The sequence below is a fragment of the Pseudomonas sp. BP01 genome, from assembly GCF_022760795.1.
Lineage (GTDB): Bacteria > Pseudomonadota > Gammaproteobacteria > Pseudomonadales > Pseudomonadaceae > Aquipseudomonas > Aquipseudomonas putida_Q.
In genome coordinates this window covers 1-55,959 of the sequence record NZ_JAFBKA010000010.1, presented here as the reverse complement: position 1 = coordinate 55,959, position 55,959 = coordinate 1, and the positions used below count along the sequence as shown (strand labels likewise).

Genomic DNA, 55,959 nt, shown 5'->3' with positions numbered 1-55,959 from the left:
GGATTTTCGCGCCGAGCATCTGCAGTTTCTCTTCGATGCACTCGTAACCACGGTCGATGTGGTAGATGCGGTCGATCAGGGTATCGCCTTCGGCAACCAGCGCCGACAGCACCAGGCTGGCGGATGCACGCAGGTCGGTGGCCATCACTGGGGCGCCTTTGAGCGACTTCACGCCAGTGACGATGGCAGTGTTGCCTTCGACCTGGATCTGCGCGCCCATGCGGTGCATTTCGTAAACGTGCATGAAGCGGTTTTCGAAGATGGTCTCGATCACCGCGCCAGTGCCTTCGGCAATGGCGTTCAGGGAAATGAACTGCGCCTGCATGTCGGTCGGGAACGCCGGGTACGGGGCGGTACGCAGGTTGACGGCCTTTGGCCGCTTGCCATGCATGTCCAGCTCGATCCAGTCGTCGCCGGTGTTGATGTCGGCACCGGCTTCCTTGAGTTTTTCCAGCACGGCTTCAAGGATGGTCGGGTCGGTGTCCTTGACCTTGACGCGGCCACCGGTCACAGCAGCAGCAACCAGGTAGGTACCGGTCTCGATGCGGTCCGGCATCACGCGGTAGCTGGCCGAGTGCAGGCGCTCGACGCCATCGATGGTGATGGTGTCGGTACCGGCGCCCTGGACGTTGCCGCCCATGGCATTGATGAAGTTGGCCAGGTCGACCACTTCAGGTTCGCGCGCGGCGTTCTGCAACACGCTGCGCCCCTTGGCCAGGGCAGCGGCCATCATGATGTTCTCGGTACCGGTCACGCTGACGGTGTCGAAGAAGAAGTGCGCGCCGCGCAGGCCACCTTCAGGCGCCTTGGCCTTGATGTAGCCACCTTCCACTTCGATCTTCGCGCCCATGGCCTCGAGGCCACGGATGTGCAGGTCGACAGGGCGCGAACCGATGGCGCAACCGCCGGGCAGGGCCACTTCGGCTTCGCCGAAACGTGCGACCATCGGGCCCAGCACCAGGATCGAGGCGCGCATGGTCTTGACCAGCTCGTAAGGCGCGACCAGGGTCTTGATGGTGCGCGGGTCGATTTCCACCGACAGCTTTTCGTCGATCACAGGCTCGATGCCCATGCGGCCGAACAGCTCGATCATGGTGGTGATGTCGTGCAGGTGTGGCAGGTTGCCCACGGTGACCGGGCCATCGGCCAGCAGGGTCGCCGCCAGAATCGGCAGGGCTGCGTTCTTCGCGCCCGAAATGCGGATCTCGCCGTCAAGGCGAGCGCCGCCAGTAATAATCAGTTTGTCCATTGGAGTCTCGCCGCCAAGTTGGCTCAGGTGCGCTCAGCCCAGGCTGCGCTGCTGAAAAATTTCATGGTTACCGCATGGATGCTGCCATTGGCGATCCACGGGTTCAGGTGAGCGTAGATCGCCTGCTGACGTTTGACCGGGCTCAGGCCAGCCAACTCGTCGCTGATCACGTTCAACTGGAAGTTGCAGCCTTCGCCTTCAACTTCGACCCGGGAACCGGGCAATTTCTCTTCAAGGAAGCTTTTAACTTCTAGGGCCTGCATGCTCAACCTCAATCGGCGCCCGATGCGCACGGGTCGGCCATCATACAAAAAAGCCCCTCGCCTGCGAAGCCCAACGAGGGCTTCGCTGACCGAGGGGCCATCATCCGTGCCGGGCCATCAGGTTGCCAGCACTTCATCAAGGTCATAGACCTCGGCAATTTCCCGCATGTCTTCGGGCATGCCACGCACTTCGCACGCCTTGCCGGTAGCCTGAGCATCGCGAATGTACGCCAGCAACAGCGACAGGCCGACGCTCGACGACTTTTCGACAGCCGAGCAATCCAGTACCAGGCGTGGCTCGCGCGAACTGTCGATCAGCGCCTTGCCTTGCTTGCGCAGGGCCGGGCCGCTGCGGTAGTCCAGCACCCCGGCCAGGCGCAGCACGCCCGGCTCGGCCATGCTCACAGCAGCATCACTCATTTGACGGTCTTCTCCGGAGAGCTGTCGGCTGCCTGCTTGGCCTTGGCCACTTCGCCGGCCCAGCCGTCGATGGTCTTGTCCAGGTTGTTGCCGTTGCGCTGCATGGCATCGGCGAACTGGTCACGGAACAGCTTGCCGATGTTGATACCGTTGACAATGACGTTACGTACCTTCCACTCGCCACCGATGTTTTCCAGGGTGTATTGCACCGGGTACACGGCACCGTTGTTGCCGGTGACCTTCATGCCGACGCTGGCGCGCTTGCCGTCATCGGCCTTGGCCGGGTCGACGACAATGCCCTGGTTGTTGTATTCGAGCAGCGCGTTGCCATAGAACTGCATCAGGCTGCGCTTGAAGTTTTCCTGGAAGCGCTGCATCTGCTCAGGGGTGGCCTTGCGCGAGTACTTGACGGTCATGATGCTGCGGGAAATACCGTCTGCGTCCACCACCGGCCCAAGAATGCGGTTCAGTGATTCATAGAAGGCGTTGGGGTTGGACTTGTACTGCTCCTTGTTGGCCTTGAGGTCGCCGAGCAGTTCATTGGTGGTGCCCTGGACCACATCGTGCGGTGTCTGCGCAGCCATGGTCAGCAAGGGGAAGGTCGCCAGCAGGACCAGCAAGCCACGTCGCAGGATCGAAATCATGGAAACTCCTTAATTAGCCGGTTGCGCTTCTTTCGGTTCCTTGCCAACAGAGTTGAGCAGGAACTTGCCAATCAGATCTTCCAGCACCAGTGCCGACTGGGTGTCGTGGATGGTCGCGCCGTCCTTGAGCACTTCGTCTTCACCGCCCACGCTGATGCCGATGTACTTCTCGCCAAGCAACCCGGCGGTCAGGATCGAGGCAGTGGAGTCGGTCGGCAGGTTGTCCACCGATTTGTCCAGCTGCAGCGTCACCCGACCGGTGTAGGAATCACGGTCCAGATCGATGGCGGTAACCTTGCCGATGGTCACACCGGCCATGGTCACTTTAGCTCTGACCGTCAAACCAGCGATATTGTCGAAGTAGGCATAAACTTTATAGGTATCGCTGCTCGGGCTGGCCGACAGCCCGCTGACACGCAGGGCCAGCAGCAGCAGCGCCAGGATCCCGGCCAGGAGGAACAGGCCGACACCGATTTCCAGGGTGCGGTTTTGCATCAGAAATCTCCAAACATCAAGGCGGTCAGAATAAAGTCCAGACCCAGCACTGCCAACGAGGCATAGACCACGGTCTTGGTGGTGGCACGGCTGATCCCCTCTGAGGTGGGCTCACAGTCGTACCCCTGGAATACGGCAATCCAGGTTGTGACGAAGGCAAACACCAAGCTCTTGACCAGCCCGTTGAGCACGTCGTCAGTGAAAGAAACACTGTTCTGCATGTTGGCCCAGAACGAGCCCTCGTAGACGCCCAGCCAGTCCACGGCCACCCACGAGCCGCCCCAGATACCGACCACGCTGAAGATCAGCGCCAGCAGCGGCAGCGAGATGAAGCCGGCCCACAGGCGCGGCGCGACGATGTACTTGAGCGGGTCGACGCCGATCATTTCCAGGCTCGACAGCTGCTCGGTGGACTTCATGTTGCCGATTTCGGCGGTCAGCGCGGAACCTGCACGGCCGGCGAACAGCAACGCCGTTACCACCGGGCCGAGCTCACGCAGCAGGGTCAGGGCAACCATCTGCCCCACCGCCTGCTCCGAGCCGTACTTGGTCAGGATGCTGTAGCCCTGCAGCGCCAGCACCATGCCGATGAACACCCCGGACACGACAACGATCGCCAGCGACAGCACGCCTACCGAGTACAGCTGCTTGGTCAGCAGCTGGAAGCCGCCGCCGATGCCGCCACGGCCGACCAGCGCATGGAACAGGAACAGGCAGGAGCGCCCCAGTACCGCCAGCACGTCGATTGCCGAACGCCCCAGCAGGCGGACACGTTCGAGTAAGGATTTTCTGCGCATCAACGCGCCCCCAGCAGGTCGGCGCGGTAGTCAGGCGCAGGAAAGTGGAAGGGTACCGGGCCGTCCGGGTCGCCCTTCATGAACTGGCGAATGCGAGGGTTGTCCGAGCCCATCAGCTCGTCGGGCGTCCCCTGGCCCAGCACCTGGCCGTCGCCTACCACGTAGATGTAGTCGGCGATGCTGGCGGTTTCCGCCAGGTCGTGGGAAACGACGATGCTGGTAATGCCCAAGGCATCGTTGAGCAGGCGAATAAGGCGCACCAGTACGCCCATGGCGATCGGGTCCTGGCCGACGAACGGTTCGTCGTACATGAGGATCTGTGGGTCCAGGGCAATTGCCCGGGCCAGCGCCACACGGCGCTTCATGCCACCGGACAACTCGTCCGGCATCAGGTCGATGGCACCACGCAGGCCCACGGCCTGCAACTTCATCAGCACAATGTCGCGGATCATTTCGTCCGACAGCTGGGTGTGCACGCGCAGCGGGAATGCGACGTTCTCGAACACGTCGAGGTCGGTGAACAGCGCGCCGCTCTGAAACAGCACGCCCATCTGTTTGCGGGCGTCGAACAGGTCGCTGCGCGACAGCGTCGGCAGGTTCTGGCCAGCAACCCATACCTCACCACCGGAGGGGCGCAGTTGCGCACCCATCAGGCGGAGCAACGTGGTCTTGCCGCAACCCGATGGTCCCATGATGCCGGTGACCTTGCCGCGCGGGATGCGAATGTCGACGTTGCTGAAAATGCTGCGCGAACCGCGTTTGAAGGTAAGCCCCTTCAACTCGACCGCGTAGGCGCTATCCACACTCATCTAGACTCCTTGCTAGTGCAGCCTCGTCCTAGTGGACGCCGGCCTCCATCAGGAAGGCACAAGCGCCCCCGGCAGGCCGAATCGCGGCGAACTATAGCACCGCTGACGGCGCCGCCCCAAGGCCGGACAAGCAGTCGTTCAGCCCTGTGACAGGCTTTGGTGACATTCGCTACAGCAATCGAAGGGTGAGGGTTTTCGTCATTACGCGTATAATCGCGACCTTTTCATCATGCATTGATTACTCGACATGAGCCAATCCAGCGAGCTGATCCAATCCGCCCAACGCACTTTACGCCTGGAACTCGAGGCCGTAGAGGGCCTGCTGGCGCGCATCGACGACAGTTTCGTCAACGCCTGCGAACTGATCCTGGCCAGCAAGGGCCGGGTGGTCGTGGTCGGCATGGGCAAGTCCGGGCATATCGGCAACAAGATCGCCGCCACCCTGGCCAGCACCGGTACGCCGGCGTTTTTCGTGCACCCGGCTGAAGCCAGCCATGGCGACATGGGCATGATCACCCGCGATGATGTCATCCTTGCCCTTTCCAACTCCGGCAGCACAGCCGAAATCGTCACCCTGCTGCCACTGATCAAGCGCCTGGGCATCAAGCTGGTCAGCCTGACCGGCAACCCGGACTCGCCCCTGGCCCAGGCCGCCGAGGTCAACCTCGACGCCCGCGTCGAGCAAGAGGCCTGCCCACTGAACCTCGCACCCACCTCCTCCACCACGGCATCGCTGGTGCTGGGCGACTGCCTGGCCATCGCCCTGCTCGAAGCCCGCGGTTTCACCGCCGAAGACTTTGCCTTCTCGCACCCGGGCGGTGCACTGGGCCGTCGCCTGTTGCTCAAGGTCGAAAACGTGATGCACAGCGGCGACGAGCTACCCCAGGTAGCCCGCGGCACCCTGCTCAAGGATGCGCTGTTTGAAATGTCCCGCAAAGGTTTGGGCATGACCGTGATCGTCGAAGCCGACGGCACGCTGGCCGGGATCTTCACCGACGGCGACCTGCGCCGCAGCCTGGACCGCAACATCGACATACACACTACCCTGATCGATCAGGTCATGACCGTGCACGGCAAAACGGCCCGCGCCGAAATGCTCGCTGCCGAAGCCCTGAAGATCATGGAAGACCACAAGATCAACGCACTGGTGGTGGTGGACCGCGAGGACCGCCCGACCGGTGCCCTGAACATGCACGACCTGCTGCGCGCCGGTGTAATGTAAGGAGCGATGGAATGAACCAGGACCTCATGCAACGCGGCAAAGCCATCAAGCTGGCAGTGTTCGATGTGGACGGCGTGCTCACCGACGGGCGCCTGTACTTCCTCGAAGACGGCAGCGAGTTCAAGACCTTCAACACCCTCGACGGCCAGGGCATCAAGATGCTCATGGCCTCGGGCGTGACCACCGCGATCATCAGCGGGCGCAAAACCCCTGTGGTCGAGCGCCGGGCGAAAAACCTCGGCATCCCGCACCTGTACCAGGGCCGCGAGGACAAATTGGTCGTGCTTGACGGCCTGCTCGCCGAACTGGGCCTAGGCTATGATCAAGTGGCCTACCTGGGCGATGACCTGCCTGACCTGCCGGTCATTCGCCAGGTAGCATTGGGCATGGCCGTGGCCAACGCCGCACCGTTTGTTCGCCAGCACGCCCACGGCGTGACCCAGGCACGCGGCGGCGAAGGCGCTGCCCGTGAATTTTGCGAACTGATCATGCAGGCCCAGGGCACCCTGGACGCTGCCAACGCCAATTACCTGTAAGGCTGCCCATGTTCAGCAAGAAAGCCCGCAATATTGCGCTGCTAGCAGTGATCGCCGCCCTGGTGGCTGCGGTCGGCTACTGGAATGTCAGCCCGGAAAGCTTCCTCGACAAGCCAGTGGCCCAGGTCGACGAAAGCGCCATCGACTACTATGCGATCAACGCCCACAGCGTGCAGTTCCTGCCTGATGGCAAGCTGCAGTACGAAATGACCGCCGACAAGGTCGAGCACCTCAAGGCCAGCGAAATCACGTTGCTGACGACGCCTGACCTGCACCTGTACCGCGGCACCGAATACCCGTGGCACGTACAGAGCATCCGCGCCGAGGTCAACCCGGACGGCACCGAGGTCGAACTGATCGACAAGGTACGGATTGCCCGCACCGACGAAAAACAGCGTGAAACCATTATTACCAGCTCACGCATGACGGTGTTCCCGCAGAAGCAATATGCGCAGACCGAGCAAGCCGTTAGAATCGACGGCGCCGGTGGCACGACTACAGGCAAAGGAATGAAAGCGTATTTGAAAGAAAGCAGGATGGACCTGCTCTCTAACGTAAGAGGACAGTATGAGGCTCGTTAAAACCCTCCCCCTTTTGCTCAGCCTGAGCGCAGCACTGGGAAGCGCGAGCGCCTTCGCACTGCCAAATGACCGTGATCAGCCGATCCGCATCCAGGCCGACCAGGCCCACCTGGATGACAAGCAAGGCGTAGCCACCTACACCGGCGACGTGGTCATTACTCAGGGCTCGATGATGATCAAAGGCAACACCGTCACCATCACCCGCTCCGCTTCCGGCGACATCGATGTGGTGACTTCGGTGGGCAACCTGGCCTACTTCGAGCAGCAACAAAGCGCGGCCAAACCAGACAAGATGAAAGGCTGGGGCGTGACCATTCAGTACCAGGCGCTGAAAGACCTGGTGATTCTCACTGACCGCGCCAAGGTCGAGAGCGAAGGCAACACCACCGAAGGCGAGAAGATCGTCTACAACACCCAGACCCAGGTGGCGACCGCCGGTCGTGGTGGCAACGTGACTACACCGCGTCAGCGTATCGACATGGTGATCCAGCCCAAGAAGAAGGCCGAGTAAATGGCAACCCTCAAAGCCCAGCACCTGGCCAAGAGCTACAAGGGGCGGCAGGTCGTACGTGATGTCAGCCTGTCGATCGACAGTGGCCAGATCGTCGGCCTGCTCGGCCCCAACGGCGCCGGCAAGACCACCTGCTTCTACATGATTGTCGGGCTGGTCCAGGCCGAGCAGGGGCGCGTGCTCATCGACAACCTCGATGTCAGCCACCAGCCCATGCACGGCCGCGCCCGTGCTGGCATCGGCTACCTGCCGCAGGAAGCCTCGATCTTCCGCAAGCTGTCGGTGGCCGACAACATCATGGCCATCCTCGAGACCCGCAAGGACCTCGACCGCGACGGCCGCCGCAAGGAACTGGAAAGCCTGCTGCAGGAGTTCCACATCAGCCACATTCGCGACAACCTCGGCATGAGCCTGTCCGGTGGTGAACGCCGCCGCGTCGAGATTGCCCGCGCCCTGGCGACCGCACCCAAGTTCATCCTGCTGGACGAACCATTCGCCGGTGTCGACCCGATCTCGGTCGGCGACATCAAGCAGATCATCCACCATCTCAAGGCCAAGGGTATCGGTGTGCTGATTACCGACCACAACGTGCGCGAGACCCTGGATATCTGCGAAACCGCCTATATCGTCAATGATGGCCGGCTGATCGCCGAAGGCGACGCCGAAACCATCCTGGCCAACGACCTGGTCAAAGAAGTTTACCTGGGTCACGAGTTCCGGCTCTGACCCCGGCATGCGCCTGGAGCACTGGCAAATAGCCGTGAAACCGCGGGTAAAGTTGTTACGGTGCTCTAGGCAAACGCTACAATTTAAGGCATAAAACTTGCTTGATCTGGCGCCCAGGCGCCCTCGTGTAGTGGATGGCGCGTGCGCGCCGGCGAACAAGGTACCAAGCCCCTGCCATGAAACCATCGCTCGTCCTAAAAATGGGCCAGCAACTGACGATGACACCTCAGTTGCAACAGGCCATCCGTCTGCTCCAGCTTTCCACCCTGGACCTCCAACAGGAAATCCAGGAAGCGCTGGAGTCGAACCCGATGCTCGAACGTCAGGAAGACGGCGAGGACTTCGACAACAGCGACCCGATGGCGGACAACGCCGAGAACAAGCCGGCAGCCGAAGCCCAGGACAACAGCTTCCAGGAAAGCACCGTCAGTGCCGACAACCTGGAAGACGGTGAGTGGGGCGAGCGCATCCCCAACGAGCTTCCGGTCGACACCGCCTGGGAAGACATCTACCAGACCAGCGCCAGCAGCCTGCCGAGCAACGATGACGACGAGTGGGACTTCACCACCCGCACATCGGCCGGCGAAAGCCTGCAAAGCCACTTGCTGTGGCAACTGAACCTGGCGCCGATGTCCGACACCGACCGCCTGATCGCCGTTACCCTCATCGACAGCATCAACGGCCAGGGCTACCTGGAAGACACCCTTGAGGAAATCTGCGCCGGTTTCGACCCGGAGCTGGATATCGAGCTGGACGAGGTCGAAGCGGTGCTGCACCGCATCCAGCAGTTCGAACCGGCCGGCGTCGGCGCCCGCAACCTGGGTGAATGCCTGCTGCTGCAACTGCGCCAGCTACCTGCCAATACCCCGTGGATGACCGAAGCCAAGCGCCTGGTCACCGATTTCATCGACCTGCTCGGCAGCCGTGACTACACCCAGCTGATGCGGCGCATGAAAATCAAGGAAGACGAGCTGCGCCAGGTCATCGAGCTGGTACAAAGCCTCAACCCGCGCCCAGGTTCGCAGATCGAGTCCAGCGAGCCAGAGTACGTGGTGCCCGACGTCATCGTGCGCAAAGACAGCGACCGCTGGCTGGTGGAGCTGAACCAGGAAGCCATCCCGCGCCTGCGGGTCAACCCGCAATACGCAGGCTTTGTGCGCCGCGCCGACACCAGTGCCGACAACACCTTCATGCGCAACCAGTTGCAGGAAGCGCGCTGGTTCATCAAGAGCCTGCAAAGCCGCAACGAAACGCTGATGAAGGTTGCCACGCAGATCGTCGAGCACCAGCGCGGTTTCCTCGACCATGGTGACGAGGCGATGAAACCGCTGGTGCTGCACGACATCGCCGAGGCGGTAGGTATGCACGAGTCGACCATCTCTCGGGTTACCACGCAGAAATACATGCATACACCGCGTGGCATCTACGAACTGAAATACTTTTTCTCCAGCCACGTCAGCACCTCCGAAGGCGGAGAATGCTCGTCCACGGCGATCCGCGCGATCATCAAGAAACTTGTTGCAGCGGAAAATCAGAAAAAGCCATTGAGTGACAGCAAGATCGCTGGTTTACTGGAGGCACAAGGCATCCAGGTAGCCCGTCGCACCGTCGCCAAGTACCGCGAGTCCCTCGGCATCGCACCGTCGAGCGAGCGCAAGCGACTGATGTAGCCCCTGAGATGTGCCACAGCGTTTGTGGGGCAGGTGCAAGACCTGCCTCTTTATGCACGGGCAATAAAGGAGAAGCTGTATGCAAGTCAATATCAGTGGACAGCATGTAGAAGTCACCCAGCCACTGCGCGATTACGTGCTTGAAAAGCTCGCCCGCGTGGAAAGTCACTTCGACAAGATCACCAACGTGCAGGTCATCATGAAAGTCGAGAAGCTGCAGCAGAAGGTCGAAGCGACCCTGCAGATTCCTGGCGGTGAAGTGGTTGCCAATGCCGAAGACCAAGACATGTATGCAGCAATCGACGCCTTGGCCGACAAGCTCGACCGCCAACTGAAAAAACACAAGGAAAAACAGCAAAGCCTGCTGCAAGGTGCAGCTGCCCGCTGATCCCCCTCATCCATGATCCGACTTGAAACCATCCTGACCCCCGGCCGTTCCCTCGTGAACGTGCCGGGCGGCAGTAAGAAGCGCGCCCTTGAAAAGGTCGCCACCGTCATCGCCGAACAAGTGCCAGAGCTGGAGATGCAAGACGTCTTCGAAAAACTGGTCGCCCGGGAAAAACTCGGCTCGACCGGTTTCGGCAATGGCATCGCCATCCCCCACTGCCGGCTTGAAGGATGTTCCGCCCCGGTCAGCGCCCTGCTGCACCTCGAAGCCCCTATCGATTACGACGCCATCGATGGCGCGCCTGTGGACCTGCTGTTCGTCCTGCTGGTGCCTGAAGCTGCCACCGATGCGCATCTGGAACTGCTGCGCCAGATTGCCAGCATGCTCGATCGCAAGGAGGTTCGTGATCGCTTGCGTGCCGCCAGCAGTAACGAGGCCCTGTTCCAGGTTGTCCTGGACGTACAGAACGAGCACTGAACATGCGCCTGATCATTGTCAGCGGCCGGTCCGGCTCCGGCAAGAGCACCGCCCTCGATGTCCTGGAAGACAACGGTTTCTATTGCATTGACAACCTGCCCGCCGGGCTGCTGCCGGAGCTGGCGGAAGAGGCGCTGATCAACACCGAACTGCTGCAACCGAAGGTTGCCGTGTCGATTGACGCACGTAACCTGCCCAGCCACCTGACGCGCTTCCCCGAATTGCTCGAAGAAGCCCGCGCGCGCAACATCCAGTGCGATGTGCTGTTCCTGGATGCCGACGAAGACATGCTGCTCAAGCGCTTCTCGGAAACCCGCCGACGCCACCCACTGACCAATGCCAACCGCTCGCTGGCCGAAGCGATTCGCGTCGAGAGTGAGCTTTTGGGCCCGATCGCCGACCTGGCCGACCTGAAGATCGACACCACCAACCTGAACCTGTATCAGCTGCGTGATTCGATCAAGCTGCGTCTGCTTAACCAACCCGAGCCTGGCACTGCGTTCCTGGTCGAGTCCTTCGGTTTCAAGCGCGGCATGCCGGTGGATGCGGACCTGGTGTTCGATGTGCGCTGCTTGCCCAACCCTTACTGGAAGGCCGAGCTGCGCGAGCACTCCGGCCTCGAACAGCCGGTAATCGACTACCTGGGCGCACAACCGGATGTCGAAGACATGTTCAACGACATTTCCAGCTACCTGCTCAAGTGGCTGCCCCGCTTCGCCGCCAGCAACCGCGCCTACGTCACCATTGCCATCGGCTGCACCGGCGGCCACCACCGCTCGGTGTACATCACCGAGCGCCTTGGCCAGTTGCTGCAGCAATCCCTGAAAAACGTCCAGGTCCGCCACCGCGACCTCTAGCCCAAGGATCCGCCCCACGATGCCCGCCCGCGAAATCACCATTATCAACAAGCTGGGCCTGCATGCCCGGGCGGCAGCCAAGTTCGTCGGCGTGGCGGGCCGCTTCCCCTGCCAGGTGCGCGTTGGCCGTGCGCCAGACAAGCTGGTGGATGGCAAGAGCATCATGGCGGTGATGATGCTGGCGGCCGGCAAAGGCACCCAGGTGCACCTGCATACCGAAGGCGAGCAGGACAACGACGCCATGGATGCGCTGGTCGAGCTGATCAACAACTTCTTCGACGAAGGCGAATAAAAGCCAGCACGATCCTTGTTGGAGCGGCCTTGTGTCGCGAGAGGGCTGCAAAGCAGCCCCAGGATTTGAGCAACAATGCACAAGTTGCCGGGGCCGCTTTGCGGCCCTATCGCGACACAAGGCCGCTCCCACAGGGAACACGCAAACCTGATAATGAATCAGGACATCGCTGTATCCATCACCATCATCAGGCAGAAGCCAATACATAGCCCCAGGCTGGCCAGACGATGATGGCCGTTGCTGCGCGATTCCGGGATGATCTCCTGGGTCACCACCAGCAGCATCGCCCCCGCCGCGCAGGCCAGGCCCAGCGGCAGCAGCAGTTCGGCGACGTTTACCAGCCAGGCGCAAATCACTGCGGCCACCGGTTCGACCAAACCTGACGCTGCGCCGATCAGGAAGGCTTTGAAGCGCGCCATGCCCGCCCCGGCCAGCACCAGCGCAATCACCAGCCCCTCAGGCACGTCCTGCAACGCAATGCCCATCGCCAGGCTGTCGGCGTCGGCCATGCCACCACCGGCCGATACTCCGATGGCCATGCCTTCGGGGATGTTGTGCGCAATGATGGCAATGACAAACAGCCAGATACGCGCAGCAATCACCGGCTGATTGCCGGTGCCGACCAGCGCTTCCGGGGAGGCGCCAGACACCTTGAGGTCAACCAGAAACAGGCACAGCGCACCGAACAGCAAGCCAAAGCTGATCAGGCCACCCGCACCCCAAGGGCTGAAACCGATGGACTGGGCCGCGTCCAACCCCGGGATGATCAGGGAAAACGCGGTAGCCGCCAGCATCACGCCGGCGCCGAAGCCCAGCAGTGTGTCGGCCAGCGCCACCGGCATGTTGCGAATGACCAGTACCGGTACCGCCCCCAGCGCCGTCCCCAGTGCGCACAATGCGCCGCCCTCCAGGGCGCGCAACATGCGTGGCTCCAGGTCCAGCCAGGCAAGGCCGCGCGCTACCAACAGCGCAGTGCCCGCCAGCAAAAGCAAAGTCCCAAGCGCCAGACGAAACAGGCGCACACTGCTGACAGACATCACTTCAGAGCGCATACCGGTCCGACTCACTTCAGGGCTTCAACGTAACGACGTTCCACTTCCGCCCAGTCAATGACGTTGTAGAAAGCACCGATGTATTCCGGACGACGGTTCTGATACTTCAGGTAGTAGGCATGCTCCCACACGTCCAGGCCGAGGACAGGCGTATTGCCGTGCATCAGCGGGCTGTCCTGGTTACCGCTACTTTCCACCACCAGGGTCTTCTGCGGCGTCACGCTGAGCCAGGCCCAGCCGCTGCCGAAACGGGTCAACGCCGCTTTGGTGAAGGCGTCCTTGAAGGTGTCGAAACCGCCCAGTTGCGACGAGATGGCCTGCGCCAACTGGCCCTGTGGCTCACCGCCGCCCTCGGGCGACATCACGGTCCAGAACAGGCTGTGGTTGGCGTGGCCGCCGCCATGGTTGGTCACCGCACCGCGCAGGTTTTCCGGCAGTTGCTTGACCGCACCGACCAGTTTTTCCACCGGCCACTCGGCCCACTCGGTGCCTTCGATAGCAGCATTGAGGCCGTTGACGTAGGTCTGATGGTGCTTGCTGTGGTGGATCTCCATGGTCTGGGCGTCGATGTGCGGCTCCAGCGCATCGTAGGCGTAAGGCAAAGCAGGCAAGGTATGGGGCATGTCAGTGAACTCCGTAAGCATGGGTTCCAGGCGCCACATCCGGCTGGGCAGCGAGTTCGCTGGCTCCGGCACTGTGGCGGTTGAGCAGGCGCTCGGTTCGCGGGTACTGGCCGTACTCGGCGATGAAATTCAGCAGTTCGGTGTAGGTTCGCCCACTGTGGCGCAGGGCAGCGTCACGCAGCTCCTGGGGCAAGCGCGCCTCCTGGCTGGCCTGCAGCAGCCGCTGGTGGGCGGCGCACAGGTAGTCGGCGCTCTCGTGCGGCTGATTCAGGCGCAGGTGCAGGTCGGCCAGGTTGTGGTGGGCGATGACGAACACGGCCACCGCTTCGTCGACGTCATGCCAGCGCTCGAACAGCACCTGGGCCAGCGCCAAGGCTTGCAGGTAGTGTTCCCGGGCGTCGACCAGCTCGCCTTGTTCGAACAGGCGGTTGGCGGTTTCCGTGGTGCGTTTCCAGTGCTGCATGGTTGCCTCCTAAGCGGTGACGCAGGGTCAGATACCGCCGGCGGTGAGTTTTTCCGGGTCCAGCAGCGCTTCAAGCTGGTCACGCGACAGGTCGGTGTGCTCCAGTGCCACATCGATGATCGGGCGCCCCTGCTTGTAGGCGGTCTTGGCGATTTCGGCGGCCTTGAGGTAACCGATGATCGGGTTCAGCGCAGTGACCAGGATCGGGTTGCGCGCCAGGGCTTCCTTGAGCTTGTCCTCGTTGACCTTGAAGCTGGCGATGGCCTTGTCGGCCAGCAAGCGGCTGACGTTGGCCATCAGTTCGATGCTCTCCAGCAGGTTGCGGGCGATCACCGGCAGCATCACGTTCAGCTCGAAGTTGCCGGACTGGCCAGCGACGGCGATGGTCGCGTCATTACCGATCACCTGGGCGGCAACCATGGCAGTGGCCTCCGGAATCACCGGGTTGACCTTGCCCGGCATGATCGAAGAGCCCGGCTGCAAGCCTTGCAGCTCGATTTCGCCCAGGCCGGCCAGTGGACCGGAGTTCATCCAGCGCAAGTCGTTGGCGATCTTCATCAGTGCCACGGCGGTGGTCTTGAGCTGGCCAGACAGCGCCACGGCGGTGTCCTGCGAGCCGATCAGCGCGAACAGGTTCTGCCCGGGGGTGAACTCCACCTTGGTCAGGCCGCTGAGCTGTCGGGCGAAACCGGCAGCGAACTGAGGGTGGGCGTTGATGCCGGTACCCACGGCAGTGCCGCCTTGGGCCAGCGCCTGCAAGCTCGGCAGGGTCGCGTCGATGTGCCCCTTGGCAGCGTTGATCTGCGCCGCCCAGCCATCCAGCACCTGGCTCATGCGCACCGGCATGGCGTCCATCAAGTGGGTGCGTCCCGTTTTCACATACTGGTGCACTTGCGCCGACTTGGTCTCGATCACCTGTACCAGGTGGCTCAGGGCCGGCAGCAACTGCTCGTGCAAGGCCAGTGCAGCACTGACGTGAATGGTGGTGGGGATGATGTCGTTGCTGCTCTGGCCACAGTTGACGTGATCATTGGCATTGACAGCGTCACCCAGCACGCGGCTGGCCAGGGTGGCAATCACCTCGTTGGCGTTCATGTTCGAACTGGTGCCGGAACCGGTTTGGAACACATCCACCGGGAAGTGCTGGATAAAGTCTTGCGCCAGCAGTTGCTCGACTGCCTTGACGATGGCCTGGCCCTGCGCCGCAGACAGTTGCTCCAGCTCGACGTTGGCCTTGGCGGCGGCCGCTTTGGCCAGCAACAAGGCACGGATGAACTGGGCCGGCATGCGCAGGCCACTGACCGGGAAGTTGTCGACCGCGCGCTGGGTCTGGGCACCGTACAGGGCCTGGGCCGGCACCTGCAGTTCACCCATGCTGTCACGCTCGATACGGGTATCACTCATCATCAAATCCTTGCATCAGTTCATCGGGAGAAATCGACGGCAGCAGACGGCAATTGGCCAACTGCAGGGCGTAGGGCTGCCAGCGCTGGTTCTGTTCGTGGCGGTCGAGGTTGCGCAGGTCCAGCAGCGGGCGCCAGGCCTGGTCCAGGCACAGGCAGCGCCAATGCCAGGGCAGCATGCGATCGCAGGCGGTATCCAGCAGCAGGCGGAAAGAGGTCAGCGCCACCGTCCATGACGATGTCTCGGTGCAGCACACCAGATAGCGGCCTTCGGCCAGGTAATGCTCGATCAGGCGCGGCTCGTCGGGCTCGAGCGCACAGCGGATGCGCCGGCTGAGCCAGCGCCAGTTTTCCAGGTAGGGCAGTTCGCGGAGGACGGGTTTCATGAACATCATCGCCGGGTTACTGGATAATGATATTCATTATTAAGTGATAAACAGAATCACTTCAAGAAAAAGGTGATGAAAAAAAACCGGCGCAGGGGCCGGGTCTTCAGTTGCATTGAAAATTTTGTAGTGCCTGCTCCGGCCTCTTCGCGGGCGAGCCCGCGAAGAGGCGAGTGCAGGCTAAAGATCAGCTACCAGCAACAGTCATCCGCTCGATCAGAACCGATCCGGTGTGGATGTTGCTGCGGGTTTCAAGATCGCTGCCAATCGCAACAATCTGCTGGAACATATCCTTCATATTGCCGGCAATGGTCACTTCCTGCACCGCATGCTGAATCTCGCCATTTTCGACCCAGAAGCCAGCCGCACCACGGGAGTAATCCCCCGTCACCATGTTCAGCCCATGCCCCATCAACTCGGTCACCAGCAGCCCGCGCCCCATACGGCGGATCAACGCGGCCTGATCTTCGACACCGTGAGTGACGAACAGGTTGTGCACGCCACCGGAGTTGGCCGTGCTTGGCAGGCCCAGCTTGCGCCCGGAATAGGTGCCCAGCAGGTACGACACCAGCTCGCCTTTGTCGACGAACGGCTTGGCATAGGTAGCCAGGCCATCACCATCGAATGCTGCGCTGCCCAGTGCCTGTGGAATATGGGGGCGCTCGTCAAGGGTCAGCCAGGAGGGGAACAGCCGTTGCCCAATGGTCCCTTCAAGGAAAGACGACTTGCGGTAAAGATTGCCGCCGGAAATGGCCGAGAGGAAGCTGCCAAACAGGCCACCGGCCAGTTCGGCGGAAAACAGCACCGGCACCTCGCAGGTCGGTACCGGACGCGCGCCCAAGCGACTGGCTGCGCGCTGGGCAGCGCGCACGCCGATGCTGCGCGGGTCGGCCAGCAGGTTGCCCTGGCGGTTCACGTCGTACCAGTAGTCACGCTGCATCTGGCCATCGCCTTCAGCGATCATCACGCAGCTCAGGCTGTGCCGGGTCGAGGCGTAACTGCCGATGAAGCCATGGCTGTTGCCATACACACGGCAGCCCTGGTGAGTATTGAGTGTGGTGCCATCGGCGTTGAGGATGCGCGGGTCTTCATCGAACGCCGCAGCCTCGCAGGCCAGGGCCATCTCGATGGCCTTTTCGGGCTCCATCGCCCAGTCATGGTACAGGTCCAGATCAGGGATTTCGCGGGCCATCAGCGCTGCGTCTGCCAGACCGGAACATTCGTCCTCGGACGTATGCTTGGCAATGGCCAGGGCTGCGGCGACGGTCTCGCGGATCGCATCCGGGCCACTGGCCGAGGTGCTGGCCGAGCCTTTGCGCTGACCAACGTAAAGGGTGATACCAAAGCCTTGGTCGCGATTGAACTCGACCGTTTCAACCTCGCGCTGGCGTACCGTGGTGGACAGGCCCTGCTCCAGCGACACCGCCACTTCACAGGCACTGGCCCCCTGACGGCGCGCCTCGGCAATGATTGCCTCGACCTGCTCCTGCAATGCTGGCAGGTCCTTCGGACCTACGCTCTGGACTGCACTCATGGTTCTCTCCACTCAAATTCTGCGTACGGCTCGGGGTCATTCTACGACCGGGCCGGACAAGCGGCCCCCGACTGGTTATCATGGCGGCGATTTCTAGCGGACTGCCACCATGGTTGATTCAAACAACGACGCCTTCGACGGCGAAAAAAGCAAAACCCAGATCAAGCGCGAACTGCATGAGCTGGTCGAACTCGGCGAGCGCCTTACTACGCTCAAAGCCGATACCCTGGCCCGCCTGCCGTTGACCGACGAGCTGCGCAAGGCCCTGGCCGAGGCCAGCAAGCACACCGCTCACGGTGCCCGCAAACGCCACATGTCGTTTGTCGGCAAGCTGATGCGCGTACAGGACCTGGACGCCATCCACGCCTTGCTTGAGCAGATGGACAGCTCGACCCGCCAGTACAACGAGCGCTTCCACGGTCTGGAGCGCTGGCGCGACCGGTTGATCGACGGCAACGACGAAGACCTTGAGCGCTTCGTCAACGAGTACCCCGACACCGACCGCCAACAGCTGCGCTCGCTGGTGCGCCATGCCCAGCACGAAAAAGCGCGGAACAAGCCGCCTGCTGCTGCGCGCAAGGTGTTCAAGTACATCCGCGACCTCGACGAGTTACAGCGCGGTTTGCGCTGAGCCCCTGGGGCCGCTGTGCGGCCCAATCGCGACACAAGGCCGCTCCCACAGTATTCGCGCAGCCATTCCTGCATGGCGCAGCCCCTGTGGGAGCGGCCTTGCGTCGCGAAAGGACCGCAAAGCGGTCCCAGATGGCCATCACGCCCCGGTACCGCCCACGGTAATCGCATCCAGCTTCAAGGTAGGCTGCCCCACCCCGACCGGCACCGACTGCCCGTCCTTGCCGCACGTCCCTACCCCGCTGTCCAGCGCCAGGTCGTTACCGACCATCGACACCCGGCTCATCGCCTCCGGCCCGTTGCCGATCAGCGTCGCACCCTTCACCGGCGCGGTAATCTTGCCGTCTTCGATCAGGTAGGCCTCACTGGTCGAGAACACGAACTTGCCGCTGGTGATGTCCACCTGGCCACCGCCGAGGTTGGCGCAGTAGATACCTTTCTTCACCGACGCGATGATTTCCTGCGGGTCGCTATCGCCTGCACGCATGTAGGTGTTGGTCATGCGCGGCATTGGCAGGTGCGCGTAGGATTCACGGCGGCCGTTGCCGGTCACTGCCATGCCCATCAGGCGTGCGTTGAGCTTGTCCTGCATGTAGCCCTTGAGCACACCGTTCTCGATCAGCGTGGTGCATTCAGTCGGGGTGCCCTCGTCATCCACGCTCAGCGAGCCACGGCGGCCTTCGAGCGTGCCGTCGTCAACGATGGTGCACAGGCTCGATGCCACTTTCTCGCCAATACGGCCACTGAACGCCGAGCTGCCCTTGCGGTTGAAGTCACCTTCCAGGCCATGGCCTACCGCCTCGTGCAGCAACACGCCCGACCAGCCCGAGCCCAGTACCACCGGCAAGGTGCCGGCAGGTGCCGGGATCGCCTCCAGGTTTACCAGCGCCTGGCGCAAGGCTTCGCGGGCATAGCCCATCACCCGTTCCTCGGTGAAGAAGCGGTAGTCGGTACGCCCGCCACCGCCCTGCCCGCCGCGCTCGCGACGGCCGTTCTGCTCGACGATGACGCTGACGTTGAAGCGCACCAGCGGGCGCACGTCGGCGGCCAGGCTGCCATCGGCCGCAGCAATCAGGATGCGCTCCCAGACCCCGGCCATGCTTACGCTGACCTGCTGGATGCGTGGGTCCAGGGCGCGGGTGGCGGCGTCGACACGCTTGAGCAGCTCAACCTTTTCGGCACGGCTCAGTACATCCAGCGGGTTGTCTGCGGCATACAGAGCGGTCACTTCCTGGCTGCGGAAGGCCTGGACCGTGCCGTTCTGCCCGGCACGGGAAATGGAACGGGCGGCGCGCGCCGCCGAGGTCAGCGCCTCGAGGTTGATCGCATTGCTGTAGGCGAAGCCGGTCTTTTCACCGGACTGGGCACGTACGCCCACGCCCTGGTCCAGGTTGAAGCTGCCCTCTTTGACGATGCCGTCTTCCAGCGCCCAGGTTTCCGAGATCTGACCCTGGAAATACAGGTCGGCGGCGTCGATGCCGGGGCCGGCCAACTCACCCAGCACGCTTTGCAGGCTGTCCAGGGTCAAGCCGCCTGGGGCCAGGAGCTGCTCGCTGACGGTGGATAACATCTGGCTCATAGTCACTCCGAGGTGTGCGCAGGCCGCAACGCGCCCTGCGAGAAAAAGCGCCGGTGCGTTACCACCGGCATGCGCGCCCGGATGGACGCTTGTTCATCAATGTTGCGCTCGGCAAGCAGTACCGCTTCGCCTTGCGCCTGTTCTGCGACGATGCGCCCCCAAGGGTCGACGATCGCCGCATGGCCATGGGTTTCACGTGGGCCCGGGTGGGTGCCGCCCTGCGCCGCAGCCAGCAGGTAACACTGGGTTTCGATCGCGCGGGCGCGTACCAGCACCTCCCAATGCGCCGCACCTGTCACAGCAGTAAAGGCCGCTGGCGCAGTGATCAGCTCCGCGCCGGCAGCGCGCAGCGCGCTGTACAGCTCAGGGAAGCGCAAGTCGTAGCACACGCTCAGCCCCAGCCGCCCAACCGGGGTGTCGGCCACCACCACCTGGGTGCCATGGGCGTAGTCGTCCGACTCACGGTACCGGCCGCGGTTGTCGGCAACGTCCACGTCGAACAGGTGCAGCTTGTCATAACGTGCCGCCACCTCGCCGTACTCGTCGATCAGCAGCGAGCAGGCGTGGGCCTTGGCCTCGGGCTGGCCGACCGGCGGCAAGGGCAAAGTACCGGCCACAATCCATAACTTGAGGTCGCGGGCGGTGCGTTTCAACCATGGCAGGATCGGCCCTTCGCCCATTGCTTCGGCGCGGCCGATGGCAGCGGCGTCCTTGCGGCCCATGGCGGCGAAGTTTTCCGGCAGCACCGCCAGCCTGGCGCCCCCAAATGCGGCCTGCTCCAACAGGGCCCCGGCACGCTGCAGGTTGGCCAGCACATCATCCTGGCTGACCATCTGGATTACCGCTGCCTTCATGGGTACTCCTAGCGGGATTTCTCGAAAGGTTTCACAAATGTGATTCTAGGCTCTTTCCACGGCCCTTCGACACGGTAGTGCACGCTGGCAAACCGCGATACGCGGTCACCGATCAAGCGGTCGACCAGGAACAGCGCACCGCCTACGGCCGGCGCGCCGATAATCAGTGCCGCCAGCGGCAGGTTGTTGGTCACTGGCAGGCTCACCTGCAGGTTGGCATCTACCCGGTCGCGCACCATGTCCAGCGTGCCTTCCAGCTCGAAGTTGCTCGACGGGCCAGTCACGCTGATCGGCTCGCGGGTCACATAGACACCGTCACTGGCCACCAGCAGACCTTTGACCCGGTCATAGGCCAGGCCCTTTTCGAACAGGTCGGAGAAGTCCAGGCGCAGGCGCCGGCCAATGGCGTTGAAGTTGAGCAGGCCGAACACGCGCAGTGCCTGTGCACTGCCTTCGACTTCGACGAACTGGCCGGTGCGCAGTGCCGCGTCCATGCTGCCAGAGAAGCGCTTCAAGCCCACCGCAGCAGGCGAACCCGGCCAGCGGCCGTCCACATCCAGGCGGAAGTCGCGGCTGGTCACGGTCGGGGCGAAGCCCCAGGCCTTGAGCACATCCGCCAGATTCTTGCCGTCCAGGCGCCCTTTGTACCAGCTGCTGGTGCTGCCTTGCGCACCCTCCCAGCCCCCTCCGCCGTCGATGCGCAGGCCTTTGAAGTCGAGGTCGATATCACTGGCGGTCACGCCACGCGCTGTCGGGCGCAATTTGATCGCCGCGCTGCCGAACAGGTCGTCGCCGCGGTAGAGCTTATCGATACTCAGGTCCAGCGCCGGTACCTTGCGCGGGTCAAACGAGGCCAACGGGTCCGGGCCTTCTTCGGCCTGAGCCTGGGCAGGGTCGGCAGCGGGCAGGCGCAGGGTCTGCATGCGCACGACCATGGGCGCCCCCTTGGCATCCGGCACACGGGCGTTGCCAATCACTTCCCTGCTGTCGAGGCGCAGGTCCCAGGCTGCGCCGCCACGGGCCATGCGTACCACGGCCTGGTTCAGGTCCATGCCGAAGGCTTTCAGCTGGCCAATGCTCAAGTCGACACTTTGCAGGTTCTGTCGCGCGCTACCGCCCGGATCGTCGCCGGCAAGGCGGGCCGCCTGTTCCTGCCAGGGCGCCAGGTCCAGCGACTCCAGGCGCCCGCGCACCCGCAGGCCCTGGCCAGTGGGCAGTTGGGCATCACCGGTGCCCAACAGCAACTCACCACGGCCCTGTGCCAGCTTGTCAGCCGGCGCGGCGTAGGCAAAGCGTGCAAGGTCGGCGTAAGCGGCATCGAAACGCCGCTCCTGGCCTTGCAGGTTCATGCTGAAACGGCTGTCGCGGGAATCTGCTGCAGCTTTGCCGAAGGGGGCCGGCAGGTCGATGGCCAAGCCCTTGAGGGTCGAGTTGACGCTCAGCCGGTTATCCCGGCTACCCAGGCTGAGCTGCAACTGATAAGGCAGGTCGCCGGACGCTGGCAAGGCCTGCTTGAACTGCAGCCAGTCGGTCAGCGCCTTGAGCGCTACCTGGCCATTGGCGTCGATACGCGTCTGCATCTGCCCCGGCTGGCCTTCGGCAGTAATTTGCGCCGTCACCGGCTTGCCGAACGCCTGCAGGCTGATGCCCTTGCCACTAAGGCCCTTGTCAAAATCGAAGCTGAAGTCACCTTTCAGGCGGCTCAACTCCAGGCTCGGCGGGGCAACTTTCAAGCGCGCATCGCGGGTGGCGAAGTCCACCTGTACTTTCGGCCGTTCGCCGTGGGCCAGCGGGATGTCGAGCTTGACCTTGCCCTTCAACGGCCCTTCGCCCTCCCAGCCGGCGAAGATCTCGCCCGTGCCGATCGGCGCTTCCTTGAGTATTTTCAGGCCATCGCCCAGGCTCCCGTCGAAGTCGCCATCCAGGTACAGGCGGCTGTGCTGGTCACCCTCGACATGCGGGATATCGACGCTGACATCGCTCACCTTGGTGTCGAGCAACACACCACGCTGAGCCTTGATGCGCACACCGCTGTCCTCGATGAACACATCGCCATCGACGTGCTGCACCTGCGGCCAGCCAGGCTGGAAGTCCAGGGCGGCGTCCCGCACCTTGAAAAACAGGCTGATGCTGCGAGCCTCTGGCGCGGCGCCATGGTTCAGCGAGCCCTGGTACTGGAAGTAGCCCTCATCCACCGTGCCTTTGACGATGGCGCTGCGCAGCCATTCGTCGAGGGCCGGGCTGAGCACCTCGGGCAGGTACTTGGCGGTGTAGCGGCCATCGCCCTCGGTCAGGCCGACACGCAGGTCCATGTAGTCCTCGCGGCCTTCTTCGAACAACAGGCGAATAAGGAAGTCACCAGCAATCTTGCCCTCCTCGCCCAGCACCTTGAGGTAAGGCGCAACCAGGGTGAAGCCTTCCTTGTCCAGCGCCCAGGTCAGGCGCGCATTGGCTTTCTGGTAGTGCCAGGGTTTGGCGAAGATCGGGTAGAGGTGCAGCATGAATGCATCGGTATCCAGGCGCAGTTCACCATGGCCCAGGTCGCCGCTGATGCGGCCGCTGACGTTACCGGCAGCCGGGGCCCCGTGGTAGGCATCGAAACCGACCTTCTCCAGGTTGGCGTCGAACTGCAGGCGCTGGTCTCCCTCGGCCTTGGGCCGGGCCTCCAGCCGTACATTGCGCAACGCGCCGGTTACCTTCAGGCCATTGACCACGGCCATGACATTGTCAGGCAGCGGTGCCAAGGCATCGATCAGCGGGGTCAGGGGCGTAAGGTGCAGCCGGTCGGCCTGCAGCTTCCAGCTTTCATCGGCAGTGCTCTCGCCTGGGCGCTGCTGCAACTGCAGGTGCGACTCCCAACGGGTCTTGCCGATGTCCATGGCCAGGGAGTCGACCACTACATCAAAGCCTTGAGCCCGGCGCTGGAACCAGGCGCCCAAGGCCAGATTGTTCAGTGTCGCGGCCTTGCGCCCGGCATAGCCGCCCTGCAGCTCGGGTGCGTTGAGCCGCACCACTGCCTGCTGCAATTGCCCTTCGCGCCAGTCGACCCAGAACTCGCCGCCCGCTCGCAGCGCGTCGGCATGCCACTGGCCCAGCAGGCGTGGGGGCAACCAGCGCGCCCAGTCACTTTGCGGCAGGCTCAGGTAGGCATCTACCTGGGCATCTCGCCAGGCCTTGGCCGACGCACGGCTACGCAGGTTCAGCGCCAGGGGCTGGCCATCGGGCAGGGTCGCATTCAGGTCCACAATCTGGCGCGAAGCGCCTGCCTGCAGGCCGGCGCTCACATACGTCAGGGTGAGCGGGTCACGCTGCCACGGGTGCAAGGTGACCTGACTGTCGAACACATCGATGCGGCCCAGCTGGCGCAGGCGCTGCAGCAGTTCGGCGGGGTCCAGTGGCGCATCGTCCTTCTTCGGCAGGCCTTCGAGGTGCCAGGCACCCTGCTCGTTCTCGCGCAGGATCAGTTGCAGGCCGCCCAGTTGTATTCGCGCCAGGCGCACTTCGCGGGCACTGAGGCTGGCCCAGACATCGGGAACTACCTTGACGTCGTCCAGGCGCAGCGCGGTCGCACCTTCACCCAGCTGCAGGTCACGCACCCGCAGCACCGGTGCCAGCCCGCTCCAGCGCCCTTCAAGGGCACCGACATGCACCGGCAGGCCCAACGCCTGTTCAGCTTTGCGCTCCACATCAGCACGGTACTCGGCCACCAGCGGCACCAACTCGCGGCCGAGGCTGACATACAGCGCCACCAATACCGCCAGCAGGGCGCAAAAGCCCAGCCCCCAGCGGGTCAAGGCGACAAGAACGCGAGTCAGACGTCCCATGGCCATGGCCCTCCAAGTCGTTTATCCATGATGGCCGGTAGTGGCGGTTTTGCCAGCCCAGCCATCCAGTGGCGCGTTCGAGAAGACCTCAGAGCAGCACCACGTCGTATTGTTCCTGCGAATACATCGACTCGACCTGGAAGCGAATGGTTCGACCGATAAAGGCCTCAAGTTCTGCCACATTGCCGGACTCCTCATCCAGCAGGCGGTCGACCACTTTCTGGTTGGCCAGCACCCTGTAGCCCTCGGCCTGATAGGCACGGGCTTCGCGCAGGATCTCGCGGAAAATTTCGTAACAGATGGTCTCGGGGGTTTTCAGCTTGCCGCGGCCCTGGCAGGCCAGGCACGGCTCGCACAGCACCTGCTCCAGGCTTTCACGGGTGCGCTTGCGGGTCATCTGCACCAGGCCCAGTTCGGTGATGCCGATGATGTTGGTCTTTGCGTGGTCCCTTTCCAGTTGCTTTTCCAGTGTACGCAGCACCTGGCGCTGGTGTTCTTCATCTTCCATGTCGATGAAGTCGATGATGATGATGCCGCCGATATTGCGCAGGCGCAGTTGCCGGGCGATGGCGGTGGCAGCCTCCAGGTTGGTCTTGAAGATGGTCTCTTCAAGGTTGCGATGGCCGACGAATGCACCGGTGTTCACGTCAATGGTGGTCATCGCCTCGGCCGGGTCGACCACCAGGTAGCCGCCGGACTTGAGCGGTACCTTGCGCTCCAGGGCGCGCTGGATTTCGTCTTCGACACCATACAGGTCAAAGATGGGCCGCTCGCCAGGGTAGTGTTCGAGGCGGTCGGCGATTTCCGGCATCAGTTCGCCAACGAACTGCGTGGTCTTCTGGAAGGTTTCACGCGAGTCGATGCGGATCTTCTCGATCTTCGGGTTGACCAGGTCACGCAGGGTACGCAGGGCCAGGCCCAGGTCCTCGTAGATGACCATGGGTGCGCCGCAGGTCTTGATCTGGGAGCCAATCTGCTCCCACAGGCGGCGCAGGTAACGGATGTCCTGCAAGATCTCTTCAGCACGTGCGCCTTCGGCCGCAGTGCGCAGGATGAAGCCGCCGGCATCCTTGATGTTCTCGCTTTCCATGCAGTTGCTTACCACCTGCTTGAGGCGGTCACGCTCGGCTTCGTCTTCGATCTTCAGCGAAATGCCGACATGGCTGCTGCGTGGCATGTATACCAGGTAGCGCGAAGGGATCGACAGCTGGGTGGTCAGGCGCGCACCTTTGGTGCCGATCGGGTCCTTGGTCACCTGCACCACAAGGGCCTGGCCTTCATGCACCAGTGCAGTGATGGTTTCGACTGCCGAGCCTTCACGCTGGGAAATTTCCGACGCATGGATGAACGCAGCGCGCTCCAGGCCGATGTCGACGAAGGCCGCCTGCATGCCTGGCAGCACACGCACCACCTTGCCCTTGTAGATATTGCCGACGATGCCACGGCGCTGGGTGCGCTCGACGTGCACTTCCTGCAGTACCCCGTTTTCCACCACCGCCACGCGTGACTCCATCGGGGTGATGTTGATCAGGATCTCTTCACTCATGGCCGGCTCTCGTCAAAGGTCTTTTGTAATGATGGATGGCGTATGCCGTGCTGGCTACCGCGGGTTTGTTACCTCTGGCGTATGCACGGGCGATTGCCAACAGGCGATACCAAACGTGCCAAGCAACTCGGCCGTCTCACTGAGGGGCAGGCCTACCACGGCCGAATAACTGCCGGAAAGGCCGGTGACGAACACTGCGCCCAGGCCCTGGATAGCGTAGCCACCAGCCTTGTCTACAGGCTCGCCGCTGGCCCAGTAGCGTTGCGCTTCATCGGCGCTGATGGCCCGGAACCGCACCTTGCTGGTGACGCACAGGCTTTGCATAAGCAGGCCATTGCTGAGGGCAACCGCAGTCAACACCTGGTGCTCGCGGCCCGACAGGTCGGCCAGCATGGCCAAGGCATCCTCGCGGTTTTCCGGCTTGCCGAGAATACGCCCGTCGAGCACCACGGCAGTGTCTGCCCCCAGCACTACAGCCGGGCCCTCGACACTGGCCAGACCGGCGGCGGCCTTGGCCCGAGCCAGGCGTTCAACGTAGGCCAGGGCGCTTTCGCCGGGCAGCGGGGATTCATCGATGGGTGCACTGACGACGGTGAAGGGCACACCGATCTGGGTCAGCAATTCACGACGGCGGGGCGAGCCAGAGGCCAGGTATAGCGGGTTCATGCAGACATCTCCCTGTCAGTTGCGGCGGCGCCGTCAGTTGATATGCAAGCGTCGGCGCAGGTCGCGCAGGGCGAAACTGATCCATGGCCAGAGCAAGGCACTGATGACCGCCGACCAGACCAGCGCCAGGGTAGGCAGGCGGTTGCCGGTCAGCGCGCTGAGCCATAGCTGGATAAGCTGGGCGATGCCGAATATGACCAGAATCACCAGGCTCTGCTGCCACATGGGGAACATACGCAGGCGCTGCTGCAGGGACAACACCAGGAAGGTGATGAGGGTGAGGATCAGTGCGTTCTGCCCCAGCAGGGTACCGTACAGCACGTCCTCGGCCAGGCCCAGCACGAATGCCGTGGTCATGCCGACCTTGCTCGGCACCGCCAGGGTCCAGAACGACACCAGCAAAGCCAGCCACATGGGCCGGAACACTTCCATGAACTGCGGCATGGGCGAGACGCTGAGCAGCAGGCCGATGGCGAAAGTCAGCCAGATGACCCAGCCGTTGTTGCGGCGTGAAGCAGCCATCATTGTCTCCGGGTGTGAGCGGGTGCGGCAGGCGCTGCGGCAGGCGTGGCAGGGGTAGCTGCCGGGGCTGCAGGCTGGGCGGCCGGCGCTGCGGGTGTGGAGGGCGCCACAGGCGTATTGCTGGCAGGTGTACCCTGCTCGCCCGTGCTCACCGGTTGGCCGGGGACCGAGGTGCCCTTGCGGTCAGCCTCTTCCTGGGCGATGGCGGCGTCGGTAGCACGCTGCTCCGGGGTACGCCGGTCACTGAATACCAGCAGCATGTAACGGCTGCGGTTGAGCGCGGCGGTGGGGATGGCACGCACGATGGCAAACGGCTGCCCGGAATCGTGGATCACCTCGTTGACCGTAGCCACCGGGTAGCCGGCCGGGAAGCGTTGGCCCATGCCGGAACTGACCAACAGGTCGCCTTCCTTCACGTCGGCCGTATCAGCCACATGGCGCAGTTCAAGGCGCTCCGGGTTGCCGGTGCCGCTGGCGATGGCACGCAGGCCGTTGCGGTTGACCTGCACCGGGATGCTATGGGTGGTATCGGTCAGCAACAGCACCCGCGAGGTGTAGGGCATCAGTTCGACTACCTGGCCCATCAGGCCGCGGGCATCGAGCACCGGCTGGCCCAGGAACACACCATCACGCTCGCCCTTGTTGATCAGGATGCGGTGGGTGAACGGGTTGGGGTCGACACCGATCAGCTCGGCCACTTCGACTTTTTCGTTGACCAGCGCCGAAGAGTTCAGCAATTCGCGCAGGCGCACGTTCTGCTCGGTCAGGGCCGCCAGCTTCTGCAGGCGCCCCTGCAACAGCAGGGCCTCGGTCTTGAGCTTTTCGTTTTCGGCGATCAGTTCGGTGCGGCTGCCGAACTGGCCGGCCACGCCTTGCCACGCACGTTGCGGCAGGTCGGTGATCCAGTACGACTCCATCAGCACCAGGCCCATCTGGCTGCGCACGGGCTTTAGCACGTCAAAGCGCGCGTCGACAACCATCAACGCGACCGACATCACCACCAGAACGAGCAGGCGAACGCCCAGCGAAGGGCCCTTGGAGAAAAGCGGTTTAATGGGCCGTTCCTCGTGGACGACTCAGGAGGTCATTGGACATGGGACAACGCACCAGCCTGGTTGCGGGTTGACGGATACGGCGCCCTGAACGGGCACCCGCCCAGCACATACAGGTAGCACTGTGCGTACTACCTGTAAACCGGGCGCTCGTGAACAGCGAGTGGGATCACTCGCTGGAGAGCAGGTCCATCGCGTGCTTGTCCATCATCTCCAGGGCGCGACCGCCGCCACGGGCGACACAGGTCAGCGGGTCCTCGGCGACGATCACCGGCAGGCCGGTTTCCTGGGCCAGCAGCTTGTCGAGGTCACGCAGCAGCGCGCCACCACCGGTCAGCACCAGGCCACGCTCGGCGATGTCCGAAGCCAGCTCGGGCGGCGATTGCTCCAAGGCGCTCTTCACGGCCTGGACGATGGTCGCCAGCGATTCCTGCAGCGCTTCGAGCACTTCGTTGGAGTTCAGGGTGAAGGCACGCGGTACGCCTTCGGCCAGGTTGCGGCCACGCACATCGACTTCGCGCACTTCGCCGCCTGGGTAAGCGGTACCGATTTCCTGCTTGATGCGCTCGGCGGTGGACTCGCCGATCAGGCTGCCGTAGTTGCGGCGCACGTAGGTAACGATGGCTTCGTCGAAGCGGTCGCCGCCAACGCGGACGGACTCGGCATAAACCACGCCGTTCAAGGAGATCAGTGCGATTTCAGTGGTACCACCACCGATATCGACGACCATCGAACCGCGGGCCTCTTCAACCGGCAAGCCAGCACCGATGGCAGCAGCCATTGGCTCTTCGATCAGGAACACTTCACGGGCACCGGCACCCAGGGCCGACTCGCGAATGGCGCGGCGCTCTACCTGGGTCGACTTGCACGGTACGCAGATCAGCACGCGCGGGCTTGGCTGCAGGAAGCTGTTCTCGTGGACCTTGTTGATAAAATATTGCAACATTTTTTCGCAAACGCTGAAGTCGGCGATGACGCCGTCCTTCATCGGACGAATGGCAGCAATGTTGCCAGGCGTACGGCCCAGCATGCGTTTGGCTTCGGTACCGACGGCGACAACGCTTTTCTGATTGCCATGGGTACGGATGGCAACAACCGAGGGCTCATTCAGGACGATACCGCGCTCACGCACGTAAATAAGGGTGTTGGCAGTACCCAGGTCGATGGAAAGATCGCTGGAAAACATGCCACGCAGTTTCTTGAACATGGGAAAGTGACCCTGGGGAAAGCGTGGGTAAAAAAGTGCGGCAAACTCTAACAATGGCAGGGATTTTGGGCAAGGAGCCAATATGTTAAATTGGCTGTTTTTCCGAGCACGCCAGCCGATGATCGCGGCCGTTGGACCGCCAGAAAGCTGACATGTTCCTCACTGCGGACCCAAATTCCGTTCTTTGTTTCCCTTGGAGATCCCCATGGCGCTTGAACGCTGCGACGTGGAAAAGATCGCCCATCTGGCCCGTCTGGGGCTGAATGATGGCGAACTGCCACGTATTACCGAAGCCCTGAACAGCATCCTCGGGCTGGTCGACCAGATGCAAGCGGTCGACACCACTGGCATCGAGCCCCTGGCCCACCCGCTGGAGGCCAGCCAGCGCCTGCGCCCCGACCAGGTCACAGAAAGCAACCAGCGCGACGTCTACCAGGCTATCGCGCCGTCGACCGAAAGCGGTCTGTACCTGGTTCCCAAAGTCATCGAGTAAGGGATAGAGCCTGCCATGCATCAATTGACCCTGGCCGAGATCGCCCGCGGACTCGCCGACAAGTCGTTTTCCTCCGAAGAGCTGACCGGCGCCCTGTTGGCGCGCATCAAGCAACTCGACCCGCAAATCAACAGCTTCATCAGCGTCACCGAAGACCTGGCCCTGGGCCAGGCGCGTGCCGCCGACGCCCGTCGCGCCGCAGGCGAAACCGGCGCGCTGCTGGGTGCACCCATCGCCCACAAGGACCTGTTCTGCACCAACGGCGTACGCACCAGTTGCGGCTCGAAGATGCTCGACAACTTCAAGGCACCGTACGACGCCACCGTGGTCGCCAAGCTGGCTGAAGCTGGCATGGTCACCTTGGGCAAGACCAACATGGACGAGTTCGCCATGGGTTCGGCCAACGAATCCAGCCACTACGGCGCGGTGAAGAACCCCTGGAACCTCGAACACGTTCCAGGCGGTTCGTCGGGCGGTTCGGCTGCTGCCGTGGCCGCACGCCTGCTGCCGGCCACCACCGGTACCGACACCGGCGGCTCGATCCGCCAGCCGGCGGCACTGACCAACCTCACCGGTCTCAAGCCGACGTACGGTCGCGTGTCGCGCTGGGGCATGATCGCCTACGCCTCCAGCCTCGACCAGGGCGGCCCACTGGCCCGCACTGCCGAGGACTGCGCCCTGCTGCTGCAAGGCATGGCCGGCTTCGACGCCAAGGACTCCACCAGCATCGAAGAGCCGGTGCCGGACTACAGCGCCAACCTGAACGCTTCGCTGCAGGGCCTGCGCATCGGCCTGCCGAAAGAGTACTTCGGTGCCGGCCTCGACCCACGTATCGCCGACCTGGTCCAGGCCAGCGTCAAGGAGCTGGAAAAGCTCGGCGCGGTGGTCAAGGAAATCAGCTTGCCGAACATGCAGCATGCCATCCCGGCCTACTACGTGATCGCCCCGGCGGAAGCCTCTTCCAACCTGTCGCGTTTCGACGGCGTGCGCTTCGGCTACCGCTGCGAAGAGCCAAAAGACCTCACCGACCTGTACAAGCGTTCCCGTGGCGAAGGCTTCGGCACAGAAGTGCAGCGCCGCATCATGGTCGGCACCTACGCCTTGTCGGCCGGCTACTACGACGCCTACTACGTGAAGGCACAGCAGATCCGCCGCCTGATCAAGAACGACTTCATGGCTGCCTTCAACGATGTCGACCTGATCCTCGGCCCGACCACGCCTAACCCGGCCTGGAAGCTTGGCGCCAAGAGCAGCGACCCGGTCGCTGCCTACCTGGAAGACGTCTACACCATCACCGCCAACCTGGCGGGCCTGCCGGGCCTGTCGATGCCGGCCGGCTTCGTCGACGGCCTGCCGGTCGGCGTACAGCTGCTGGCGCCGTACTTCCAGGAAGGCCGCCTGCTCAACGTCGCGCACCGCTACCAGCAAGTGACCGACTGGCACACCCGCGCCCCCAACGGCTTCTGAGGAGTTCACACATGCAATGGGAAGTTGTGATCGGGCTTGAAATCCACACTCAGCTCGCCACCCAGTCGAAGATCTTCTCCGGCAGCGCCACCACTTTCGGCTCAGAGCCGAACACCCAGGCGAGCCTGGTTGACCTGGGCATGCCCGGCGTATTGCCGGTGCTGAACCAGGAAGCCGTGCGCATGGCGTGCATGTTCGGCCTGGCCATCGATGCCGAAATCGGCAAGCGGAACGTGTTCGCGCGCAAGAACTACTTCTACCCGGACCTGCCCAAGGGTTACCAGATCAGCCAGATGGACCTGCCGATCGTCGGTAAGGGCCACCTGGATATCGCCCTGGAAGACGGCACCATCAAGCGCATCGGGGTAACCCGCGCGCACCTGGAAGAAGACGCCGGCAAAAGCCTGCACGAAGACTTCAGCGGCTCCACCGGCATCGACCTCAACCGTGCCGGCACCCCGCTGCTGGAAATCGTCTCCGAGCCTGACATGCGCAGTGCCAAGGAAGCCGTGGCCTACGTCAAGGCAATCCACGCGCTGGTGCGCTACCTGGGCATCTGCGACGGCAACATGGCCGAAGGCTCGCTGCGCTGCGACTGCAACGTGTCGATCCGCCCGAAAGGCCAGGCCGAATTCGGCACCCGCTGCGAGATCAAGAACGTCAACTCGTTCCGCTTCATCGAGCGCGCGATCAACAGCGAAATCCAGCGCCAGATCGACCTGATCGAAGACGGCGGCAAGGTGGTGCAGGAAACCCGCCTGTATGACCCGAACAAAGATGAAACCCGCTCCATGCGCAGCAAGGAGGAAGCCAACGACTACCGTTACTTCCCCGACCCAGACCTGCTGCCGGTGGTGATCGAGGACAGCTTCCTCGAAACCATTCGCGCCGGCCTGCCGGAGCTGCCGCCGCAGAAGGTCGAACGCTTCCAGAGCCAGTACGGCCTGTCGGCCTACGACGCCAACGTGCTGGCTTCCAGCCGCGAACAGGCAGACTACTTCGAGGAAGTGGTAAAAATCGGTGGCGACGCCAAGCTGGCCGCCAACTGGGTCATGGTCGAGCTGGGCAGCCTGCTTAACAAGCTGGGCATCGAGATAGACCAGGCACCGGTCAGCGCCGCGCACCTGGGTGGCATGCTGCTGCGCATCCGCGACAACACCATCAGCGGCAAGATCGCCAAGACCGTGTTCGAAGCCATGGCTGCCGGTGAAGGCGACGCCGACAGCATCATCGAAAGCAAAGGCCTGAAGCAGGTTACCGACACCGGTGCGATCGACAAGATGCTCGACGAAATGCTGGCGGCCAACGCCGAGCAGGTCGAACAGTACCGCGCCGCCGACGAGGCCAAGCGTGGCAAGATGTTCGGCTTCTTTGTCGGCCAGGCGATGAAGGCTTCCAAAGGCAAGGCCAACCCGGGGCAGGTGAACCAATTGCTCAAGGCCAAGCTCGAAGGCTGAGCTGAAAAAGCGGCGAGGGCCTAGCCCTCGTTCGCCGGCAAGCCAGCTCCCACAGGTACAGCGCCGCTCTTGAGGGCGATGAGGTACCTGTGGGAGCTGGCTTGGCGGCGATGGGCCGCGCAGCGGCCCCAATAGCACCGGAGCAAGAACTTGCTAAAAAAATCCCTCGGCACGCTAGCCCTCTTCTCTTTCCTGGCCGGCTGCGCCAGCCATGACATCGACCCGCGCGGTTACGACCAGACGGGCACCGCTTCCTATTACGGCTCGCGCCACCACGGCAAACGCACCGCCAGCGGCGAACCGTTCAACCAGCACGGCCTTACCGCCGCCCATCGCAGCCTGCCGTTCGGCACTCGCGTACGGGTCACCAACACGGCCAACCAGCGCAGTGTGGTGGTGCGCATCAACGACCGTGGCCCGCACACCCGCGGCCGCCTGATCGACCTGTCTCGCGCCGCAGCAGAAAAAATCGGCATGCTCCGTAGCGGAACAGCGCGCGTGCGAGTACAAGGGCTTAGCGACTGACGCGACAGGAGTCCGACCATTTTCGACCTGGCCACCCTTCCCACCTTCAGCCTGCTGCAATTGGGCATTGCCCTGCTGCTGCTGGTCGGCGGCGCCGAATTGCTGGTGCGCGCAGCGCTGCGCCTGGCACTACGCCTTCATGTTCGCCCGTTGATTATCGGCCTGAGCCTGGTGGCCTTCGGCAGTACCGCGCCACAACTGACCGTGAGCCTGCAGGCTGCCTATCAGGGCGCGCCGGATGTGGCGGTCGGCAGCGTGGTGGGCAGCAACATCTTCAACGTACTGGTCATTCTCGGCCTTGCCGCGCTGATCATCCCCTTGCGCGTGTCGCGCCAGCTGGTGCGCCTGGACATTCCGCTTATGATCGTCGCCAGCGGCCTGGTCTATGCCCTGTGCGCCAACGGTTACCTGGGCCGGGTTGAAGGCGGGCTGCTGCTGCTTGGCCTGGTCGGTTACCTGGTAATGCTCTGGCACCAGTCGCGCCACTACGCACGCACCTACCCCGCGCCGGACACGGCCAAATCCAGCGCCAGGCGCTTCTGGTCAGGCACGCTGCTGCAGGTGTTGGCCGGCCTTGTCTTGCTGAGCCTGGCGGGGCACCTGCTGCTGGAGGCCGCCGTGGAGGTTGCCACCGACCTGGGGCTGTCCGAGCGCATCATCGGCCTTACCGTCGTCGCCATCTGCACATCCCTGCCAGAGCTCGCCGCTGCATTGATCGCGGCCCTGCGCGGTGAACGGGAAATTGCCGTGGGCACGGTCATCGGCAGCAACCTGTTCAACCTGCTGGCCGTGCTGGGCCTGACCGCGCTGATCACCCCTGAGCCGCTGTCGATCTCGCCAAACGCCCTGGCCTTCGACCTCCCGGTAATGCTCGGTGTCGCCGCACTAAGCCTGCCGGTGTTCTATTCCGGTTACCGCATCACCCGCGCCGAAGGCCTGGTGTTCCTTTGCCTGTACCTGGCCTACGGGCTGCACGTGGCGGCGTTTACCATGGGTATGCCGCTGGCCGGGCGCCTGGAGCGGTTGATGCTGTTCTATGTGCTGCCTGTGCTCGCCGTGGTGCTGTTGTATACCACCGTGCGCGCCTGGCGCCGGCAGCATTGATCGGGCCATGTCATCTGGCGCATGCCTTAAGCCTTGTGTCGCACTTTAGATCGAGCGCCGCCCGCGCGGCGCTTGATCTCACAGGCGATACAAATTTAACGGCGAACCTGCCGCGCCTTTTTCAGCTTGAAGGCTACCCACAGCACGGCAATCCATGCCGGGATCAGCATCACCGAGATGCGAATCGGCGGGGTCAGGTACATCACCACCAGAATCAGCACGATGAATGCCAGGCACAGGTAGTTGGTCAGCGGGTGCCCCAGGCTCTTGTAGAAAGGGGTAATCCCGGCCGCCAGCTTGGCCTTTCGGAACTTCAGGTGGGTAATGCTGATGCTCGCCCAGTTGATCACCAGTGCCGACACCGCCAGGGCCATCAGCAAGCCAAAGGCCTCGCCCGGCATCAGGTAGTTGATCACCACGCACAGCCCGGTCGCGAAGGCCGACACGCCCAGCGCGGTCAGCGGCACGCCGCTGCGGCTGACTTTCAGCAGCTGGCGCGGTGCGTCACCCTGGCTGGCCAGGCCAAACAGCATGCGGCTGTTGGCGTATACGCAGCTGTTGTAAACCGACAGCGCAGCCGTCAGCACCACGATATTGAGAATGGTCGCCACCAGGTCGCTGTCCAGCTCGTGGAAAATCATCACGAACGGGCTGCCGCCCTGCACCACCTTCTGCCACGGGTACAGTGACAGCAGCACTGCCAGGGCACCGATGTAGAAGATCAGGATGCGGTAAACCACCTGGTTGGTGGCCTTGGGGATGCTCTGCCGCGGGTTGTCGGCCTCGGCAGCGGTGATACCCACCAGCTCCAGGCCACCGAACGAGAACATGATCACCGCCAGTGCCATCACCAGGCCGCTGACACCGTTAGGGAAGAAGCCGCCGTACTGCCACAGGTTGGCCACGCTGGCATCCGGGCCACCATGGCCACTGCTCAGCAACCAGGCGCCGAAGCCGATCATGCTGACGATGGCCACGACCTTGATAAGGGCGAACCAGAATTCCATTTCGCCGTAGACCTTCACCTGGGTCAGGTTGATCAGGTTGATCACCACGAAAAAGATCGCCGCGGTGGCCCAGGTGGGGAAGTCCGGCCACCAGTACTGCACGTAGATACCTACTGCCGTCAGCTCGGCCATGCCAACCAGCACATACACCACCCAGTAGTTCCAGCCCGACACGAAGCCTGCGAACTCGCTCCAGTACTGGTGGGCAAAGTGGCTGAAGCTACCGGCCACCGGCTCTTCCACCACCATTTCACCCAGCTGGCGCATGATCAGGAAGGCCATCAGGCCAGCGATGGCATATCCCAGCAATACGGAGGGGCCGGCCAGCTGGATGGTCTGGGCGATACCCAGGAACAAGCCGGTACCGATGGCCCCGCCCAGCGCGATCAGCTGGATATGGCGATTCTTCAGCCCGCGCTGTAACTGCTCGGGCGTGCTCTGGTCTTGCATGAAGTGTCCTTTAGCTCAGTGAGGCTGTTTTTTGTGTTGTTTGCAGTCAAGGATCTAGATCCATCCGCCCCACTGCAAGATGAAAATGCCGATATTGGTGGTGATTGCCGCCATTAACGTGGTGATCACGATGATCGACGCAGCCAGCTCATGGTTGCCGTTGGCCGCCCGCGCCATGACGTAACTGGCTGCTGCAGTCGGGCTGCCGATGTACAGGAACAGGATGCCCAGTTCGGCACCGCGAAAGCCGCACAGCCAGGCACCGAGGGTGCCAACCAGCGGTAGCCAGACCATCTTCACCAGGCTGGCGTCGATGGCCAGCCGGCCGCTGTCGCGCAAGGCCGCCAGCGACAGGGTGCCGCCAATACACATCAACGCCAGCGGCAGGGTCATCTGCGCCAGGTAATCACCCGAAGTCAGCAGCCAGTTGGGTAGCGGCACCTGGCCGTAAGCCATGGGTGTGGCGACCAGCACGCTGATGATCAGCGGGTTGCTGAAAATGCTCTTGCAGATGCTCCATGGGTCGGACTTGAGGTCCGGGCTGTACACCGCCAGCACCACGGCCGACAGCGAGTTGTACATGAGGATGACCAGGCCGGCGAGCACCGCCCCCAGCGAAATACCGTAGTCGCCGTACAGGCTTGCAGCCAGGGCCAGGCCGATGACGCCGTTGTTGCCGCGGAACGCACCCTGGGTATAGATGCCCCGGTCGGCCAGCGGGCTGCGCCAGATGGCCATGCCCCAGGCGACGGCGAAGCCAACCAGGGTGGCGACGATGAAGTAGAGGATGACACCGGGTTTTACCGCTGCGGCCAGGTCGGCGTGATAGATACCGAGGAACAGCAGCGCAGGCATGCAGACGTTGAACACCAGCTGCGAGGCGACGCGGTTGAAATTGTCGTCGATCAGGTGGATGCGTTTAAGCAGCACGCCCATGAACAGCATGGCGAAGACAGGTGCCGTGATGTTCAGCGTCTGGATAAGAAGGGCAAGCATGCGCAAGCGATCCTGGAGAGGTTGCCGTTAGGTGGCTAATGATACGCCAACGGCCGTTAGTTGCGGGGATCAGGTGCGGTAAAGAGACGTTTCCGACAGTGCCGGCCCTATCGCCGGCAAGCCAGCTCCCACAGGTACTGAATAGATACCGGAACCTGCGGGGCCCCAGTGGGAGCTGGCTTGCCGGCGATGAGGCCGGTACAGGCAAAAGGGATCAGCGCCGGACCGGGCGCTTCTGCAGCTTGCGCTGCAAGGTCCGCCGGTGCATGCCCAGCGCCCGTGCGGTGGCCGAAATGTTGCCCTCGTGCTCGTTCAACACGCGCTGGATGTGTTCCCACTGCAGGCGGTCGACCGACATCGGGTTTTCCGGCACCAGGGTATCCAGGTCGGTGTGTTCGGACAGCAACGCGGCCAGCACGTCGTCGGCGTCAGCCGGCTTGCACAGGTAGTTGCAGGCACCGCGCTTGACCGCTTCCACTGCGGTGGCAATGCTCGAGTAACCGGTCAGGATCACCACGCGCATTTCCGGGTCCAGCTCCAGCAGCTTGGGCAGCAGCACAAGGCCGGAGTCACCGTCCATCTTCAGGTCCAGCGTGGCGTAGTCCGGCAGGTCCTGCTGCGCCAGGATCAAGCCTTCTTCGGCAGAACTGGCGGTGCTCACGCGGAAACCGCGACGGCTCATGGCCCGGGCCATGACCCGGGTGAAGGTGGCATCGTCATCCACCAACAGCAGGTGCGGCAGCTCTTCGCTTTCGACCTGGTTTTCTTCGCTCATCATTCATCTCCTCGCTTGCCATAGGGCAGGCGCAATTCGGTCAGGGTGCCACCCTGTTCATGACTATAGAGTTTCACCGAACCGCCCGCACGGGTCACGCTGGCCTTGCTCAAGAACAGGCCCAGGCCGAAGCCTTTGCCCTTGGTGGTAATGAAGGGTTTGCCGATGGCTTCGGCGATAGCCGGCGGTACGCCAGGGCCACGGTCGCGGATGCTGATGACGATGTCCTGGGCGTCCCAGTCCAGGTGCACCTCCAGGTCATCGGGGCAGGCATCGGCGGCATTGTTCAACAGGTTCAGCAGTGCTTGGGTCAGGTCGGGTGGTGGCGTCAGGCGCGGCACTTTGCCATCGCGCAGCCGCTGGAAGCGGTAGCTGGCTTCCGGGCGCATCAGGTGCCAACGGTTCAGCGCCTCGTCCAGCCAGGCGGTCACATCCTGCTCCACGATCGCCAGCCGGCGGTTGGCTTCGGCGGCGCGCACCAGCTGCTGCAAGGTCTCTTTGCACAACTTTACCTGGTCCTGAAGAATCTGCAGGTCTTCCTGCAGCAACGGGTCGGTGTGGTCCTGGCGCATTTCATTGATCAGCACACTCATGGTCGCCAGCGGCGTGCCCAGCTCATGGGCGGCACCGGCGGCCTGGGTGGCCACGGCCAGCAGTTGCTCGTCGCGCAGGCTTTCTTCACGCCGTTCGGAGCGCAGCTGCTCCTGGCGGCGCAGCTCTTCGGCCATGCGTGCGGCAAAGAAGGTAATCACCGCCGCAGCCAGGGCAATGCTCAGCCACATGCCGTAGACCTGCATCTTGTCCCGCGCCATGGGCAGGCCTTCAAGCGGGTAGAACTGCACCAGCAGCAGGCTGTAGGCGGTCAGGGCGATACCCGAAAGAATCAGCGAATACAGCCACGGCAAGGTCACCGCGGCAATCGCCAGCGGTACCAGGTAATACGACACGAACGGGTTGGTCGAGCCGCCGGAGTAATACAGCAAGGCACTGTGGATCAGCAGGTCACAGGCCAGCTGCAGGGCGTACTCCATCTCGGTGACCGGCAGCGACAGGCGCAAGCGCAGCGCCGTGAAGGCACACAGCAGCGAGGACAACGCCAAGGTGCCGGCCAGCGACAGCCACGGCAACGGCAGCAGTTCGGTCCAGTAGGCAACGCCCACGGAGCCGGCCTGGGCAGCCAGGACCAGGACCCGAATGACGGTCAGGCGCCAAAGGTTCTGGCGGGTAGCGGACAACGGTTGTACGGCGGCGAGCATGAGCTCTCCTGATGAGTGCTCCAGAAAATCGGCTGGAGTATACCGAAGCCGGGCGCCTCGCTGCAGCGATGCGGCAAAGCGCCACACTTTGTCACAGGTTCATGATGGCACTTTTGAACCCACTACACTGTTGCCGGTCTGATGGGCCATGCGTGGAATGGATGGCCAAACCCCACGCCTTTTATTGCCAAGGAGTACCACATGCAAATCCCACGTCGCGGCGCTGCCCTGATCCTGTCCTGCGGCTTGCTCGCCAGCCTGCCGGCGCTGGCTGCCGATGAGCCACGTTACAACCAGGTATCGCTGCGCGCTGAAGTGAGCAAGGAAGTGGCGCGCGACCTGATGGTCGTGACCCTGTACAGCGAAGCGCAGAACAGCGACCCGGGCAAGCTCGCCAAGCAGATCACCGAAACCATGAACAAGGCCGTGCAGCAGTCGCGCCAGGTCAAGGACGTGAAGATCAGCCAAGGCAGCCGCAACAGCTACCCGGTGTATGACAGCAAGGGCCAGAAGATCACCGGCTGGCGCGAGCGCGCCGAGCTGCGCCTGGAAAGCGACAACTTCCCGGCCTTGTCCCAGCTTACCGCCGACCTGCTGCAAGAGCTGAAAATGGGCGGCATGGACTTCTCCATCGCCCCGGCCACGCGCAAGGCCAGCGAGGATGCACTGCTCAAGGATGCGGTGGATGCCTTCAAGGCGCGCGCGCAACTGGCCACCGAAGCGCTGGGCGGCAAGGGCTACAAAGTGGTCAGCCTGAACCTCAACAGCAGCGGTTACCCGCGCCCGTACCTGCGCAGCGCGCCGATGGCGATGAAAGCCATGGGGGCAGATGAAGCAGCGCCGGCGCCGGATATCGAGGCAGGCACCAGTGAAGTAAGCATGAATGCCGATGGCCTGATCGAAGTGCAGATGCCCTAAATAGGTCACGAATCACCTGTGGGAGCGGGCGAGCCCGCGAAGAAGCCACCGCGAAGGATGGCACGGGCTTCGCCTCTGTTCGCGGCGGTTCGACGCCTCGACATGCCCGCTTTCACAGGGACCGCGCCGAATTCAGCGTTTTCAGACGTTTCCTACGCACCACCAAGGTGCGCCCTACGCCTACCCCCGCCTAGAAACATCTCGCAAAATTCCATCATTTTGCCCGCGCAAACGTTTGACTTCGTCGAAAGTTATACAGAAGCGACATTCATGTACGGCCGTACCACTTTTCCGGCGCCAACTATCCTTCTACCTGTTGCATTGGGAACAGCCCCTGCATAAGTATCTTCAGGTCGGCTCACGAGGCCACCTCATCCAAAAAATGACAACAATGAGGCCACCATGCTCAAACACGCAGTCATTCCGTTCCTGCTTGGCGCAGGCTTGCTAACCGGCGCACCGTCGGCCCTTGCCGCGTCCAACCTGGTGTTCTGCTCCGAAGGCAGCCCGGCCGGTTTCGACCCGGGGCAGTACACCACCGGGACCGACTTCGACGCCTCGGCAGAGACCGTGTTCAACCGCCTGACCCAGTTCGAACGGGGCGGCACTGCGGTCATCCCGGGCCTGGCGACCAAATGGGAAGTGTCCGACGACGGCAAGACCTACACCTTCCACCTGCGCGAAGGGGTCAAGTTCCATACCACCGACTACTTCAAGCCCAGCCGCCCCTTCAACGCCGACGACGTGCTGTTCACGTTCAACCGCATGCTCGACAAGGACAACCCGTTCCGCAAGGCCTACCCCACCGAGTTCCCGTACTTCACCGACATGGGCATGGACAAGAACATCGCCAAGGTGGACAAGGTCGACGAGCACACGGTGAAGTTCACCCTCAACGAGGTCGACGCCGCGTTCATCCAGAACCTGGCCATGAGCTTCGCGTCTATCCAGTCCGCCGAATACGCCGACCAATTGCTCAAGAACGGCAAGGCCGCCGATATCAACCAGAAGCCGATCGGCACGGGCCCGTTCGTGTTCAGCAAGTACCAGAAGGACGCGCAGATCCGCTTCAAGGGCAACAAGGACTACTGGCAACCCGATGACGTGAAGATCGACAACCTGATCTTCGCCATCACCACCGATGCCTCGGTGCGCATGCAAAAGCTGAAGAAGAACGAGTGCCAGGTCACCCTGTTCCCGCGCCCGGCCGATATCGAGCCGCTAAAGGCCGACAAGAACCTGCAAATGCCCCAGCAAGCCGGCTTCAACCTCGGCTACATCGCCTACAACGTGATGGACAAGATCAAGGGCAGCAACGAGCCCAACCCCATGGCCCAGTTGAAAGTGCGCCAGGCGCTGGACATGGCCGTGGACAAGAAGAAGATCATCGAGTCGGTCTACCAGGGTGCCGGCCAGTTGGCAGTCAATGGCATGCCGCCAACGCAATGGTCCTATGACAACAGCATCAAGGACGCCGCTTTCGACCCCGAGAAAGCCAAGCAACTGCTGAAGGAAGCCGGCATCAAGGAAGGCACCGAGATCACCCTGTGGGCCATGCCCGTGCAACGCCCTTACAACCCCAATGCCAAGCTGATGGCCGAAATGCTCCAGTCCGACTGGGCCAAGATCGGCATCAAGGCGAAGATCGTCAGCTATGAATGGGGCGAGTACATCAAACGCTCCAAGGGCGGCGAACAGGGCGCCATGCTGATTGGCTGGAGCGGCGACAATGGTGACCCGGACAACTGGCTGGGCACCCTCTACGGCTGCGATGCCGTCGACGGCAACAACTTCTCCAAGTGGTGCTACAAGCCCTATGACGACCTGATCAAGCAGGCCAAGGCCACCTCCGACCAGGCCAAGCGCACCGAGCTGTATCAAAAGGCGCAGCACATCCTCAAGGAGCAGGTGCCGATCACCCCGATCGCCCACTCCACCGTGTACCAGCCAATGAGCGCCAAGGTGAAGGACTTCAAGATCAGCCCATTCGCGCTGAACGCCTTCTACGGCGTCAGCGTGGACAAGTAGCCTGACCGTGGCACCCGCCGAGCGGTGGGTGCCCTTCCATCCTTGCCACCCTTTCCTGTCGTCCTGCGGCTATCCGCTGCGGGGTCGGCGAACTGTTGCCGCCATTCGCACCCCCAGGCGGCGCAAACAGCTGAAAAAGGACTTGTCATGCGCCACACCACCCGCCTGTCCACCCTCCTGGCTTTGGGCTTGATCAGCCAGTCCCCGGCCCTGCTGGCCAACAACCTGGTGTTCTGCTCCGAAGGCAGCCCCGCCGGTTTCGACACCGCCCAGTACACCAGCGCCACCGACAACGACGCCGCCGAACCGGTCTACAACCGCCTGGTCGAGTTCGAACGCGGCGGTACTGCCGTGCACCCTGCCCTGGCGACCCGCTGGGAAGTCTCCGACGATGGCTTGCGCTACACCTTCCACCTGCGTGAAGGGGTGAAGTTTCACAGCAACAAGGCGTTCAAACCTGGCCGTGACTTCAATGCCGACGACGTGCTGTTCACCTTCAACCGCATGCTCGACAAGGGCCACCCGTTCCGGCAGGCCTACCCCACCGAGTTTCCTTATTTCGTCAGCATGGGCCTGGACAAGAACATCGCCCGCGTCGAGAAAATCGACCCACTCACCGTGGCATTCACCCTGAACACGGTCGATGCCGCGTTCATCCAGAACCTGGCCATGAGCTTCGCTTCCATCCTCTCCGCCGAATACGCCGAACAACTGATGGCCAGCGCAAGGCCGAGCGACATCAACCAGCAGCCCATCGGCACCGGGCCGTTCGTGTTCCAGCGTTACCAGAAGGATTCGCAGATTCGCTACAAGGGCAACAAGGATTACTGGGCACCGGATGAAGTGAAGATCGACAACCTGGTGTTCTCGATCAACATCGACCCCTCGGTACGCATCCAGAAGCTGCGCCGCAACGAATGCCAGGTCACCCTGCACCCACGCCCGGCCGACCTGCCGGCGCTCAAGGCCGACCGTTCGCTGCAGGTGCTGCAGCAACCGGGCTTCAACCTCGGCTACATCGCCTACAACACCCAGCACCCACCCTTCGACCGGCTGGAGGTGCGCCAGGCGATGGATATGGCGGTGAACAAGAAAGCCATACTGCAGGCGGTGTACCAGGATTCGGGCCAGTTGGCAGTCAACGCCATGCCACCCACCCAGTGGTCCTATGACGAAAGCCTCAAGGACGCACCTTACGACCCGGAAAAGGCCAGGCAGCTGCTGCAGCAAGCGGGCGTCAAACCGGGCACCGAAGTCACCCTGTGGGCCATGCCGGTGCAACGCCCGTACAACCCCAACGCCAAGCTGATGGCCGAAATGCTCCAGGCCGACTGGAACAAGCTTGGTTTCAAGGTGCGCATCGTCAGTTACGAATGGGGCGAGTACCTCAAGCGTATGAAAAGCGGCGAGCACGACATCGCCCTGATTGGCTGGACCGGCGACAACGGCGACCCGGACAACTGGCTGGGCACCCTCTACAGCTGCGATGCCATCGGCAGCAACAACTACTCGCTGTGGTGCGACCCGCAGTACGACAGCCTGGTCAAGCAGGCCAAGCAGGTCACCGACCAGGCGCAGCGCAGCGCCCTGTACCAGCAGGCCCAGCAGCGGCTCAAGCAGCAGGTGCCGATTACCCCGGTGGCGCATTCCACGGTGAACCAGCCGCTCAGCGTCAAGGTTTCCGGGTTCAAGGTCAGCCCGTTTGGGCGCAATGATTTCTCCGGTGTGAGTGTTGATTAAGCGTTAGCCAGTACCGGCCTCTTCGCGGGCTTGCCCGCTCCCACAGGATCTCTACAGGTTCGGACATTGCGCCCAACCTGTGGGAGCGGGCACGCTCGCGAAAGGGCCGGTACAGGTGGCACGACTCCCCGATTCAGCCCGGCTACCCCGGGCAACTCTGGCAACACCGCAGCAAAAACCCGGCTCACAAGGCCGGCAATAACTAAAAAAATGGGAGCTTCAACCTTGAGAGTATTCACCCTGACCGCACTGGCCTTATCCATCAGTGCCTTTTCCACCGTGGCCCAGGCCGATCCGCAAAGCCAGGCCTTCATCCCGCTCACCCTCAAAGCCAGCAGCGAGCAGGCGCAAGCCAGCGGCTTCATAGACGGCCAGAGCCTGTCCGGCACCACCCGCAACTGGTACGCCCGCGAACGCGCTACACGCGCACCGCTGTGGCGCTACTACAAGGGCGACGGCACCCGCCACCCTACCCACACCCGGGAAAACTGGGTGCAGGGCAGCATCCTCAACTACAGCTCTGGCTTCACCGAAGGCACCGTGGGCTTCGCCGTCGAGGCCGCTGGCTACAATGCCATCGCCCTGCAGCAGAGCCGCGAGGCCATCGCTGGCCCCAACAACCGCACCCTCACCCACAGCGATGGCGACCCCGTCGGCCAGTGGAGCAAACTGGGCCTGGGCAACATCAAGGCGCGGGTGTCCAACACCACCCTTACCCTCGGCCGCCAGTCGGTGGACACGCCGATGCTCGCCTACATCGGCAACCGCGCCTTGCCATCGAGTTTTCAGGGCGCGCTTCTGCACAGCGCCGAGTTCGACAACCTGAGCTTCGACCTAGGTACCTTCGACCGCGTCTCGCCACGCACCGAACAGAGCCTGAGCAAGTTCCGCAGCGAGTACGGCGCCACCGGCGTGGAAACCGACCGCGCCAGCACTGCCGGCATCAATTACCAGCCGTTCAAAAGCCTGAGCACCAGCCTGTACGCCACCCAGGTCGACAACTTCTGGAACCAGTACTACTTCGGCGCCAACCACGTGCTCGGCGACAGCGCAGTACTCAGCCTGAGCACCGGCCTGAACTACTACAAGACCGTCGATGCCGGCAGCCGGAAAATGGGCAAGATCGACAACGACACCTACAGCCTGTCGCTCGGCCTGACCCACCAGGCCCATACCCTCAGCGCCTCGTGGCAGCAGGTGAACGGCAACGAGTACTTCGACTACCTGCACGAAACCAACGGCATCTACCTGGCCAACTCGCTGCTGTCGGACTTCAACGGCCCCAACGAAAAGTCCCTGCAGCTTTCCTATGTGCTGAACATGGCGCCCTACGGCGTGCCGGGCCTGAAGTTCAACCTGTACAACGCCCGCGGCTGGGGCATCGACGGCACCCACTATCGCGGCACCGCCTACGACGTGAATGGCCTGAACGGCGAAACCCACTACGAGTGGGGCATCGGCACCAGCTACGCGGTGCAGAGCGGGCCGCTGAAAGACACCAGCATCCGCGCTACCTATACCGCGCATCGGGCCAGCAAGGCACAGGCCGATGGCAGCCTGGATGAGTTCCGCGTGGTTACCACCATTCCATTCAACATTCTCTGACCGCCGGCGCCACGGCCCACTTCGTAGCGGGCCGTGGCGGCTACGCTGGAATCAATGCAAAAGCAGGGAGCCTTCAACCCATGCAGAGAGCTTTCATGAAATCGCTACCGCTACGCCTGGCCCTGGCCGCACTGGTGCTGGGTAGCGCCACGCAACTGGCGGCCAAACCGCTGGTGGTATGCACCGAAGCCAGCCCGGAAGGGTTCGACGTTGTTCAATACACCACGGCGGTCACCTTCGATGCATCCGCCGAAACCGTGTTCAACCGCCTGGTCGACTTCAAGCCCGGCACCACCGACCTCCAGCCGGCCCTGGCCGAGCGCTGGGACATCTCGCCAGACGGGCTGACCTACACCTTCCACCTGCGCCAAGGGGTGAAGTTCCACACCACCGACTACTTCAAGCCAACCCGCTACTTCAACGCCGACGATGTGCTGTGGAGCCTCAACCGCCAGCTTGACCCGAACCACCCGTGGCACGACAAGACCAGTGTCGGCTACCCGTATTTTGAAAGCATGGCCTTCAGGCAACTGCTCAAATCGGTGATCAAGACCGACGACCACACCGTGGTGATCACCCTCACCCGGCCGGAAGCACCGTTCCTGCATGACATGGCCATGGGCTTCACCTCGATCTACTCCGCCGAGTACGGCGACCAGTTGCTCAAGGCCGGTAAAACCGCCCAGCTGAACAGCAAGCCGATCGGCACCGGCCCGTTCATCTTCCAGCGCTACAACAAGGACGCGCAGGTCCGCTTCAAGCCCAACCCGGACTACTTCCGCGGCAAGCCACCGGCCGACGCCCTGATATTCGCCATTGCCACCGACAGCAACGTGCGCCTGCAGAAGCTGCGCACCAACGAATGCCAGGTCGCGCTCTACCCTAAGCCAGATGACGTGCCATCGATCAAGGCCGACCCGCAACTCAAGGTTGCCGAGATCGAAGCGCTGGTCACCGGCTACATTGCCATGAACACCGAACACAAGTACCTCGGCGATGTGCGCGTGCGCAAAGCCATCAATATGGCTTTCGACCGCCAGACCCACGTCGACCAGCTGTTTGGCAAAGGCAACGCGCTGGTGGGTGTGAACCCCTACCCGCCGACCATGCCTGGCTACAACACCAGCAACCAGAACCCGCCCCGCGACTTGGCAAAGGCACGCGCCTTGCTCAAGGAAGCCGGGGTACCAGAAGGCACAGTCATCACCCTGTTCACCCGCAACGGCGGTGGTCCGACCAACCCCAACCCGCGCTTGTCCGCCGAAATGCTGCAGTCGGACCTTAAGCAGATTGGCCTGAAACTGGATATCCGGGTAATGGAATGGGCCGAAATGCTGCGCCGCGCCAAGAAGGGCGAAGCCGACCTGGTGTCGGCCGGCTGGGCGGGTGACAACGGCGACCCAGACAACTTCCTCACCCCGCTGCTCAGTTGCGACGCAGCCAGAACCGGCGAGAACTACGCCCGCTGGTGCAACTCGAAATTCCAGGAACTGATCACCCGTGCCCGCGAGGTGGTCGACAACGAGGAGCGTGCAAGGCTCTATAGCGAGGCATTGAAGGTGTACGATGACGACCAACCCTGGATCAGCATGGCCCATCCGAAGATGTTCACCGCCATGCGTGACAACGTGGAGGGCTACGTGATCAGCCCTCTGACCAACAATAACTTCGCCACCACCAAGGTGAAGTAGAACAACAACGACCGCCGGCAACCCGTACGGGAACCGGCGGCATTGCCGTAGCGGGCTGATCGCCCCGCGGCCTGATGAGGTAACCCCGACAATGTTGAGTTTTATTGCCCGGCGCCTTGGCCTGCTGATACCGACCTTTTTCGGCATCACGTTGCTGACCTTCGCGCTCATACGCCTGATCCCCGGCGACCCGGTGGAAGTGATGATGGGCGAGCGCAGGGTCGACCCCGAAATGCACGCCCAGGCCATGGAACGCCTGGGCCTTAACAAGCCGCTGCCGGTCCAGTATCTGGACTACGTCGGCAAGCTTGCCCAGGGTGACCTCGGCGAATCGCTGCGCACCCGCGAAAGCGTGTGGACCGAGTTCCTGACGCTGTTCCCGGCCACGCTCGAACTGGCCTTCGCCGCCCTGCTGTTCGCCGGCACCTTCGGCCTGCTGGCCGGGGTGATTGCCGCACTCAAGCGCGGTTCGTTGTTCGACCACGGGGTGATGGGCATTTCCCTGGCCGGGTACTCGATGCCGATTTTCTGGTGGGGCCTGATCCTGATCATGTTCTTCTCGGTGAGCCTGGGCTGGACCCCGGTGTCCGGGCGCATCGACCTGCTCTACGACATCGAGCCGAAGACCGGTTTCATGCTCATCGATACCCTGCTCAGCGACGAAGAAGGCGCGTTCAAGGACGCAGTGATGCACCTGATCCTGCCCGCCATCGTGCTCGGTACCATCCCGCTGGCCGTCATCGCCCGCATGACCCGCTCGTCGATGCTCGAAGTGCTGCGCGAGGACTACATCCGCACCGCCCGTGCCAAAGGCCTGTCGCCGGCCCGCGTGGTGTTCGTGCACGGGCTGCGCAATGCCTTGATCCCGGTGCTGACGGTGTTCGGCCTGCAGGTCGGCACCCTGCTGGCCGGTGCGGTGCTGACCGAAACCATCTTTTCCTGGCCGGGCATCGGCAAGTGGCTGATCGAAGCCATCGGTGCCCGTGACTACCCCGTGGTCCAGAACGGCATCCTGTTGATCGCCTGCCTGGTGATCCTGGTCAACTTCGTCGTGGACATCCTCTACGGCCTGGCCAACCCACGCATCCGTCATCAGCGCTGAGGCCTTTGCCATGACTAGCCCGATTGCAAAATCCGTGTCGCCGGCCAGCCCGGTGGACCAGAGCCTGCTCTACCCCTCGCCGTACAAAGAATTCTGGCAAGCCTTCGCGCGCAACAAAGGCGCGGTAATGGGCCTGGCCTTCATGTGCCTGGTGGTGTTCTGCGCACTGTTCGCGCCATGGGTCGCCCCGCATGACCCGAGCGAGCAGTACCGCGACTTCCTGCTGACCCCGCCGGTATGGCTCGAAGGCGGCACCTGGCAGTTCATCCTCGGCACCGACGAACTGGGCCGCGACCTGCTCTCGCGCTTGATCCAGGGCGCGCGGCTGTCGCTGCTGATAGGCCTGTCGTCGGTGGTGATGTCGCTGATCCCGGGCATCCTGTTGGGCCTGCTGGCCGGCTTTTTCCCGCAAATCCTCGGCCCGTCGATCATGCGCCTGATGGACGTGATGCTGGCCCTGCCCTCCCTGCTGCTGGCCGTAGCCATCGTCGCCATCCTTGGCCCAGGCCTGATCAACACGGTGATCGCCATCGCCATCGTCTCCCTGCCCTCCTACGTGCGCCTGACCCGCGCCGCAGTGATGGTGGAGCTGAACCGCGATTACGTCACCGCCGCACGCCTGGCCGGTGCCGGGCTGCCACGGCTGATGTTCGTCACCGTGCTGCCCAACTGCATGGCGCCGCTGATCGTGCAGGCCACTCTCAGCTTCTCCTCGGCGATCCTCGACGCTGCCGCCCTGGGTTTCCTCGGCCTGGGCGTGCAACCACCGACCCCGGAGTGGGGCACCATGCTGGCTTCGGCCCGTGACTACATCGAGCGTGCCTGGTGGGTGGTGAGCTTGCCCGGCCTGACCATTCTGCTCAGTGTGCTGGCAATCAACCTGATGGGCGACGGCCTGCGCGATGCGCTGGACCCGAAACTCAAGAACGCCGCCTGAGGAGAACGCCATGTCACTGTTGCAGATCAACAACCTGAACGTGCGCTTCGGCGACGCCAATGCGGTCCCTGTCGTCGATGGCCTGGACCTGTCGGTGGAAGCCGGCGAGATCCTGGCCATCGTCGGCGAATCCGGCTCGGGCAAGTCGGTGACCATGATGGCCTTGATGGGCCTGATTGACGCCCCCGGGCGCATCACCGCCGACACCCTCAGTTTCGACGGCACCGACATGCTCAAGCTCAGCGGCCGGCAGCGGCGCAAGGTGGTAGGCAAGGACATCGCCATGGTCTTCCAGGACCCGATGACCGCGCTCAACCCCAGCTATACCGTGGGCTTCCAGATCGAAGAAGTGCTGCGCCAACACCTGGGCCTGAAAGGCAAGGCCGCACGCCAGCGCGCCCTTGAACTGTTGAAAAAGGTCGAAATCCCGGCTGCGGAAAGCCGCCTGGATGCCTATCCGCACCAGCTGTCTGGCGGCATGAGCCAGCGTGTGGCGATTGCCATGGCCATTGCCGGCGAGCCCAAGCTGCTGATCGCCGACGAACCGACCACCGCGCTGGACGTGACCATCCAGGCGCAGATCATGGAGCTGCTGGTCAACCTGCAGAAAGAGCGCAACATGGCGCTCATCCTGATCACTCACGACCTCGCCGTGGTCGCCGAAACGGCCAAGCGGGTATGCGTGATGTACGCAGGCGAAGCCGTCGAGGTGGGCCAGGTGCCGACGCTGTTCGACGTGCCCGCCCACCCTTACAGCGAAGCCTTGCTGGCGGCGATCCCCGAGCACAGTATCGGCGCCGAGCGCCTGGCCACCCTGCCTGGCATCGTCCCCGGCCGCTACGACCGCCCCGTCGGCTGCCTGTTGTCGCCGCGCTGCCCGTACGTGCAGGACAACTGCCGGCGCCAGCGCCCGCCCCTCGAGCATCAAGCCCACAGCCTGGTGCGTTGCTTCTACCCGCTGAACCAGGAGGTGGCGTGATGGCCGTCGTTCTATCTGCCCGGGAGCTAACCCGGCATTACGAAGTCTCCCGCGGGCTGTTCAAGGGGCACGCCCTGGTCCGCGCGCTGAATGGCGTGTCGTTCGAACTGGAGGCGGGCAAGACCCTGGCAGTGGTTGGCGAGTCCGGCTGCGGCAAGTCGACCCTGGCCCGCGCCCTGACGCTGATCGAAGAGCCGTCTTCCGGCTCACTGCAAATTGCCGGCACCGAGGTGAAAGGCGCCAGCAAGGCTGAGCGCAAGCAACTGCGCCGCGATGTGCAGATGGTGTTCCAGAGCCCCTACGCCTCGCTCAACCCACGGCAGAAAATTGGTGACCAGCTGGCCGAACCGCTGCTGATCAACACCTCGCTGAGCAAGGCCGAGCGGCGCGAGAAAGTGCAAAAAATGATGGAGCAGGTGGGCCTGCGCCCCGAACACTACCAGCGCTACCCGCACATGTTCTCTGGGGGGCAGCGCCAGCGCATTGCCCTGGCCCGGGCGATGATGCTGCAACCCAAAGTGCTGGTGGCGGACGAGCCGACCTCGGCGCTGGACGTGTCGATCCAGGCGCAGGTGCTGAACCTGTTCATGGACCTGCAAAAGGAGTTCAACACCGCGTACGTGTTCATCTCGCACAACCTGGCGGTGGTGCGGCATGTGGCTGATCACGTGCTGGTGATGTACCTGGGGCGCCCGGTGGAAATGGGGCCTAAAGTGGACATCTACCAGAAGCCGTTGCACCCCTATACCCAGGCGCTGCTGTCGGCAACGCCAGCCATTCACCCGGACCCGCTGAAGCCGAAGATCCGCATTGTCGGGGAGCTGCCCAACCCGTTGAACCCACCCGATGGGTGTGCGTTTCACAAGCGCTGCCCGTATGCGACGGAACGCTGTGCCAAGGAGGTGCCGGCGTTGCGGCAAGTGAGTAGCCGGCAGGTGGCTTGCCACTATGCCGAGCAGTTTGTTTGACCTTTGGATAGCCAGGGCTGCTTTGCAGCCCATCGCGACACAAGGCCGCTCCTACAAGGGATCGCGATCGCAGGGGTACCGCGATCTCCCGTAGGAGCGGCCTTGTGTCGCGACAGGGCCGCAGAGCGGCCCCTTAGGTCAATGCATGAAAATGGCGATGAGGATGATCACCGGAATCGGTACCCCAAGCATCCAGAGCAGTATCGAGCGCATGTCAGTTCTCCTTGCTTAACGTTGAATGGTGCGATGGGCTACGTATTCGCCTTCCAGCCACTGCACCTGGTCACGACGGCGACCACCGTAGAGCGCTGCAAGGCTGGCGAAGAAGGCGCCACACAGCAGCGCGACGAAGGTCCACAGTGCTGTCCAGGCAGCTACCTTGGCAGCGGTATCAGCGGCTTGCTTGGCCTGCACTTTCAGCTGTTGCACCTGGGCCATCACCTGATCGACACGGGCTTCGGCCTCGGCCTGGGTCAGACGCGTGCGCTGGGCCACCAGCTGCGCCAGGTAGGTGCGGTCTTCGGCAGGCAGCGCACCGTCGCTGGCAATGCCTTTGGCCAGGATGCGTGCGGCCACGCCATTGGCTGCATCGTCGCTCACGGGTGCAGGGCCATCGCCACGGAACAAGCTATCGACGAAATAGCCCATCGAATCGTTGTTGTCACCGGACGCCGCCGCACCACCGGCAGCCGCCGATACAGTGGCCGCCTGCGAAGCCGCGCTGGCACCAGCGCCCACCAGGTTGCCCGCAGCGCCCAGCACCAGCATGGCCGTAACCAGGGTAGCTACAGCCCAGGACAGGAACCCATGCGCGGTATCGCGGAAATACACTTCATCGCCATGCAGGTTGGCCCATTTCACCCGCAGCCGGCCGGCAATGTAGCCGCCCAGCCCCGAAGCGATGATCTGCGTCAGCAGCAGCCATACGATGGTGGAGATGCCCAAGGCTTTTGCACTGGCCCCCTCGTCGGCCCAGGGGGAAGTGGCTGCGAAGCCAAGCCCTGCACCAAGGACCACCAGGATCAGAGACAAGGCAGCTGCGGTAGCGGCGCCAGCGAAGATCGCCGCCCAGGAAACACCTGAGCGGCTTTGAGAATCGACAGCGGGGTAGTCGGCAGGGGTGATCATGATGTTTTCGCCTTAAGTGGTTAGCGACAAGTCCATTCGCGCAGTAACCATTGCAGCGGCTGTGCCAGTTGTGACAAAAAATTACCCCCTTAAAAAACAATGAGTTGCAAAGACGGGCTTGTTCGGAATCGTGCAAATTGCGCGACCAGGCCCTGTGCATCAGGTGTTCTGCATTCTTGTCGCAACCCTGGCGGCGAGGCATCATTCACCCATGACGCTCGCTGATGGCCCTGCCCAGACTCCAATAACCGCCGACACCGTGCTGCGCTACCACCTGTGCTGGAAGCATCGCGACCTCGACGGCGTCATTGCGCTGTACCACCCCGACATCCAGTACCACGACTTCTTCCAGAACCGCGTGCTCGGCTACATTGAGCTGCGCGACTACGTGCGCGCCTGCCTGCCCCATGAAGCCGGCGAGGACATCGTCCACAGCGACCGCATTCGCGTGGATGGCTGCACCGCCTTCATCCAGTACCAGGTCACGGTCCAAGGGGGTGACGGCCTGGTGGCGTTCCAGTCAAGCGAGGCGATCACCGTCAAGGACGGCCTGATCTGGAGGGTCAACGAATACGCCACGCTGGTTCGCCAGAATGGCACCGGCCGCGCCAACACCGGCCCGCGCCCGGCCACCAGCCGCCTGGGCTTGTCACCCCGGCAGCTGTCGACCATGGCCCAGGACCTGGAGCACTACTTCCAGCGCCAGCGGCCCTACCTGGACCCGGAGCTGGACCTGCAGCAAGTCGCCGACGCCAGTGGCTACAGCCGCAACCAGATCTCCTACCTGCTGAACCAGGTGCTGGGGCAAAGCTTCTATCGCTACGTCAACCAGGCCCGCCTGCAGCACCTGATGGCCAGCCTTGACGACGGCAGCGCCGAGGCGACGATCGATGAGCTGGCCTTCAGCGCCGGCTTCAATTCGTTGTCGGCGTTCTACAAGTGTTTCCGTGAACACACCGGGCTCACTCCCAAGGCCTACCTGAAGCAAATTTCCCTGCGTGCACGCACGTAAGACAGGCGCCTGCACACATCACTAGGATCGCCCACAGACCTTGACGGATGTGGAGTCGGACCCGATGCAACCCCTGCGCACGATAAGCCTGTGGATGGACCAGCTCGACGAGCCACTGTGTGCCCGCCCGGCCCTGCGCGAAGACCTGCACGCGGATGTGTGCATCATCGGCGCCGGCTACACAGGCCTGTGGACCGCCTACTACCTCAAGCGCCAGGCGCCACAGCTGAACATCATGGTAATCGACGCCAACATCGCCGGTTTCGGCGCCTCTGGGCGCAACGGTGGCTGGCTGATGGGCAACCTGCTGGGCGAAGACCGCCTGCTCGCCACCCTGTCGCCCCAACAGCGCCGCGCCAGCATCGACCTGCTGCACGGCATACCCGATGAAGTGCACGGTGTGCTGCAACGCGAGGGCATCGACTGCGACTACCGCAAGGGCGGCGTGCTGTACTGTGCTGCACGCTACCCGGAGCAGGAGCGCAGCCTGCGCGCCTACCTCGACGACTTGTATCGCCAAGGCATGACCGAGGACGACTACCGCTGGCTGCGCCCCGAGCAACTGGGCAACCAGTTGCGGGTCAGCAATGCGTTTGGTGCCATCTACAGCCCGCACACCGCGACCATCCAGCCGGCCAAGCTGGTGCGTGGCCTGGCCCGCGCGGTCGAAGCGCTGGGCGTGCCGCTCTACGAAAACACCCCTGCAATCGACTGGCAGCCCGGCGAAGTGCGCACCCCACTGGCACGTATTCGCTGCCAGTGGATAGTGCCCGCCGTAGAAGGCTACGCCGCCAGCCTGCCGCCGCTGGGCAAGCACCAGCTGCCAGTACAGAGCTTGCTGGTAGCCACCGAGCCGCTGCCGGAGGCCACCTGGGAGCAGATCGGCCTGAGCCAGGGCCAGGCCTTCAGCGAGAGCAGCCGCCAGGTCACCTATGGCCAGCGCACCGCTGATAACCGCCTGGTGTTCGGCGCACGCGGTGGTTACCGCTTCGGTGGCCGCCTGCGCGAAAACTTCAACCTCCAAGAACACGAAATCGAACTGCGCCGCTACCTGTTCAGCGAGCTGTTCCCGCAGCTCAAGCATGTGCGCATCACCCACTCCTGGGGCGGCAACCTGGGCATGGCGCGGCGCTTTCGCCCGCACATGCTCTGCGACCGTCAGCGCGGCATTGCCCTGGCCGGTGGCTACGGTGGTGAAGGCGTTGGCGCCACCAACCTGGGCGGGCGCACCCTGGCGGCGCTGATCCTTAACCAGCACAACGAACTGACCGCGCAACCTTGGGTGCTGGACAACCGCCCGGTATCGAGCCTGGCCAGCTGGCCGCCCGAGCCCTGCCGCTGGCTGGGCTACAACGCGATCATCCAAAGCTTCGTCCACGAGGACCGGACCCTCGCCAACCCCGCCAGCGCGCCGTGGAGGCGGCGCCTGGCCAGCTCGCTTGCGGACTTCATGGAAGGCTTCATGCACTGACTTCCCTTATCAACTGCACAGGATCCACCGGTCATGAGCATTACCCAGTTCAAGAACACCGAAAGCGCTGTGCTCGACAGCTCCAACCCGGTCGCGGTGCCGCTTGGCGAACCCGTGGCGGTGACGTCTGTTACCTGCGTAGAGCGCAGCGATGGCGTCGAAACCGGCATCTGGGAGTGCACCCCCGGGCGCTGGCGGCGGCAGATCGTGCAACAGGAGTTCTGCCACTTCATCAAGGGCCGCTGCACCTTCACCCCCGACGGTGGCGAGCCCCTGGTCATAGAAGCCGGAGACGCATTGATGCTACCGGCCAATAGCACCGGCACCTGGGACATCCAGGAGACCGTGCGCAAGACCTACGTACTCATCTTCTGATCCGCTGATCGCCTGCCTTCGATAACAACAGACCAAGCAAGGTAAACCCGACATGCGCACGCTCCTTCTCGCCCCTCTGATGCTGGCCGCCAGCGTGGCCGGCGCCGCCGAAACGGTGAAGATCTACAACTGGTCCAGCTACGTCGCCCCCGACACGCTGAAGAACTTCCAGCAAGCCAGCGGCATCGTGCCCACCTACGACGTGTACGACAGCAACGAAACCCTCGACGGCAAGCTGATGACCGGCAACTCCGGCTACGATGTGGTGTTCCCTTCCAACCACTTCATGGCCCGGCAGATCCAGGGCAAGGCCCTGAAGAAGCTGGACAAGTCGCAGCTGCCCAACTGGCAAAACCTCAACCCGGTGCTGCTCAAGGCACTGGAGGTGAACGATCCGGGCAACCAGTACGGCTTCCCGTACCTGTGGGGCAGTACCGGCATCGGCTACAACATCGACAAGGTCAAGGCGGTGCTCGGCGACAACGCGCCGGTGGATTCGTGGGACCTGATCTTCAAGCCCGAGTACATGAGCAAGCTGAAGAGCTGTGGCGTCGCCGTGCTGGACAACGGCCCCGAACTGCTGCCAATTGCCCTGCACTACCTGGGCCTGCCGCACCACAGCCAGAACCCGGCGGACTACGACAAGGCCAAGGCGCTGTTGATGCAGGTACGGCCTTACATCAGCTACTTCCATTCATCGAAGTACACCGGCGACCTGGCCAATGGCGATATCTGCGTGGTGGTGGGTTTCTCGGGGGATGTGCTGCAAGCGAAAAACCGTGCCGAAGAGGCGAACAACGGGGTGAAGGTGGGCTACTCGATACCCAAGGAGGGCGCGCCCATGTGGTTTGACATGGTTGCCATGCCGGCCGATGCGCCGGATGAAAAAGCCGGGTATGCCTACATGAACTATCTGCTGCAGCCAGAGGTGATGGCCAACATCAGCAACCATGTGCAGTACGCCAACGGCAACCTGAAGGCGGACGGGCTGGTGGAGCCGGCGCTGAAGGGCAATACGATGATTTACCCGAGCGAAGACATGATGGGCAAGTTGTATGCGCTGGAAGCGATGCCAGCGAAGATCGACCGCATTCGCACCCGGATCTGGACCAGTATCAAAGCCGGGAACTGAGCGCGGCCGTAGTGCGGTCCCTGTGGGAGCGGGTTCACCCGCGAATGCGTCGGTAAATTCAACAT

Annotated in this window: 55 protein-coding genes (1 of these 55 only partly in view); 29 read left to right on the top strand and 26 right to left on the bottom strand. The window is 62.9% G+C overall.

Going from position 1 to position 55,959, the window contains the following annotated elements; all coding sequences use genetic code 11:
• The 7 genes from murA to JOY50_RS11160 all read right to left on the bottom strand — a co-directional run.
• Positions 1–1,249, bottom strand: partial view of a UDP-N-acetylglucosamine 1-carboxyvinyltransferase gene (gene murA / locus JOY50_RS11190; protein WP_019471360.1) — the 5' portion only. 17 nt of this gene lie to the left of the window's left edge; the window shows 1,249 of its 1,266 coding nt (coding positions 1–1,249); its start codon is at positions 1,247–1,249; the stop codon falls past the left edge of the window.
• 23 nt (positions 1,250–1,272) lie between these two features.
• Complete coding sequence (locus JOY50_RS11185) at positions 1,273–1,512, bottom strand: BolA family protein (RefSeq protein ID WP_019471361.1); 240 nt, start codon at positions 1,510–1,512, stop codon at positions 1,273–1,275.
• A gap of 117 nt (positions 1,513–1,629) precedes the next feature.
• A complete protein-coding gene (locus JOY50_RS11180; protein ID WP_132843964.1) occupies positions 1,630–1,932 on the bottom strand; it encodes a lipid asymmetry maintenance protein MlaB in 303 nt (100 codons plus the stop codon).
• Positions 1,929–2,576 (bottom strand): phospholipid-binding protein MlaC, encoded by a 648-nt coding sequence (locus tag JOY50_RS11175; protein ID WP_132843966.1) that lies wholly within the window; start codon positions 2,574–2,576, stop codon positions 1,929–1,931. The genes JOY50_RS11180 and JOY50_RS11175 overlap by 4 nt, the downstream gene beginning before the upstream one ends.
• Before the next feature lie 9 nt (positions 2,577–2,585).
• Entirely contained in the window at positions 2,586–3,071 is a 486-nt protein-coding gene (gene mlaD, locus JOY50_RS11170; protein ID WP_010952152.1) for an outer membrane lipid asymmetry maintenance protein MlaD, read from the bottom strand.
• Positions 3,071–3,868, bottom strand: coding sequence for a lipid asymmetry maintenance ABC transporter permease subunit MlaE (mlaE, locus tag JOY50_RS11165; protein WP_012270663.1), 798 nt, complete (start codon positions 3,866–3,868; stop codon positions 3,071–3,073). The genes mlaD and mlaE overlap by 1 nt, the downstream gene beginning before the upstream one ends.
• On the bottom strand, positions 3,868–4,677 hold the full coding sequence (locus JOY50_RS11160; protein ID WP_019471364.1) for an ATP-binding cassette domain-containing protein: 810 nt from the start codon (positions 4,675–4,677) through the stop codon (positions 3,868–3,870). The genes mlaE and JOY50_RS11160 overlap by 1 nt, the downstream gene beginning before the upstream one ends.
• A gap of 247 nt (positions 4,678–4,924) precedes the next feature.
• Here JOY50_RS11160 and JOY50_RS11155 point away from each other — a divergent pair, with 247 nt between their 5' ends.
• The 10 genes from JOY50_RS11155 (at position 4,925) to JOY50_RS11110 (ending at position 11,937) form a co-directional block, all read left to right on the top strand.
• Positions 4,925–5,899: an SIS domain-containing protein gene (locus JOY50_RS11155; RefSeq protein WP_132843969.1), complete on the top strand. Its 975-nt coding sequence runs from the start codon at positions 4,925–4,927 to the stop codon at positions 5,897–5,899.
• 11 nt (positions 5,900–5,910) lie between these two features.
• Positions 5,911–6,435 carry an HAD family hydrolase gene (locus JOY50_RS11150; RefSeq protein WP_132843972.1) on the top strand — a complete coding sequence of 175 codons (525 nt, stop codon included), beginning with the start codon at positions 5,911–5,913 and terminating at the stop codon, positions 6,433–6,435.
• 8 nt (positions 6,436–6,443) lie between these two features.
• Positions 6,444–7,016 carry an LPS export ABC transporter periplasmic protein LptC gene (gene lptC, locus JOY50_RS11145; RefSeq protein WP_132843974.1) on the top strand — a complete coding sequence of 191 codons (573 nt, stop codon included), beginning with the start codon at positions 6,444–6,446 and terminating at the stop codon, positions 7,014–7,016.
• Positions 7,003–7,527, top strand: a complete 525-nt coding sequence (gene lptA / locus JOY50_RS11140; protein ID WP_019471368.1) for a lipopolysaccharide transport periplasmic protein LptA — start codon at positions 7,003–7,005, stop codon at positions 7,525–7,527. The genes lptC and lptA overlap by 14 nt, the downstream gene beginning before the upstream one ends.
• Positions 7,528–8,253, top strand: a complete 726-nt coding sequence (gene lptB / locus JOY50_RS11135) for an LPS export ABC transporter ATP-binding protein (protein WP_003255132.1) — start codon at positions 7,528–7,530, stop codon at positions 8,251–8,253.
• 176 nt (positions 8,254–8,429) lie between these two features.
• Positions 8,430–9,923 (top strand): RNA polymerase factor sigma-54, encoded by a 1,494-nt coding sequence (locus JOY50_RS11130; protein WP_132843976.1) that lies wholly within the window; start codon positions 8,430–8,432, stop codon positions 9,921–9,923.
• Positions 9,924–10,002: 79 nt separating this feature from the next.
• Positions 10,003–10,311 (top strand): ribosome hibernation-promoting factor, HPF/YfiA family, encoded by a 309-nt coding sequence (hpf, locus tag JOY50_RS11125; protein ID WP_016485037.1) that lies wholly within the window; start codon positions 10,003–10,005, stop codon positions 10,309–10,311.
• A 12-nt stretch (positions 10,312–10,323) separates the two neighbouring features.
• Positions 10,324–10,788 (top strand): PTS IIA-like nitrogen regulatory protein PtsN, encoded by a 465-nt coding sequence (gene ptsN, locus JOY50_RS11120; protein WP_019471369.1) that lies wholly within the window; start codon positions 10,324–10,326, stop codon positions 10,786–10,788.
• Between the two features lie 2 nt (positions 10,789–10,790).
• A complete protein-coding gene (rapZ, locus tag JOY50_RS11115; RefSeq protein ID WP_132843978.1) occupies positions 10,791–11,645 on the top strand; it encodes an RNase adapter RapZ in 855 nt (284 codons plus the stop codon).
• A gap of 19 nt (positions 11,646–11,664) precedes the next feature.
• Complete coding sequence (locus tag JOY50_RS11110) at positions 11,665–11,937, top strand: HPr family phosphocarrier protein (RefSeq protein WP_003255140.1); 273 nt, start codon at positions 11,665–11,667, stop codon at positions 11,935–11,937.
• Positions 11,938–12,095: 158 nt separating this feature from the next.
• On the opposite strand, the gene JOY50_RS11105 is transcribed toward JOY50_RS11110, so the two are convergent.
• The 6 genes from JOY50_RS11105 to pmbA all read right to left on the bottom strand — a co-directional run bounded on the left by JOY50_RS11105 (position 12,096) and on the right by pmbA (position 17,398).
• Positions 12,096–12,989 carry a ZIP family metal transporter gene (locus tag JOY50_RS11105; protein ID WP_019471371.1) on the bottom strand — a complete coding sequence of 298 codons (894 nt, stop codon included), beginning with the start codon at positions 12,987–12,989 and terminating at the stop codon, positions 12,096–12,098.
• 11 nt (positions 12,990–13,000) lie between these two features.
• On the bottom strand, positions 13,001–13,612 hold the full coding sequence (locus JOY50_RS11100) for a superoxide dismutase (RefSeq protein ID WP_132843981.1): 612 nt from the start codon (positions 13,610–13,612) through the stop codon (positions 13,001–13,003).
• Position 13,613: 1 nt separating this feature from the next.
• Positions 13,614–14,075, bottom strand: coding sequence for a DUF2753 family protein (locus JOY50_RS11095; RefSeq protein WP_019471373.1), 462 nt, complete (start codon positions 14,073–14,075; stop codon positions 13,614–13,616).
• Between the two features lie 27 nt (positions 14,076–14,102).
• Positions 14,103–15,479 carry a lyase family protein gene (locus JOY50_RS11090; RefSeq protein WP_132843984.1) on the bottom strand — a complete coding sequence of 459 codons (1,377 nt, stop codon included), beginning with the start codon at positions 15,477–15,479 and terminating at the stop codon, positions 14,103–14,105.
• A complete protein-coding gene (locus JOY50_RS11085; RefSeq protein WP_019471375.1) occupies positions 15,472–15,873 on the bottom strand; it encodes a hypothetical protein in 402 nt (133 codons plus the stop codon). The genes JOY50_RS11090 and JOY50_RS11085 overlap by 8 nt, the downstream gene beginning before the upstream one ends.
• A gap of 178 nt (positions 15,874–16,051) precedes the next feature.
• Positions 16,052–17,398: a metalloprotease PmbA gene (gene pmbA / locus JOY50_RS11080; RefSeq protein ID WP_138765963.1), complete on the bottom strand. Its 1,347-nt coding sequence runs from the start codon at positions 17,396–17,398 to the stop codon at positions 16,052–16,054.
• A 109-nt stretch (positions 17,399–17,507) separates the two neighbouring features.
• On the opposite strand from pmbA, the gene yjgA reads away from it, so the two are divergent.
• Positions 17,508–18,029, top strand: coding sequence for a ribosome biogenesis factor YjgA (gene yjgA / locus JOY50_RS11075; protein ID WP_016485027.1), 522 nt, complete (start codon positions 17,508–17,510; stop codon positions 18,027–18,029).
• A 138-nt stretch (positions 18,030–18,167) separates the two neighbouring features.
• On the opposite strand, the gene tldD is transcribed toward yjgA, so the two are convergent.
• The 8 genes from tldD to mreB form a co-directional block, all read right to left on the bottom strand.
• Positions 18,168–19,607: a metalloprotease TldD gene (tldD, locus tag JOY50_RS11070; RefSeq protein ID WP_132843989.1), complete on the bottom strand. Its 1,440-nt coding sequence runs from the start codon at positions 19,605–19,607 to the stop codon at positions 18,168–18,170.
• Between the two features lie 2 nt (positions 19,608–19,609).
• The gene (locus tag JOY50_RS11065; protein WP_243055183.1) at positions 19,610–20,461 is read right to left on the bottom strand and encodes a carbon-nitrogen hydrolase family protein; all 852 of its coding nucleotides are present in this window, start codon (positions 20,459–20,461) and stop codon (positions 19,610–19,612) included.
• Positions 20,462–20,469: 8 nt separating this feature from the next.
• Complete coding sequence (locus tag JOY50_RS11060) at positions 20,470–24,291, bottom strand: YhdP family protein (protein WP_138737640.1); 3,822 nt, start codon at positions 24,289–24,291, stop codon at positions 20,470–20,472.
• An 82-nt stretch (positions 24,292–24,373) separates the two neighbouring features.
• On the bottom strand, positions 24,374–25,831 hold the full coding sequence (gene rng / locus JOY50_RS11055; RefSeq protein ID WP_016485023.1) for a ribonuclease G: 1,458 nt from the start codon (positions 25,829–25,831) through the stop codon (positions 24,374–24,376).
• A gap of 54 nt (positions 25,832–25,885) precedes the next feature.
• Entirely contained in the window at positions 25,886–26,497 is a 612-nt protein-coding gene (locus JOY50_RS11050) for a nucleoside triphosphate pyrophosphatase (RefSeq protein WP_132843997.1), read from the bottom strand.
• A gap of 33 nt (positions 26,498–26,530) precedes the next feature.
• Positions 26,531–27,019 (bottom strand): rod shape-determining protein MreD, encoded by a 489-nt coding sequence (gene mreD / locus JOY50_RS11045; protein ID WP_019473693.1) that lies wholly within the window; start codon positions 27,017–27,019, stop codon positions 26,531–26,533.
• Positions 27,019–28,014, bottom strand: coding sequence for a rod shape-determining protein MreC (gene mreC, locus JOY50_RS11040; protein ID WP_238342566.1), 996 nt, complete (start codon positions 28,012–28,014; stop codon positions 27,019–27,021). The genes mreD and mreC overlap by 1 nt, the downstream gene beginning before the upstream one ends.
• Before the next feature lie 226 nt (positions 28,015–28,240).
• Positions 28,241–29,278 (bottom strand): rod shape-determining protein MreB, encoded by a 1,038-nt coding sequence (gene mreB / locus JOY50_RS11035; RefSeq protein WP_003255163.1) that lies wholly within the window; start codon positions 29,276–29,278, stop codon positions 28,241–28,243.
• A gap of 205 nt (positions 29,279–29,483) precedes the next feature.
• Between mreB and gatC the strand changes: the two genes are divergently transcribed.
• From gatC to JOY50_RS11010, 5 genes are all read left to right on the top strand, one after another.
• Complete coding sequence (gatC, locus tag JOY50_RS11030; protein ID WP_019473691.1) at positions 29,484–29,771, top strand: Asp-tRNA(Asn)/Glu-tRNA(Gln) amidotransferase subunit GatC; 288 nt, start codon at positions 29,484–29,486, stop codon at positions 29,769–29,771.
• Between the two features lie 15 nt (positions 29,772–29,786).
• A complete protein-coding gene (gene gatA, locus JOY50_RS11025) occupies positions 29,787–31,238 on the top strand; it encodes an Asp-tRNA(Asn)/Glu-tRNA(Gln) amidotransferase subunit GatA (protein WP_019473690.1) in 1,452 nt (483 codons plus the stop codon).
• A gap of 11 nt (positions 31,239–31,249) precedes the next feature.
• Entirely contained in the window at positions 31,250–32,695 is a 1,446-nt protein-coding gene (gene gatB, locus JOY50_RS11020) for an Asp-tRNA(Asn)/Glu-tRNA(Gln) amidotransferase subunit GatB (RefSeq protein ID WP_019473689.1), read from the top strand.
• Positions 32,696–32,845: 150 nt separating this feature from the next.
• Entirely contained in the window at positions 32,846–33,220 is a 375-nt protein-coding gene (locus tag JOY50_RS11015) for a septal ring lytic transglycosylase RlpA family protein (RefSeq protein ID WP_019473688.1), read from the top strand.
• A 60-nt stretch (positions 33,221–33,280) separates the two neighbouring features.
• Positions 33,281–34,324 (top strand): calcium/sodium antiporter, encoded by a 1,044-nt coding sequence (locus tag JOY50_RS11010; protein ID WP_132844002.1) that lies wholly within the window; start codon positions 33,281–33,283, stop codon positions 34,322–34,324.
• 95 nt (positions 34,325–34,419) lie between these two features.
• On the opposite strand, the gene JOY50_RS11005 is transcribed toward JOY50_RS11010, so the two are convergent.
• From JOY50_RS11005 to JOY50_RS10990, 4 genes are all read right to left on the bottom strand, one after another.
• Positions 34,420–35,781 carry an amino acid permease gene (locus JOY50_RS11005; RefSeq protein WP_132844004.1) on the bottom strand — a complete coding sequence of 454 codons (1,362 nt, stop codon included), beginning with the start codon at positions 35,779–35,781 and terminating at the stop codon, positions 34,420–34,422.
• A 54-nt stretch (positions 35,782–35,835) separates the two neighbouring features.
• Positions 35,836–36,777 (bottom strand): AEC family transporter, encoded by a 942-nt coding sequence (locus JOY50_RS11000; RefSeq protein WP_132844007.1) that lies wholly within the window; start codon positions 36,775–36,777, stop codon positions 35,836–35,838.
• A 214-nt stretch (positions 36,778–36,991) separates the two neighbouring features.
• Positions 36,992–37,552, bottom strand: coding sequence for a response regulator transcription factor (locus JOY50_RS10995; protein WP_003255244.1), 561 nt, complete (start codon positions 37,550–37,552; stop codon positions 36,992–36,994).
• A complete protein-coding gene (locus JOY50_RS10990) occupies positions 37,552–38,808 on the bottom strand; it encodes an ATP-binding protein (RefSeq protein ID WP_243055182.1) in 1,257 nt (418 codons plus the stop codon). Before JOY50_RS10990 ends, JOY50_RS10995 begins: the two co-directional genes overlap by 1 nt.
• A gap of 201 nt (positions 38,809–39,009) precedes the next feature.
• Here JOY50_RS10990 and JOY50_RS10985 point away from each other — a divergent pair, with 201 nt between their 5' ends.
• The 9 genes from JOY50_RS10985 (at position 39,010) to JOY50_RS10945 (ending at position 50,776) form a co-directional block, all read left to right on the top strand.
• Positions 39,010–39,726 carry an SIMPL domain-containing protein gene (locus tag JOY50_RS10985; protein WP_028614165.1) on the top strand — a complete coding sequence of 239 codons (717 nt, stop codon included), beginning with the start codon at positions 39,010–39,012 and terminating at the stop codon, positions 39,724–39,726.
• A gap of 402 nt (positions 39,727–40,128) precedes the next feature.
• Entirely contained in the window at positions 40,129–41,754 is a 1,626-nt protein-coding gene (locus JOY50_RS10980) for an ABC transporter substrate-binding protein (protein WP_243055181.1), read from the top strand.
• 147 nt (positions 41,755–41,901) lie between these two features.
• The gene (locus tag JOY50_RS10975) at positions 41,902–43,494 is read left to right on the top strand and encodes an ABC transporter substrate-binding protein (protein ID WP_132844012.1); all 1,593 of its coding nucleotides are present in this window, start codon (positions 41,902–41,904) and stop codon (positions 43,492–43,494) included.
• Between the two features lie 225 nt (positions 43,495–43,719).
• Positions 43,720–45,099 (top strand): OprD family porin, encoded by a 1,380-nt coding sequence (locus JOY50_RS10970; RefSeq protein WP_243055180.1) that lies wholly within the window; start codon positions 43,720–43,722, stop codon positions 45,097–45,099.
• Positions 45,100–45,179: 80 nt separating this feature from the next.
• Positions 45,180–46,790 (top strand): ABC transporter substrate-binding protein, encoded by a 1,611-nt coding sequence (locus JOY50_RS10965; RefSeq protein WP_243055179.1) that lies wholly within the window; start codon positions 45,180–45,182, stop codon positions 46,788–46,790.
• A 91-nt stretch (positions 46,791–46,881) separates the two neighbouring features.
• Positions 46,882–47,892 (top strand): ABC transporter permease subunit, encoded by a 1,011-nt coding sequence (locus JOY50_RS10960; RefSeq protein WP_132844019.1) that lies wholly within the window; start codon positions 46,882–46,884, stop codon positions 47,890–47,892.
• 10 nt (positions 47,893–47,902) lie between these two features.
• On the top strand, positions 47,903–48,829 hold the full coding sequence (locus JOY50_RS10955; protein WP_016501364.1) for an ABC transporter permease subunit: 927 nt from the start codon (positions 47,903–47,905) through the stop codon (positions 48,827–48,829).
• A 10-nt stretch (positions 48,830–48,839) separates the two neighbouring features.
• Positions 48,840–49,808, top strand: a complete 969-nt coding sequence (locus JOY50_RS10950) for an ABC transporter ATP-binding protein (RefSeq protein WP_132844022.1) — start codon at positions 48,840–48,842, stop codon at positions 49,806–49,808.
• A complete protein-coding gene (locus tag JOY50_RS10945) occupies positions 49,808–50,776 on the top strand; it encodes a peptide ABC transporter ATP-binding protein (RefSeq protein ID WP_132844024.1) in 969 nt (322 codons plus the stop codon). The genes JOY50_RS10950 and JOY50_RS10945 overlap by 1 nt, the downstream gene beginning before the upstream one ends.
• Positions 50,777–51,004: 228 nt before the next feature.
• On the opposite strand, the gene JOY50_RS10940 is transcribed toward JOY50_RS10945, so the two are convergent.
• The gene (locus JOY50_RS10940) at positions 51,005–51,904 is read right to left on the bottom strand and encodes a hypothetical protein (RefSeq protein ID WP_132844027.1); all 900 of its coding nucleotides are present in this window, start codon (positions 51,902–51,904) and stop codon (positions 51,005–51,007) included.
• A gap of 211 nt (positions 51,905–52,115) precedes the next feature.
• Between JOY50_RS10940 and JOY50_RS10935 the strand changes: the two genes are divergently transcribed.
• The 4 genes from JOY50_RS10935 to JOY50_RS10920 all read left to right on the top strand — a co-directional run bounded on the left by JOY50_RS10935 (position 52,116) and on the right by JOY50_RS10920 (position 55,894).
• Positions 52,116–52,916 (top strand): nuclear transport factor 2 family protein, encoded by an 801-nt coding sequence (locus tag JOY50_RS10935; protein ID WP_132844029.1) that lies wholly within the window; start codon positions 52,116–52,118, stop codon positions 52,914–52,916.
• Positions 52,917–52,980: 64 nt separating this feature from the next.
• On the top strand, positions 52,981–54,387 hold the full coding sequence (locus JOY50_RS10930; protein WP_243055178.1) for an FAD-binding oxidoreductase: 1,407 nt from the start codon (positions 52,981–52,983) through the stop codon (positions 54,385–54,387).
• A 33-nt stretch (positions 54,388–54,420) separates the two neighbouring features.
• The gene (locus tag JOY50_RS10925; RefSeq protein ID WP_132844034.1) at positions 54,421–54,762 is read left to right on the top strand and encodes a cupin domain-containing protein; all 342 of its coding nucleotides are present in this window, start codon (positions 54,421–54,423) and stop codon (positions 54,760–54,762) included.
• Positions 54,763–54,814: 52 nt separating this feature from the next.
• Positions 54,815–55,894, top strand: a complete 1,080-nt coding sequence (locus JOY50_RS10920; RefSeq protein ID WP_019472716.1) for a polyamine ABC transporter substrate-binding protein — start codon at positions 54,815–54,817, stop codon at positions 55,892–55,894.
• Positions 55,895–55,959 lie beyond the last annotated feature (65 nt).

Excerpts from the sequence above, each read along its gene's own strand:
- JOY50_RS11105 (WP_019471371.1), bottom strand. The coding sequence starts at position 12,989 with ATGCGCTCTGAAGTGATGTCTGTCAGCAGTGTGCGCCTGTTTCGTCTG.
- JOY50_RS11050 (WP_132843997.1), bottom strand. The coding sequence starts at position 26,497 with ATGAACCCGCTATACCTGGCCTCTGGCTCGCCCCGCCGTCGTGAATTG.
- JOY50_RS11130 (WP_132843976.1), top strand. The coding sequence starts at position 8,430 with ATGAAACCATCGCTCGTCCTAAAAATGGGCCAGCAACTGACGATGACA.
- mreD (WP_019473693.1), bottom strand. The coding sequence starts at position 27,019 with ATGGCTGCTTCACGCCGCAACAACGGCTGGGTCATCTGGCTGACTTTC.
- lptB (WP_003255132.1), top strand. The coding sequence starts at position 7,528 with ATGGCAACCCTCAAAGCCCAGCACCTGGCCAAGAGCTACAAGGGGCGG.
- JOY50_RS10935 (WP_132844029.1), top strand. The coding sequence starts at position 52,116 with ATGACGCTCGCTGATGGCCCTGCCCAGACTCCAATAACCGCCGACACC.
- JOY50_RS11095 (WP_019471373.1), bottom strand. The coding sequence starts at position 14,075 with ATGCAGCACTGGAAACGCACCACGGAAACCGCCAACCGCCTGTTCGAA.
- rapZ (WP_132843978.1), top strand. The coding sequence starts at position 10,791 with ATGCGCCTGATCATTGTCAGCGGCCGGTCCGGCTCCGGCAAGAGCACC.
- JOY50_RS10920 (WP_019472716.1), top strand. The coding sequence starts at position 54,815 with ATGCGCACGCTCCTTCTCGCCCCTCTGATGCTGGCCGCCAGCGTGGCC.
- JOY50_RS11000 (WP_132844007.1), bottom strand. The coding sequence starts at position 36,777 with ATGCTTGCCCTTCTTATCCAGACGCTGAACATCACGGCACCTGTCTTC.
- JOY50_RS11155 (WP_132843969.1), top strand. The coding sequence starts at position 4,925 with ATGAGCCAATCCAGCGAGCTGATCCAATCCGCCCAACGCACTTTACGC.
- JOY50_RS11160 (WP_019471364.1), bottom strand. The coding sequence starts at position 4,677 with ATGAGTGTGGATAGCGCCTACGCGGTCGAGTTGAAGGGGCTTACCTTC.
- JOY50_RS11065 (WP_243055183.1), bottom strand. The coding sequence starts at position 20,461 with ATGAAGGCAGCGGTAATCCAGATGGTCAGCCAGGATGATGTGCTGGCC.
- gatA (WP_019473690.1), top strand. The coding sequence starts at position 29,787 with ATGCATCAATTGACCCTGGCCGAGATCGCCCGCGGACTCGCCGACAAG.
- JOY50_RS10995 (WP_003255244.1), bottom strand. The coding sequence starts at position 37,552 with ATGAGCGAAGAAAACCAGGTCGAAAGCGAAGAGCTGCCGCACCTGCTG.
- JOY50_RS10990 (WP_243055182.1), bottom strand. The coding sequence starts at position 38,808 with ATGCTCGCCGCCGTACAACCGTTGTCCGCTACCCGCCAGAACCTTTGG.
- gatC (WP_019473691.1), top strand. The coding sequence starts at position 29,484 with ATGGCGCTTGAACGCTGCGACGTGGAAAAGATCGCCCATCTGGCCCGT.
- JOY50_RS11150 (WP_132843972.1), top strand. The coding sequence starts at position 5,911 with ATGAACCAGGACCTCATGCAACGCGGCAAAGCCATCAAGCTGGCAGTG.
- JOY50_RS11060 (WP_138737640.1), bottom strand. The coding sequence starts at position 24,291 with ATGGCCATGGGACGTCTGACTCGCGTTCTTGTCGCCTTGACCCGCTGG.
- JOY50_RS11100 (WP_132843981.1), bottom strand. The coding sequence starts at position 13,612 with ATGCCCCATACCTTGCCTGCTTTGCCTTACGCCTACGATGCGCTGGAG.
- mlaE (WP_012270663.1), bottom strand. The coding sequence starts at position 3,868 with ATGCGCAGAAAATCCTTACTCGAACGTGTCCGCCTGCTGGGGCGTTCG.
- tldD (WP_132843989.1), bottom strand. The coding sequence starts at position 19,607 with ATGAGCCAGATGTTATCCACCGTCAGCGAGCAGCTCCTGGCCCCAGGC.
- JOY50_RS11180 (WP_132843964.1), bottom strand. The coding sequence starts at position 1,932 with ATGAGTGATGCTGCTGTGAGCATGGCCGAGCCGGGCGTGCTGCGCCTG.
- JOY50_RS10960 (WP_132844019.1), top strand. The coding sequence starts at position 46,882 with ATGTTGAGTTTTATTGCCCGGCGCCTTGGCCTGCTGATACCGACCTTT.
- mreB (WP_003255163.1), bottom strand. The coding sequence starts at position 29,278 with ATGTTCAAGAAACTGCGTGGCATGTTTTCCAGCGATCTTTCCATCGAC.
- gatB (WP_019473689.1), top strand. The coding sequence starts at position 31,250 with ATGCAATGGGAAGTTGTGATCGGGCTTGAAATCCACACTCAGCTCGCC.
- hpf (WP_016485037.1), top strand. The coding sequence starts at position 10,003 with ATGCAAGTCAATATCAGTGGACAGCATGTAGAAGTCACCCAGCCACTG.
- mreC (WP_238342566.1), bottom strand. The coding sequence starts at position 28,014 with ATGTCGGTCGCGTTGATGGTTGTCGACGCGCGCTTTGACGTGCTAAAG.
- JOY50_RS10940 (WP_132844027.1), bottom strand. The coding sequence starts at position 51,904 with ATGATCACCCCTGCCGACTACCCCGCTGTCGATTCTCAAAGCCGCTCA.
- JOY50_RS11175 (WP_132843966.1), bottom strand. The coding sequence starts at position 2,576 with ATGATTTCGATCCTGCGACGTGGCTTGCTGGTCCTGCTGGCGACCTTC.
- JOY50_RS10980 (WP_243055181.1), top strand. The coding sequence starts at position 40,129 with ATGCTCAAACACGCAGTCATTCCGTTCCTGCTTGGCGCAGGCTTGCTA.
- mlaD (WP_010952152.1), bottom strand. The coding sequence starts at position 3,071 with ATGCAAAACCGCACCCTGGAAATCGGTGTCGGCCTGTTCCTCCTGGCC.
- rng (WP_016485023.1), bottom strand. The coding sequence starts at position 25,831 with ATGAGTGAAGAGATCCTGATCAACATCACCCCGATGGAGTCACGCGTG.
- lptC (WP_132843974.1), top strand. The coding sequence starts at position 6,444 with ATGTTCAGCAAGAAAGCCCGCAATATTGCGCTGCTAGCAGTGATCGCC.
- JOY50_RS11085 (WP_019471375.1), bottom strand. The coding sequence starts at position 15,873 with ATGATGTTCATGAAACCCGTCCTCCGCGAACTGCCCTACCTGGAAAAC.
- JOY50_RS10930 (WP_243055178.1), top strand. The coding sequence starts at position 52,981 with ATGCAACCCCTGCGCACGATAAGCCTGTGGATGGACCAGCTCGACGAG.
- yjgA (WP_016485027.1), top strand. The coding sequence starts at position 17,508 with ATGGTTGATTCAAACAACGACGCCTTCGACGGCGAAAAAAGCAAAACC.
- JOY50_RS10950 (WP_132844022.1), top strand. The coding sequence starts at position 48,840 with ATGTCACTGTTGCAGATCAACAACCTGAACGTGCGCTTCGGCGACGCC.
- JOY50_RS10955 (WP_016501364.1), top strand. The coding sequence starts at position 47,903 with ATGACTAGCCCGATTGCAAAATCCGTGTCGCCGGCCAGCCCGGTGGAC.
- JOY50_RS11090 (WP_132843984.1), bottom strand. The coding sequence starts at position 15,479 with ATGAGTGATACCCGTATCGAGCGTGACAGCATGGGTGAACTGCAGGTG.
- lptA (WP_019471368.1), top strand. The coding sequence starts at position 7,003 with ATGAGGCTCGTTAAAACCCTCCCCCTTTTGCTCAGCCTGAGCGCAGCA.
- JOY50_RS10975 (WP_132844012.1), top strand. The coding sequence starts at position 41,902 with ATGCGCCACACCACCCGCCTGTCCACCCTCCTGGCTTTGGGCTTGATC.
- JOY50_RS10965 (WP_243055179.1), top strand. The coding sequence starts at position 45,180 with ATGCAGAGAGCTTTCATGAAATCGCTACCGCTACGCCTGGCCCTGGCC.
- JOY50_RS11005 (WP_132844004.1), bottom strand. The coding sequence starts at position 35,781 with ATGCAAGACCAGAGCACGCCCGAGCAGTTACAGCGCGGGCTGAAGAAT.
- pmbA (WP_138765963.1), bottom strand. The coding sequence starts at position 17,398 with ATGAGTGCAGTCCAGAGCGTAGGTCCGAAGGACCTGCCAGCATTGCAG.
- JOY50_RS10925 (WP_132844034.1), top strand. The coding sequence starts at position 54,421 with ATGAGCATTACCCAGTTCAAGAACACCGAAAGCGCTGTGCTCGACAGC.
- JOY50_RS10985 (WP_028614165.1), top strand. The coding sequence starts at position 39,010 with ATGCAAATCCCACGTCGCGGCGCTGCCCTGATCCTGTCCTGCGGCTTG.
- JOY50_RS10945 (WP_132844024.1), top strand. The coding sequence starts at position 49,808 with ATGGCCGTCGTTCTATCTGCCCGGGAGCTAACCCGGCATTACGAAGTC.
- ptsN (WP_019471369.1), top strand. The coding sequence starts at position 10,324 with ATGATCCGACTTGAAACCATCCTGACCCCCGGCCGTTCCCTCGTGAAC.
- JOY50_RS11185 (WP_019471361.1), bottom strand. The coding sequence starts at position 1,512 with ATGCAGGCCCTAGAAGTTAAAAGCTTCCTTGAAGAGAAATTGCCCGGT.
- JOY50_RS11110 (WP_003255140.1), top strand. The coding sequence starts at position 11,665 with ATGCCCGCCCGCGAAATCACCATTATCAACAAGCTGGGCCTGCATGCC.